Raw genomic sequence first — 56969 nt, 5'->3', positions numbered from 1 at the left:
CCATGTGGTCTATGCCAGCCCGACCTTGCGCCCGCCGTCCGAAGCCATTCTTCGCGGCGCCGGGGCGCAATCGGGGCTCTGGACGCATGGCATATCCGGCGACCTGCCGATCGTGCTGCTGCGCATTTCCGACACCGACGATATCGACATCGCGCGCGAGTTGCTGCAGGCGCACGAATATTGGCGGATGAAGCAACTCGCCGTCGATCTGGTGATCCTCAACGAGCGCAAGTCCTCATACGTTCAGGATCTTCAGATCGCGCTCGAAACCCTGCGCCGCAGCCGCCAGATGCGGCGCCGGATGCGCGGCGAGGATTCCGCCGGCGGCGTGTTCGTGCTGCGCGGCGACCTCATTTCCCCCGAATCTTCGGCCCTGCTGGAGGCCGTGGCGCGGGTCGTCCTCGTGGCGCAGCGCGGCGGGCTGTTCGCGCAGCTCGACCGGATCTTCGAACCGGAGGCGCCGACCGAGTCGATCTCCCGCCAGGCGCCGCCAGAAGCCGGCATTCCGGATTGGGCCGGCAGGATGGATTGGGCCGTCAGGCGAAAATGGACCGGGAGACGAAAATGGTCCCCAAGGCGAAAATGGGCCACGAAGCAGGATTGGGCCGACAATCTCGATCGGGCCGCCGGGCGAGATCCGGCGGTCCCGACGCCGTCGAGCGAAAATCTGGAGTTTTTCAACGGGCTTGGCGGGTTCGCCCGGGATGGCCGGGAATATGTGACGATCCTCGGACCCGGCCAGGCGACGCCCGCCCCCTGGATCAATGTCGTCGCCAACGAGAGCTTCGGCTTCCAGACGGCGACGGAAGGCGGCGGCTGCACCTGGTCGCTCAACAGCCGCGAAAACCAGATCACGCCCTGGTCGAACGATCCCGTCTCCAATCCTCCGTCCGAGGCGTTTTTCATTCACGACGACGACAGCGGCGCGACCTGGAGTCCGACCGCCCTGCCGATCCGCGTCGAGGCGGCGACCTATGTCGCCCGCCATGGACGCGGCTACAGCCGGTTCGAACATGCGAGCCACGCCATCTCGTCCGATCTCACGCAATTCGTGCCGATGGACGCGCCGGTCAAGATATCGCGTCTGACACTGCGCAATCTCTCGGACCGCGTCCGTCATCTGAGCGTCACCGGCTATGTCGAATGGGCGCTCGGCCCGTCGCGCCCGGCCGGACTGGCCTTCGTGACGACTGCGCTCGATTCCGCGACCGGCGCGATCTTCGCGCGCAATCCCTGGAGCGGGGCTTTTGGCGCGCGTGTCGCCTTCGCCGATTTCAGCGGGCTCCAGAGCGACTGGACCGGCGACCGAAGGGAGTTCATCGGCCGCAACCGGACGCTCCGCGATCCCTTGGCGCTGGCCGACGGCGGCCCCTTGTCGAATCTTTTGGGGGCCGGCCTCGATCCTTGCGCGGCGCTGCGCACGAGCCTCGCGCTGGCGCCGGGCGCGAGCGTCGAAGTCGTCTTTTTGCTTGGCGAAGCCGCCGATTCGCTCGAAGCGCGGCGCCTGATCGCGCTTTATCGCGGCGCCGATCTCGACGCGGTTTTCGCCGAGGTCGGCAACTATTGGGACGATGTGCTCGGCGCCGTCGCGGTCAAGACGCCGGACCGGGCCATGGACATCATGCTCAACGGCTGGCTGCTCTACCAGACCATCGCCTGTCGCCTCTGGGCGCGCTCGGCCTTTTATCAGGCCAGCGGCGCCTATGGTTTCCGCGACCAGTTGCAGGACGGCATGGCCTTGTCCGGCTCGCGCCCGGCCATGACGCGGCAGCATATTTTGCGCGCGGCGGGGCGGCAGTTCGTCGAAGGCGATGTCCAGCATTGGTGGCTGCCCCATTCCGGACAGGGCGTGCGCACGCGCATTTCCGACGACCGCGCCTGGCTGGCATTCACTGTCGGCCAATATGTCGAGGTCAGCGGCGACGCCGCAATCCTCGACGAGGAACTGCCGTTTCTGGAAGGCCAGACGCTGGCGCCCGAGGAAAATGACATTTTCTTTGTTCCCTCGGTCGGCGTGGAAATCGCGACGCTGTTCGAACATTGCGCCCGCGCGCTCGACAGCAGCCTGGCTCTGGGCGTCCATGGCCTGCCGCTGATCGGCGGCGGCGACTGGAACGACGGCATGAACCGCGTCGGCATTGGCGGCGCCGGCGAGAGCGTCTGGCTTGGCTGGCTGCTGTTCGCCACACTGAACAGGTTCGCCAGCCTGGCCGAAGTTCGCGGCCAGCAAGCTCGCGCGGAAAAATGGCGCGCCCACGCGCTCGCCTTGCAGGAGGCGCTGGAGCGCGAGGCCTGGGACGGCGAATGGTATCGGCGCGGCTTTTACGACGACGGGACGCCGCTTGGCTCCGCGACGAGCGACGAATGCCAGATCGACTGCATCGCGCAGTCCTGGGCCGCGCTTTCCGCCGGCGGGTCGCCCGAACGGGCCGGGCGCGCCATGGCGTCGCTGGAACAAAAGCTGATCCGGACGCGGGATGGGCTCGCGCCGCTGTTCGCGCCGCCGTTCGACAAGACCCCGCTCGATCCCGGCTATATCAAGGGCTATCCGCCGGGCATCCGCGAGAACGGCGGCCAATATACCCATGCCGCCGTCTGGTCGGTGATGGCCTTCGCCAAACTCGGCCAGGGCGACAAGGCTGGCGGGCTGTTTTCGATGCTCAATCCGATCAACCACGCCCGCACGCGGGCGGATGTGCATCGCTACAAGGTCGAGCCCTATGTCGTCGCGGCCGACATCTACGCCATTGCGCCCCATGTCGGGCGCGGCGGCTGGACCTGGTATACGGGCTCGGCCTCCTGGATGCAGCGCGCCGGCGTGGAGAGCATTCTCGGAATGCGGCTGGAGGGCGATTGCCTGTGCATCGATCCCTGCATCCCCAAAGCCTGGGCCGGCTTCGACTTCACCCTTCGGCATCGGTCGTCGCGCTACGAAATTCACGTCGATAATACCGAGGGAGTCGAACGCGGCGTCGCCTTTGCCGCCCTCGACGGCGCCGAAGTCGAAACGCATCCGCTCAGGCTGCCGCTCGCCGACGACGGCGCCACCCGACGCCTCGTCGTTCGGCTTGGATAAACGGCCGGTCGCGCCCGCGACCGGCTCGGGAAAAGCGACGGGTTGCCATCGCCGGCCCGCGCGCCGGGCGGGCCGTGCGGCGAGGTCGCTCGACTTCGAACTTGCCGGATATTATGTTGCGCGCGGCGGCGCGGCGCGGCGAGGATCGCGCCCGTTCAGGTCGCGCCGCCGCAAAACCCCTCGTCCCGCGCAAATCCCCGCGGCGCGGATCGTCAGAACCATGCCCCTTTCCGATTCCCGTCCGCACGGGAAAAAAACCGCTACGCCGCATGCAAAATGGTCGATGGTTTCGCCGACCGGGATTTGCGGCCATGTCTTCGATCCCCGCGATCCCGAAAAGCGATTTATCGTCGAATTGCTGATCGACGGCGTCCCGACCGCCATCGCCCGCGCCGAACTGCACGTTGCTCATCTCGCCCGCGACGAACCGTCCTATCGCGACGGCGACGGCTGTCATGGTTTTGTCTTCAACATCGACCGGGCGGCGCTTGGCGTCACCCGTCAGATCGAAGTCCGACTCGCCAATCGCGGCGATGTCCTCGCGCCGCCTTTGCTGGCGCCGGCTTTGGAGCCGGAGGGCGGCGACGCCAACCCCGCCGGCGCCGTGCGCTGGCTTGGCGGCCTGCGCTTCAACGGCTGGCTCGGCAAAGGCGCCGACGCGACGAGCCGCGTTCGCGCCCTGCACGACGGCCAGATCGTGGCGGAAACCATGCCTGCGCATTGGGCCCATGTCGGCGACGGCGATACGGCGCGGGCGCGCGGCTTCGACCTGTTCTTGCCAATCCAGTTCGCCGACGGCCGCGCCCGCCAGGTGCAAATTCTCGACGACCATGAGCGGGAATTGTCCGGCAGTCCCTGCGGCTTCGTCGCCTTCGAGGATGGGCTGGCGCGGTTTGTCGACCAACACGCCGCGCTCGAAGCGCAACAGCCGCGCACGAAATTGTTCGACCGGCGCGCGCCGCAGTCGCTGCCTTTCTCGATGCTGGCGCATTGGCGCGAGAGGTTTTTTGGCGCGCCCACGCCCGCGCCGGATCGGGCGGCGCTCGAAAATCCGACGCCGAAAATCGGCGTGGCCCTGATCGGCGAACGCGACGTCGAGGCCAGCGTCGCCAGTCTGGAGGCGCAGCGCGGGTGCGAATGGGTCGCCGCCGTGTTTGAGGGCGGCGGCGAGTCGTCGTTTCACAACGGATCCCTGCGCGACTTCCTCGACGGCGAGGCGAAAGACTGCGAACTCGTGGTCTTCGCACCCTGTGGCGCGGTTTTCGAGCCGACGGCGCTGGCGCAACTGGCGCGGGCGCTGGCGCTTTTCCCGGGCGCCCCGGCGGCCTATGGCGACTTCACCCTCGCCCAAAGCCACGGCGGCGAATGGCCCGTCGCGCTCCCGGCCTTCGGCTATGAGCGGATGCTGGAACAGGGTTTTGCGGCGCTGTTGTTCGCCTTGCCGACGCCTGCCGCCCGAGCGGCGGTGGCCGGCGGCGCCGAAAATCTGTTTCGCCTGTTCAATTTTTCGCAGGACGCAAGGCCTGCGGCGGGGCCGCGCCCGCCGCATCCCGCCGCTGCGACGCCCGTCCACCAGCCCGGCTTTCTGGCGCGATTGCCCCGCCTCGAAGTCGTCGCGGCCACGCAGGCGCTGGCGCTGGCCAACCGGGCGCATCTTGCCGCGCGCGGCGTTCAGGCGAAAATCGAACCGGGCGTCGGCGCGCTGTTTGCGTGCGTGCGTGTAATGCGCCGGGCGCCGCGCGGAAAAGTTTCGATTCTGATCCCGACCCGCGACCGCGTCGATCTGTTGCAACCCTGTCTCAACTCTCTCTTCGCCACGGTGGACCTCGCCCGCCATGAAGCGATCGTGCTCGACAACGACTCGTCCGATCCGGCTTCCCTCGCTTTTTTCGCGCAGATCGTCCAAAGGGGCGTCCGCGTCATCCGCGTCGGCGGTCCGTTCAATTTCGCGAAAATCATCAACAAGGGCGCCTCGATCGCCGTCGGCGACTACCTGCTGCTGCTCAACAATGACGTCGAGGCGCTCACTCCCGGCTGGCTCGATGAAATGCTCGGGCGCATGGCCGAGCCCGATGTCGGCGCCGTCGGCGCTACGCTATTATGGCCCGACGGCGCGGTGCAGCATGGCGGCGTCGTGCTCGGGCCGCATTTGGCCGCCGGCCACGCCTTCAACGAGCGGATCGACGGCGATTTCGGATATGCCGACCTTTTGTCCGCAACCCATGAAGTCAGCGCCGTCACCGCCGCCTGCCTTTTGACCGACCGCCGGTTATTTCTGGAGCTTGGCGGTTTCGACGGCCTGCATTTTCCGGTCAATTTCAACGACGTCGATTATTGCCTCAAATTGCGGGCCAAGGGGTTGCGCGTCATTCAGGCCACCCAGGCGAAACTGCTGCATCGCGAATCCGCCAGTCGCGGCCTGGACCGGCGCGCGGATCGAAAGGACCGGTTCCGGCGGGAACTGGAAAACCTGCGCGCCATCTGGGGCGAGGCGTTGATTGCCGATCCCTGTTACAGCCCCTTGCTGTCGCTCGACGAATTTCCTTTCAGCGCGCTTTCCTGGCCGCCGCGCGACCTTCGCGCGCGGCAGGATTTTTCCCCGCCGCCCCGCCTTGTTCCGCCGGGTTTCTGACCCGCGAAACGGCGCGGCGGGAAAGCGCCGCTTACGCCAGCGGCGTGATCGCGCCCAATTTTTCGAGCCGCGCGCGATAGCGTGCGCCGATCCGCGCGGGCTCGAAGGCCGCGCTGGCGGCGGCCGGAGTGCGAATGCGCGCGGCTTCGCGCAGCGCCAGGGTCGCGGCGCCCCAATCGGGGTCGGCCCAATATTGCCCTTCGCCCCAAGCATACTCACCCGCCTCGACCCGCCGTGAGGGGCCTTCGACAAGAAGCTGCTCGCCCTCGGCGAGAAAATCGAGATTGCCCGACCAATGGGTCGCGACGACCGGCTTGCGCAGCAGAATCGCTTCGGCCAGCGTGCGCCCGAATCCTTCCGAGCGATGGAGCGAGACGAGACAATCGCAACTGGCGAGCAGGGCCAGGGTTCGCTCCCGGGTCCAGTCGCCATCGATGAAAAGGATGCGCGAGTCGCCCTGCGCGAGGCGCACAAGCCCCTGCCAGCGCTCGGGATCGGCCTTACCCCGGATCGACTTGACGACAAGCCGGGGCGCGCGCTCGGAAGGCGGAAAAGCCGCGCGAAACACCTGCACCGCGCTTTCGGGATTTTTCCGGTCATAGGAAGACAGGCCGTCGAAAAAAGCGACGAATACGAAAGCCTCGGCGGGCAATCCGAAGGCCGGGCGATCCGCGCGCGACGGCGCAACGACCACCGCCGGCGGCATCAGCACCACCGGCGCAGGACTGGCCAATTCATAGGCGCGGCGGACAAAATCGCTCATCGCCCAGATTTCATCGACCAGCGCGAGACAGAACTCCAGCGCTTCGGGCCATTCCGGCAATTCCCAGGGCCAGACGCCGACGGTTCGCCGCCCAATCCACCAGACTTCGCCTTTTTCGCAAAAGAAACGCAGCGTCTCCAACGCCGAAGTGAAGAAGATATTCGTCGCATAACGCGGCGCGTCGAGGATTTCGGCGCCATAGACATGCGGCCCCAACGCGATATCGGTCCCGACGGATACCTCGACTAGCACATGCGGCACATGGGCGGCGGCAAAGGCGGCGGCGGCGCAGCGCACATCCTCTCCGACGCCCAGATGAGCGAATAAATGGCCGAGGACATTGACGCCTCCGCCTCTCGCCTCGCCGAAACCGGGGGCGGGCGCGCCGAACGAGCGATCGCGCAACCCATAGAGCGCGGCGACCTCCGGGCGCCCCAGGGCGTCGTGCAGCGCGCGATAATCCTTCACCCCCTGGGTCAGGGACCAGCGCAAAAGCCCATCCTGCCCGGCGGTCGCCTCCAGATTGAAAGCCTGCTGCAGATCGGGCCTTATCAGCCAGATGGCGACCATCACGGCGAGAAGCGGCGGCAGGCCCTCGCGCCGCAGGAAATCGACCGGCTCGAAGAACACTTCATGCCCCGGCCCAGTCCGGCGACGCTTGCCGCGCACAAAACGGGAAAGCGCCTTGCCGATAAGCGTGCGGGCGGGCTCGGTCATGGCGGCGCCTTTCCTGCCTGATGGAGGTTTGTTGTCGCATCGTGGTGGCCGGACGGGCGGGACAGCCTGTCGCGGCGCGGCACGGGAGATTAAGTCAAATGCCCGCAGGTTGCACGAGAGGCTTGGCGCGACGAACGACCCGACCAGGCTCGCCTTGCTTTTTTCAGGCTACCGACAATAATCCATCGTCCGATAAAAAAGGATCGCGAAGGCGGGACAGGCTCATGGCAATGCGGGATCGCTACCGGCCGATTACCGACAATTATAAACAACTCCTGCTGGAAGAATTGCGCAATGCAGCGCCCGTCACGGCAAGATCTGCTGCCGGCGCAGGTCGCGAGGACAAGAGGGCGGCGGAGGCGCCTTCCTATTGCGAGATCGGCATAGCCAGCGCCGAAAAATTGTCCGGCGGCAGCTTGTTGTTTCCGTCGTGGCGGCCGGAGGAGGAGGCGGGCGGTTGGTGCATCATGATCAAGCGCCAAAGCGCCGATATCGATTCATGCGACGAGTATGAAATCGTCGCGCGCATAAAACGCGACGCAAGCGGGCCCGAATTTCTGTCGTTGGCGTATCTTTGCATTCTCGACAGACAATTGGATGAGAAGACGATTCAATCCGATTGCGCGCTGGTCGAAAGCCGGCGGATCAGCCGCCGGGGCGTGCTGAAAATGTTTCTGGAATCCGGCGATAACGGTCTGCGCCATCGGCAATTTCTGGTCGTCCCGGACCCAAGCCCCTGGCTCGACGAAATCGAGCGCGCGCTTTATTGAAACAAGACCTTGCCCGAACGAGCGTTTTCCTGCGCCCTCTTCGGGGATAAGGTCGTGCGATGCGTTCCCTTCTGGTCCTTGCCTTTTTCCCTTCTCTCGCGTCGCCAGCGAACGGCGAGACGCGTTTTGACGGACTCTACCGGGCGCTGTCGCAAACCCATGACATCACCTTGCTGACTTCGACGGATTTTGGCGGGGGATTCGAGGAAATCGTCCATACGCCAGGTTACCGCGAACTGCGCTTTCCCAAGGACGCGTTATGGCGAGCGGCCTTCGCGGCGCTGGAGCGGCGGGGAGCAGCAGTCGAATTGTCGGGGCTGGCGCTTGCGCGCGCGGTCGGCGATCCGGCCTGTGACCTGCGCCGCGTCGCGCGGGAACGCGCCGCCCGCGCCGACGCCGTGATCCATCAATTTCCCTACTCGGAGCCGATTTTCGCCGATTTCTGTCCTGTCCCCGAATTTTACGATGCGCCCCATCTTGAAGCGGCCCGGCTCGGCTCGATGGCGCAGGGACCCGGCCTCGACGCCGCTCTTATCGAACTGATGCGGCGCGAAGGCGCTCTCGCGCGGCGAGCGCGGCGCGTCTTCGCCGCTTCGGCGAATGAGGCCGAAAAATTCCGGCTGTTTTACGGAGTCGATCCGACGCGCATTACCTCAAGGGGAAGGGAATTCGTCGAAACCCATTTTTCCTGGCGTCAAATCGCCGAGAAATTCGCCCGCGATCTGGAATGTCCGCCGGACGCCGGGCAGCCGGCGCCGCCGCTGGCGCTGGCGTTCAACGACTATCCGGTTTTTGACGGTTTTTCCGGGGGCGCTGAGCGAATCAGAAACCTCCACGCCAACCTGCATTGCGACGTGATCTTGCTGGCTTTCGGCGCCAACTTTGAGATTTCCATGATCTCACCGGGCGTGATGGCTGTGAGCGTGCCGAAGACGCCGGCTCACCTGAGCTTCGAGGCTGCGGTCAGCGACCGTCAGCCGGTTTCGATCGATGACGGCGTCGCCGCCCTGTTTGTCGGCGACAATCGCCTGTTGCTCGAAATTGCGGCGGCTGTCGCCCTGCGCGCCCACGCCCTGATCTTCGAACACCCCTACATGGCGCCGGCGCTGGACGAACTGGCGCCGCTTCGCCCGGACCTGCCGGTGATCTACAGCGCTCATAATGTCGAGGCGCGCCTCAAGGCCGAACTGCTGAAAAATCATGCGCTCGGTCCGACCTTCTCCCGCTTTATCCTTGAGCTTGAGAACAGGCTCGTCAAAGGCGCGCGGCTCATCGTTTGCTGCACACAACAGGACGCGGCCCATTTCGCGTCTTCGGGCGTTCCGGTCGTGCTGGCGCCAAATGGCTGCGCGCCGCCGGCGCCGGGCGCCGACCGCCTCATGAACGCCGACGCGCCGGCGCGCGCGGGCATGCGAACCGCAAAGGCCGGATTTCTGGGATCGAGCCACCCGCCCAATGTCGAGGCGGCGCTTTTCATCATGCAGCATATCGCGCCGCTCTTGCCCAACGTGCGGTTCGAATTCGTCGGCAGCGTCTGCGATCCGCTCGCCGGCCTTTGCCCCGCCAACGTCCTTCTCCGTGGCGTCGTCGACGAAGTCGGCAAAAGCCGAATCTTGACCAGCTGGGATGTCGCACTCAATCCCCTTGGTTCGGGCGGCGGATCGAGCCTCAAATTGCCCGACTACATGATTCACGGTCTGGCTACGCTGAACACGCCGATTGGCGCGCGCGGCTTTCCGGTGGTCGAATTTCGCGCGGGCCGGGTCGTGGATCGGGACGATTTCGCCGCCAGCCTCAAGGAATTGCTCGCCGATCCGGGAATGCTGGCCCGGATGGGCGCCAATGCACAGGACTTCGCCCAAAACCATCTGGGCTGGCCAACGGTCGCCGGGGCTTTCCGCACGAAATTGGGCGAGCTGCTTTCGACGCCGTGCAAAGCGCCGACGCGACCGGAACCGAGCGGAGCGGGCTTGCCGGACAGGCGTTAACGGGCCGTCTGCGGCGCGTTCGCCGACGGGGGGACTGGGAGCATGTCCGCCAGCAGCCGGTTGGGGAACCGGCGTTTCTGAACGATGGCGAAAAATCGTTCCGTGACCTCTGGGATCCGGCAGTGCTCGACCAGAATTCCAGCGTCCAGTTCGTCGCGCACGACAATCGGCGGCGCAAGCGTAACGCCTTCGCGCTCGCGGGCGAGCAGACGCAGCATGGCCATGTCGTCGACCTCGGCGACAATGACCGGTCTGATTCCGGCCAGTTCGAGAATCCGGTCGAACGCCACGCGGATATCGCTGTCGAGACTGGGCAGCAGCAGGGGCTCGGTTCGCAGATCTTCGGGAAAGCGGAACTTGCGTCCCCCCGGTCGGGGACGGCCCACCAGGCTGACGGGTTGTTCGTTGAGCAGGTGATTGCGAAGCGACGAACGCGCGTCGTGCGGCGCGGCGATATTGGCCAGCACGACGTCGATGGCGTGGGCCTCCAATTGCGCAAGCAGGTCGCGGATGTTGCCCGACCGAACAATCAGCTCGACATCGGAGCGGCCGACCAGCGGCCGCAGGAACTCCAGTTGGAAGTTGCGGGAAAGCGTCGTCAGCGCCCCGACCCGGAGAACCTGACGGCTGGCCAGAGGGCGTCCTTTCAGCGTGCTCATCAGTTCGTCGCCGGATTTGAAGATCGTGTCGGCATAATCGAGCGCGATCTGGCCAGCCTCGGTCAAAACCAGCTTCTTGCCCACGCGCTCGAACAAGGCATGGCCCATCTGATACTCAAGCTTCTGAAGCTGCACCGACAGCGCCGATTGCGAAAGGTTCAGGCGCTCGGCCGCCCGCGTGAGGCCGCCCGCATGCGCCACCGCCCAGAAATAGCGAAGATGGTTGTAGTTCAGGTCCCTCATATCGTTCTATTAAACCGAACGATATTGACGAAACAATGAATTTTTGTCACGCGCCAGGCTTAGCTACGACTCTCCTCCATACGCAAAAGCGCATTGAAGGAGACCCTCCGTGTCCATCTATCTCTTGCCCTTGCTGGCGCCCGTTCCGTTGCTGTTGAGCGCCGCGATCAGCTTCATCACCGCCGGGCGCCGTCCCGGCATCGTCCCAAAAGTGGCGGAAGCCGCCGCGCTGCTGGCGCTGCTGGCGGCGTTGGGCTCGTTGGCCGGGCCGATCCTGTACGGACCCGGCGACAGCCCCGTGATCGGCCTTCAAAGCATCGGACGATCGGCGCGTCTGGACGCCGTCAGCGCCACGATGCAGCTTCTGGTCACCTTCATCGGCTGGGTCGTCGTGCGCTACGCGGCGACCTATCTGAACGGCGAGGCCCGGCAAGGTCCCTTCACCGGCTGGCTCTGCCTGACCCTGGCTTCGGTACTGCTGCTGGTCACCGCCGGCAATCTGATCCAGCTGGTTCTTGCCTGGATCGGCACGAGCCTGTTTCTGCACCGGCTGCTGTTGTTCTATCCCGACCGCGCCGCGGCCCAGCGCGCCGCGCGCAAGAAATTCGTCACCGCGCGCCTCGGCGACGCCGCGCTGATCGGCGCGGCCGCCCTCCTCGTCGCGGCCTATGGAACGATCGATATTGCTTCGATCCTCAAGGCCGCCCGCGCGGGCGAAGGGGGAAGTCTTGCAGTGGCGGCGGCCGGGCTGCTGGCGCTCGCGGCGATACTCAAATCCGCGCAGTTTCCGACCCACGGCTGGCTGACCGAAGTCATGGAGACGCCCACGCCGGTTTCGGCCTTGCTTCATGCGGGCGTGATCAATGCGGGCGGGTTTTTGCTGATCCGCTTTGCCGACGTCCTGGTGCTGGCGCCGGGCGTGCTTGCCCTGCTCGTCATGGTCGGAGGGTTCACCGCCTTGTTCGGCGGCCTGGTGATGCTGACGCAGCCCGCCGTGAAGACCTCGCTGGCCTGGTCCACCGTCGCCCAGATGGGGTTCATGATCCTCGAATGCGGGCTGGCGCTGTTCCCTCTGGCGCTGCTGCACATCGTCGCCCACTCGCTCTACAAGTCGCATTCCTTCCTCGCGTCCGGCGGCGCAGTGGAGCGGGTCGCGGCGACCCGCAGGCCGGGTCCCGTCGCCGTCCCCGATGCGGGCGCGGTTGGCCGGGCCTTCGTCTGGGCGCTCGTCCTCTATGTCCTCGTGGGGCTCGGCTTCGGCCTCACGCACAAGTCGCCCCAGGCCATTGCGCTCGGCGCCATCCTGATCTTCGGCGTGGCCTACATGCTGGCGCAGGGGTTCGCCGACACGGCGCCGAGCGCGCTCACCCGGCGCACGGCCACCTATGCTTTGGCGACCTCGGTCGGCTACTTCGGACTGCAAACGGCGGCGACATCGATCACGGCGGGCGTCCTGCCGCCTGCGCCGTCGCCGGGGCCGCTGGAATGGGCGCTGATCGCGCTCGCGGTCGTCAGCTTCGGTCTCGTCGCCATCGTGCAGGCCATGTTCCCGCTCTGGGCCTACCATCCAGCCGCCGCCGGCCTGCGCGTGCATCTCTCGAACGGTTTTTACGCCAACGCCGTATTCGACCGGCTCGTGCGCGGCTGGTCCGCGCGCGCCGCTTCCTGATCCAACCGGAGGTTTCAAAATGTCTCAATCCTATCCTGCGGCGGTCGCCGATCCGAACCCCATCGAGGCCGCCGCGGATCGCGCGGCCCGTTCTATTCCCCCCGTCTGGCCGCTGGCGTCGAGCGTCGCCGTAAATCCCTTCCTCGGCCAGACCGGCGAGGACCTCGCGACGACGGGCGCGCGCCTCGCCCGCGTCGCTGGCGCCGCCGTCACCATGCCGCGCAGCTGGTATCGCGAGAAGATTTCGCTCGGCGCCATTGCCGACGAGGACCTGATCGAGGCCTGGACGCGCGCGCCCGCGCATTTGCGGCCGGTCGACCTGGCCGCCCTCAAGGCCGCCGCCGCCGCCGATTCGAAAAAGCCGGAGGCGCTGCCCACCATCGCGGATCTGGCGGCGGAAGCCTCGGGCGTCGACTGGCCGGGCCTGTTCGCCGAGCGCTTCGGCGGCTGGGCCGCCGGCTATTTCGACGAAGGTCAGGCGCTCTGGACCGCGCCGCATGGCAGGAGCGCCTATGCCGCCTGGCGGGCGGTGGCGACGCATGATCTGACCCCCGAGATCGCGGGACTCCCCGGCTTCGGCCTCCACGTGTCGGAGGCGCCCGAGAGCGCCATCGCGGCGATCGCCCGCGTCGCCGACCGGTTCGGCCTCTTTGAGCCGGCGCTCGAAACCTATTTTCACCAGTTGCTGATGACGCTCGGCGGCTGGGCGCAATATGCGCGCTACAAGCTATGGCAAGCGGAACTCGCGGGCGGCGGCGACCGCACGATCGTCGATTTCCTCGCGATCCGCCTGATCTGGGAAGAGGCGCTGTTCTTGCGCTACGGCGGGCAAATCGGCGACAGATGGGCGCGCGTTCGCGCCACCCACGCGGCGCCGGTCGAGGCGACGCCCGACCTCGTGACCGACGCCATCTTTCAGGAGGCGGCGGAGCGCGCCGCCCAGCGGGCGCTGGCGTCAACGCTCGCCCTGCCCGCCCCGCAGGCGAGCCACGAGCGCCCGGCGCTGCAAGCCGCCTTCTGCATCGACGTGCGTTCGGAAGTCTTCCGCCGCGCGCTGGAGAGCGTGAGTCCGCGGATTCAGACGCTGGGCTTCGCCGGCTTTTTCGGTCTGACCGCCGCGCATCGTCGCTTCGCCTCCGATGTCGAGGAGTTGCGGCTGCCGGTACTGCTCAATCCCGGCGTCAGATCCTGCTCCGGCGCGCCCGAAGACGCCAAGGCCGACCGCTCCGCGCGGGTGAAGGCGCGGGCCACGCGCGCCTGGGGCCGGTTCAAGCTCGCCGCCGTCTCCTCCTTCGCTTTCGTCGAGGCGACCGGTCCGATCTATGTCGGCAAGCTGCTCGCCGATGCGCTCGGACTTCATGGCGCTCACGCGCCTGACGACCCGGCGCCGCGCCTGAACCCCGCGCTCGATCTGGCGACGCGGACCAAGGCCGCCGAGACCGTGCTGCGGGCCATGTCGCTGACAGGCGGCTTCGCACGGCTGGTCCTGCTGGCGGGACACGGCGCCAATGTCGTCAATAATCCCCACGCCAGCGGGCTCCACTGCGGCGCCTGCGGGGGCTATTCGGGCGAAGTCAACGCCCGTCTGCTGGCCGCGCTGCTGAACGACCGCGAGGTCAGAGCTGGACTGGCGCCAAACGGCATCGATATCCCGGACGACACGCTGTTTGTCGCGGCGCTGCACGACACCACGACGGATCGGGTGACGCTCTACGCCGAGGATTATCCATCCTCCGCCCATGCCGGGGATATCGTCCAGACCAGGAGCTGGCTCGCATCGGCGGGCAAGCTCGCCCGGGGCGAACGCGCTCTGCGGCTGCCCCGGGCCGGACGGGAAAGGTCGTTGATCGGACGAAGCCGCGACTGGGCGGAGACGCGTCCGGAATGGGCGCTCGCCGGCTGCAAGGCGTTCATCGCCGCGCCCCGGACGCGCACGGCCGGCAAGAGCTTCGAGGGACGCGCTTTCCTCCACGATTACGACTGGAAGAAGGACAATGGGTTCGGCGTTCTCGAACTGATCCTTACCGCGCCCGTCGTCGTCGCAAGCTGGATCAGCCTGCAATATTACGGATCGACCGTCGCGCCTGACGTCTTTGGCGGCGGCAACAAGCTCCTGCACAATGTCACCGGCGGCATCGGCGTCGTCGAGGGCAACGGGGGCCTGCTGCGGGCCGGCCTGCCCTGGCAATCGGTCCATGACGGCGAAGCCTACGCCCACGAACCGCTGCGCCTGTCGGTCTGCGTCGAGGCGCCGCGCGAGGCGATGACCGATGTCCTTAAGCGCCATGACAATGTCCGCGCGCTGTTCGACCATGGCTGGCTGCACCTGTTCGCGCTCGATGAGGAAGGGCGCATGGCCTGGCGTTACGCCGGCGATCTTCAATGGAGCGCGATGGGCGACGTCGAAGCCGCCGACCAACCGCCCCTGCGCATGGCCGTGTGAGCTTGCGCGGGGGCGCGCCTTCCGCGCCCCCGCGCCGGAGACCGACGCGTCCTTTTTGGCCCTTCCGGCGACGACCGCCGCGCCCGCGCGCGGCGGTCGTCGCCGCGCATTGGCGCGAGCTTTGGAGCCGGCTTCACCAGCAAGCTATATTTGAGTAATTTCCGAATCTGTCTTTGGATTCGGCGCGCCATATCATGCTGATCGCAGGCCGCCGCCTGCGATCAAGAAAGAGCGGCAAGACCCGGCGCCAGCGGTCGGGCGTCTCATCGCCCATGCGCGCCGTGAAGGAACCGCCGTCATGAACAAACCCGGAAACGGCGACGCCGCTTCGCATGATCCCGATAGCTCTTCCCACGCCGGCGAAATCGGCGCGAAGGATATCTGGACCGAACCCGCCGCCCGGCTGCTGGAGCGTTTGGCGAGCGCCCCGGCGGGCCTCAGCGCGGCGCAGGCCGAGGCGCGGCTGGCGGCCTATGGACCCAACGACGCCGCCACGGTGAAGCGTTCGCCGCTCTGGCTGCAATTCCTGTCCCGCTTCGGCAATCCGCTGGTCATCATCCTGCTGGTGGCGAGCGGCTTGTCCGCCGCGACCGGCGATATTGCGAGCTTCGTCATCGTCGCATCCATCGTCATGGCGAGCATGACGCTCGATTTCGTCCAGGAGGTTCGCGCGCAGAATGCGGTGGAGGCGCTGCGCCGGTCGGTGGCGGTTCAGGCGACCGTCCGGCGCGGCGGCGCAACCCTTTCCGTTCCCATCGACCGGTTGGTCCCCGGCGACATTGTCGAATTGATCGCCGGCGATCTCGTTCCGGCGGATTCCCGGCTGCTCGAAAGCCGCGACCTTTTCATCAACCAGTCGCTGCTGACCGGCGAGCCCTATCCGTCGGAGAAGCAGGCCACCGACTCAGTCTCCGGCGCCGAAAATCCCGCCGGGGCAGTAAACGCGGTTTTCGCCGGCGCTTCCGTCATCAGCGGCACGGCGACGGTCCTCGTCTGCCGGACGGGAGCGCGAACCGAACTCGGCCATCTCGCCACCAGCCTTGCCGAAAAACCGCCGGCCACCGCCTTCACCGTGGGCATCGGACGCTTCGGCATGCTGATCATGCGCCTGACGATCCTGATGGTGTTCTTCGTTCTGGTGGTCAACATCTCGTTTCATCGGCCCCTGCTGGAATCGCTGATGTTCGCGCTGGCGCTGGCGGTCGGCCTGACGCCCGAGTTGCTGCCGATGATCGTGACGGTCACCTTGGCCCGTTCGGCGATGGAATTGTCGAGGCGCAAGGTCATCGTCAAGCGCCTCTCCGCCATTCACGACCTCGGCGCGATGGACGTGTTGTGCACCGACAAGACCGGCACCTTGACCGAAGCCGCGATCAAGCTCGTGCGCGTCATCGACGGGCGCGGCGCGGAAAGTCCGTCCGCCTTCGCTTACGCCTATATCAACAGCCATTTCGAGACCGGCATGAAAAGCCCCCTCGACGAGGCGATCCTCGCCGCCCAGCCGTTCGACATGGCGGGGTGGACCAAGATCGACGAGGTCCCCTTCGATTTCGAACGCCGGCGGGTCTCCGTTCTGGTCGAACACGAGGGCAAGCGGCGACTGATCGTCAAGGGAGCGCCCGAGGAGCTGTTGCGCCTCTCGGACCGCTATGCGGCGGAAAACGGCGAGGAGCGGCCGCTCGACCCGGAAACGCGCCGCGCCTTCGAGGCCAAGCTCGAAGGTCTCGGCGCGCAGGGTTTCAGGGCGCTGGCCGTCGCCAGCCATGAAATCGCCGCCGACGACCAAAACATCGTCAGCGCCGATGAAAGCCATCTGGTTTTCGCCGGTTTCGCCGCCTTCCTCGATCCGCCCAAGGCCAGCGCCGGCGCGACGATCCAGGCCCTCGCCGCCGCCGGCGTCGCGGTCAAGGTGCTGACCGGCGACAATGAAATCGTGACCCGCCATGTCTTCGGCGAAATCGGCGTTCCGGTCACGGGCGTGCTGACCGGCGACGCCTTGGCGCAACTCTCGGAAGAAGCGCTGCTTGGACAATTGTCGCGGGTCAATCTGTTCTGCCGCGTCAACCCGCAGCAAAAACTGCGGATTCTGATGGCCTTGAAGCGGCTTGGCCATGTCGTCGGCTACATGGGCGACGGGATCAACGACGCCCCGGCCCTGCATGCCGCCGATGTAGGGATCTCGGTCGATGGCGCCGCCGATGTCGCGCGCGCCGCCGCCGATCTGATCCTGCTCGAACACGATCTTTCGGTCGTGCGCGAAGCCATGGCCGGCGGACGCGAGACCGTCCAGAACGTCTCGAAATATGTGCTGATGGGCTCCAGCTCGAATTTCGGCAACATGTTCAGCATGGCCGGCGCCGCCCTGTTCCTGCCCTTCCTGCCGATGCTGCCGATCCAGATTCTGCTCAACAACCTGCTCTACGACGTGTCGGAGATCGCCATACCCTTCGATGGCGTCGATCCGGAGGCCATCGCCTTGCCGGTGAAGTGGGATATCGCCTTTATCGAGAGGTTTATGCTGGTCTTCGGGCCGGTCAGCTCCGTGTTCGATTTTCTGACTTTCTACGCCCTGCTGACGTTCTTTGGCGCCGGCGAAGCGCTTTTCCAGACCGGCTGGTTCATGGAATCCATGGCGACCCAGGTTCTGGTCGTCTTCGCCATACGCACGCGGCGGGTGTTTTTCAGGAGCCGGCCGAACGGCTTTCTCATCGCCATGGCGCTCGGAGTCGTCGCGGTCGCGATCGCGCTTCCGCTCTCGCCTGCCGGCGCCTGGTTCGGCTTCGTCTCGCCGCCGCCGCTGTTCTTCGCCTATCTGGCCGGCGCGACGCTGGCCTATCTGGCGCTCGTCGAAATGGTCAAGGCGCTGTTTTACCGCGCCATGGCGGCGCGCTCCGCCCGGCATGCCCGCGCGATGGCCGCATAGGGGCCAAGATCAGCGGGCGGCGCCGCGTTTGACCCCTGGTTTCCCGCGATCAATTGTCATGCCGACAATCCGGGCGGCCTCGGCCCGCCGGTCGCCCAGTCGAGCAATTCGACGGTGTGGACCACGGGCAGCGCCGTCTTGGCCGCGATCTGAACGATGCAGCCGATATTGCCGGCGGCGATCAGGTCGGGCGCGGTGCTTTCGAGATTGGCCGCCTTGCGGTCGCGCAATTGGGTAGCGATCTCCGGCTGCAACATATTATAGGCGCCGGCCGAGCCGCAGCACAGGTGTCCCTCGGGCGGGTCGAGCACGATGAAACCGGCATCCTTGAGCAAAAGCTTTGGCTCGTTGCGGATATTTTGTCCGTGCTGCAACGAACAGGCGCTGTGATAGGCGACGCGCTGTCCCATCGCCTTGACGGGCGGCAGCACGCCGATCTCGGTCATCAACTCGGAAATGTCGCACGTCAGCGACGAGATCAGGCGCGCCTGTTTGGACCATGCGGGATCGTCGCGAAACATGAAGCCATATTCCTTGACCATCGTTCCGCATCCCGAGGCGTTGATGACGATGGCGTCGAGGCCCTTGGCCTCGATCTCGCGCGACCAGGCCAGAATATTGGCCCGCGCGAAGGCGCCACCATCCTGGCCGAGATGGTGGTTGAAGGCGCCGCAACAGCCGGTCCCCGCGACCATCGCCACCTCGCAGCCATGCCGGGTCAACAGCCGGATCATCGCCTCGTCGATCTGAGGCTTGAGAACCTGCTGCGCGCAGCCCGCGAGCAAGGCGACGCGTCGCGTCGGCGTCGGCGCGCCCCACGCGACATGGGGCCGATAAATCGGCGAAGCATCGGGAATCTTCGTCGGAATCAGATCGAACCGGGCGCGCAGGCTTGCCGGCAAGAATTTGGCGAAGGGCTTTGCCAGAACCGCCGCGGTCAAGGCCGCGCGAAACAGATGCGGGCGCGGCAGAACAATACCGAGCAGGCGACGCAAGCTGCGTTCAAACCAGGGCCGCCGATAAGTTCGCTCGATATGATGCCGGGCGTGATCGACGAGGCGCCCGTAATGGACGCCGGAGGGACAGGTGGTCATGCATGAGAGGCAGGAGAGGCAGCGGTCGATGTGCTTGACGACTTCCCCTGTCGCCGGGCGATCGTTCTCCAGCATGTCCTTGATCAGGTAGATGCGCCCGCGCGGACTGTCGAGTTCGTCGCCGAGCAAGGCATAGGTCGGACAGGTCGCGATGCAGAAACCGCAATGCACGCAGGACCGCAGGATTTTCTCCGACACGGCGGTGTCGGAATTGGCCAGCTGGGCGAGGGAAAAATGCGTTTGCATGCGTTTTACTGACCTTCCTGCATGCGGCCCGGGTTGAAGACGCCGCACGGGTCGAAGCTGGTCTTGACGCGTTTGCTCAGCGCCGCGAGAGCGCCCTCTACCGGGTCGAACGCCGGCGCGGCGGCGCGGATGGCGTCGGGCGCGACGACCAGAGTCGAATGCCCGCCGGCCAGGGTCATGGCCGCCCGCACCCGCGCCGCGCCGCCGTCCGATCCGGCCTCGCCGGCGTCGAGGCTGAGCCAGATCAGGCCGCCGCCCCAGTCGTAGAAGACCTCGGCCAGAGGGAATTTTTCATGCAAGTCGCTGACGACGGCGGGCGCCAGCGACGACGTCGGGCAGAGTCGCCAGACGCAAGCCGCGCCGGCCCCAAGCAGAGGCCGCGCCTCGCCGATTTCCCGCCAGAGCCGCCCGCTCTCGGCGGCGTCGAGACGCGCCCCGCGCCCGAACAGCTTTTCAATGGCGTCCGCGCGGAAGGCGACGGAAGGAGCCGGACCCTCGATGCGCAGGGCGGTCACAGCGCCATGGCCCTGCGCGACAGCAGCGACGCCCGAGCGGCGAGCGGCCGGGGCCGGCAGATGCGCCGCCGCCGAGACTTCAAACGGCGTGTTCAAGGCGCGCGACAATTCGGCGATGGCGGCTTCATCGGAAAGCGACGGCAGCAGGATCGTGCCGGCGGTTTCGGGCCTCGGCATGACTTTCAAGGTCACCTCGGTCAAGACCGACAGGGTTCCATAGGCGCCCGCCTGCAGCTTGCACATGTCGAAGCCGGTGACGTTCTTCACCACCTTGCCGCCGGCCTTCCATCTTTCGCCCCTACCGTTGATCGCGGCAAATCCCAGAAAATAATCGCGCGCCGACCCGGCGCGGACCCGGCGGGGTCCGCCCAGATTGCAGGCGAGGACGCCGCCGAGGGTCGGTTCGCCGCTCGGTTCGTTTTCCAGGCCGAGCAGGCCGCGCCAATCCATCGGCTCGAAGGCCAGCATCTGCCGCCTCGCTTCGAGTTGCGCCTCGATTTCGACCATCGGCGTGGCGGCGCGCGCGGTCAGAATCAGTTCGGCCGGATCGTAATCGACAATTCCCGCCAGCCGCGACACGTCGAACCGATGATCGGCATGCGGCGGGCGGCCGAGCCGCCGTTTGCTGGCGCCGGCGACGATTTCGAGCGACTGGCTTTCGGCCGCCGCCCAGGCGACGATTTCGGCGGCCTGCGCCTCGTCGGAAGGCTGGAAAACACCCATTCTACGCCTTCTTTCTAGAATCGCGGCAGATCGGGGAAGCGGGTCTGGCCGGCCTTGACGTGCATGCGGCCGAGTTCGGCGCAGCGGCAAAGCTGCGGAAAGACCTTTCCCGGATTGAGCAGGCTGCTTTCGTCAAAGGCGCATTTGAGCCTTTGCTGCTGGTTGAGGTCGATCTCGTCGAACATCGCGGTCATCAGGTCGCGCTTCTCGACGCCGACTCCATGTTCGCCGGTCAGCACGCCGCCAACCTCGACGCAGAGCCGCAGGATGTCATTGCCGAATTCCTCCGCACGCTCCAGTTCGCCGGGCTTGTTGGCGTCATAGAGGATCAGCGGATGCAGATTGCCGTCGCCCGCATGGAACACATTGGCGACGCGCAAACCGTATTGCGCCTCCATCTGTTTCATGCGCCGCAGGACGTCGCCGATTTTTTTGCGCGGGATCGTGCCATCCATGCAGTAATAGTCCGGGGACAGCCGTCCCACCGCCGGGAACGCGGCCTTGCGCCCGGCCCAGAACAGCAGCCGCTGCGCCTCCGACTGGCTGGCGCGGCAGGAGGTCGCGCCATGCCGGGCGGCGATCGCCTCCACGCAGGCGACGAGATGGTCCACCTCGGCCTCGCAACCGTCGAGTTCGACGATCAGCAGCGCTTCGGCGTCGAGCGGATAGCCGGCGTGAACGAAGGCCTCCGCCGCCTCGACCGCGAGACGGTCCATGATCTCCATGCCGCCCGGAACGATCCCGCCGGCGATGACGGCCGCGACGCAATCGCCGGCGCCTTCGACGCTGTCAAAGCCGATCATCAGCGCCCGGGCGCCGGGCGGCGTCGGCAGGACGCGCACCGTCACCTCGGTGACGACGCCAAGCAGGCCTTCGGAGCCGACCATGACGCCGAGCAGATCGTAGCCGGAGGCGTCGAAATGCTTGCCGCCGAGGCGCAAAACCTCGCCCTCCATCGTCACCATTTCGACGCCGATGACGTTATTAGTGGTCAGCCCATATTTCAGGCAATGCACGCCGCCGGAATTCTCCGCCACGTTGCCGCCAATGGTGCAGGCGATCTGGCTCGACGGATCGGGGGCATAATATAATCCATGGGTCTGCACCGCATGGGTGATGCCAAGATTGGTCACGCCCGGCTGCACGACGACGCAGCGATTGGCGATGTCGATGTCGAGGATGCGCTTGAACTTGCCGAGCCCGAGCAGCACCGCGTCCTCCAACGGCAGGGCGCCGCCCGACAGCGAGGTGCCGGCCCCGCGCGGCACGACTTTCACCTTGTTGACGAAGCAATAGCGCAGGATCTCGACGATCTGCGCCGTAGTCTGCGGCAGCACGACCACCATGGGAAGCTGGCGGTAGGCGGTCAGCCCGTCGCATTCGAAGGCGCGGCGCTCGTGTTCGGCCTCGATCACGCCCTCGCCCGGCACGATTTTCCGCAAGGCGGCGACAATTTCCAGACGGCGCGCGAGCACCTCCCGGTCGGGCAAGGGCATCTTGATCATTGCGTTGCTCCCAGGGCCGGACGGCGCCTTACCATTGGCCTTTGCTTGCCGCTCGCCGCAAGCCATAGCACATCCTGCGGGACGGGCGTCCATCGACGCCCTGCCGGCGCAGGAATTGACCTCGGCGGCGACGCTCCGGTCGGAGCGAATGACGTTTGGCCCGTCCTTATACGATCGCCAGCTTCAGGAGATTGGTCGTGCCGGAAACATTGAAGGGCGTGCCGGCGGTGATCGCGATGACATCGCCTGTTGCGGCAAAGCCCTGGTCGCGCGACGCTTTTCGGGCGCTTTCGACGACGCCTTCGATGGAGTCCAGTTTACCGATCAACACCGAATGCACGCCCCAGACCAGAGCCATTCGGCGGGCGACCTCCAGGCTTGGGCTCATGCTCAGGATGGGCGCCGCCGGACGTTCGCGCGCGGCGCGCAGACTGGTCGATCCGGAATTCGTGTAGGTCACGGCGGCGGCGATATCGAGCAGGGCGACCACACGCCGCAGCGCGGAACAGATGGCGTCGGCGATCGTGGGGGTCGGCTGCGGATGCGCCGCGTCGAGAACGAGCCGGGAATAAGGGTCTTTTTCGACCTCCTGGATGATGTGTTCCATGAACGCGACCGCCTCGACCGGGAACAACCCCGCGGCGGATTCGGCGGAAAGCATGACGGCGTCGGCGCCGTCGTAAATGGCGGTCGCCACGTCGGAGGCTTCCGCGCGGGTGGGCGTGGGCGCGGAGATCATGGATTCCAGCATCTGAGTGGCGACGATGACCGGCTTGCCCGACTTGCGGCATTCGCGCAGGATTCGCCGCTGCAGAATCGGCACCTGCTCCGGACGCATTTCGACGCCGAGATCGCCGCGCGCAACCATCAGCCCGTCCGACAGGCGCACGATCTCTTCCAGGCAATCTATCGCCGAAGGCTTTTCGAGCTTGGCCATGATGGCGGCGCGGCCTTTGACAAGTTCGCGGACCTCCACCATGTCTTCCGGTCGCTGCACGAAGGACAGCGCCAGCCAGTCGGCGCCCATGTCGAGCGCGAAAGCGAGATCGACGCGGTCCTTTTCCGTCAGCGCCGACATCGGCAGCAAGGCGCCGACCACGCTGACGCCCTTGCGGTCGGAGAGCGCGCCGCCCGCGACCACCCGCAATTGCGCCCAATCTTCGCCGCAGGTTGTGACCGCGAGCCGGATTTTGCCATCGTCGAGCAGCAATTCGACCCCGGGCTTGAGCGCGGCGAAGACTTCCGGATGCGGCATGCCGACCCGGCTTTCGTCGCCGGGAGCAAGGTCGCTGTCGACGCGAAACGCGTCTCCCGTCCGCAGCGTAACCTTGCCCCCGGCAAAAGTCCCGACGCGCAGCTTGGGACCTTGCAGGTCCGCGAGCACGGCGATGGGCCGGCCCATTTCGCGCTCCACCTCGCGCAGAATATGGTAGCGACTTTGGTGTTCTTCATGCGAGCCGTGGCTGAAATTGAACCGGAACACGTCGGCGCCGGCCTTGAACAGCGCGCGAATGGCCTCCTTGGTCGAACTCGCAGGTCCGAGCGTCGCGACGATCTTGGCTTTGCGATTGCGTTTCATTTCGACGGCCCCTTCAGGCGCGGATCAAGATTGCGCGGAAATCATTGACATTGGTCAGAGTCGGGCCGGTGATCACCTGATCTGCGAGCGCGGCGAAAAATCCGTGCCCGTCATTGTCCGCAAGGCGCTCGCCGGCGTCGACGCCGAGCGCCGCCGCGCGGGCGAGCGTGTCGGGAGCGACGATCGCGCCGGCGACCTCTTCCGCACCATCCACGCCGTCGGTGTCGCCTGCGATCGCATAGACTCGCTCCAGTCCTCCGAGATCGACGGCGAGCGACAGCAGAAACTCGACGTTGCGACCGCCACGGCCTTTCCCGCGCACCGTGACCGTGGTTTCGCCGCCCGAAATCAACACGCAGGGCGCGGGCGCGGGCTGGCCATGGAGGACGACCTGACGCGCGATTCCGCTCATCACGCGGCCGACCTCCGACGCCTCGCCTTCCAGCGCGTCGCCGAGAATTAAAGGCAGATAGCCGGCCTGGCGCGCAACCTCGGCGGCGGCTTCGAGCGAAGCCTGCGGAGTCGCGATCAGACGCGTTAAAGTCCGCGCGAAGGCGGGGTCGCCGGGTTTCGGCGTTTCCGAACGTTCATTGTTTAAATGCGCCAGCACCGCCGGCGGCGCGGCAATCGCGTATCGCGTGAGCACCGCCCTTGCCTGCGCGAGGGTGCTGGCGTCGGGAACGGTCGGCCCCGAAGCGATCACCGAAGGGTCGTCGCCCGGAACATCGGAAATCAACAGCGACACCACGCGCGCCGGCGCGGCGGCGGCGGCGAGCCGGCCGCCCTTGATCGCCGAAAGATGCTTGCGCACGCAGTTCATGTCGTGAATATTCGCGCCGCTGCGCAGCAGCGCTCGGTTGACCGCCTGTTTGTCGGCGAGATCGATGCCCGGTGCGGGCAGCGACAGCAGCGCCGAGCCGCCGCCGGAGATCAGGCACAGAACGAGATCGTCCGGGCCGAGGCCCTTCACGAGATCGAGAATTTTTCGCGCGGCTTCCTGGCCTGCGGCGTCGGGAACGGGATGGCTGGCCTCGACCACTTCGATCCGGCGCAGCGCCCCGACGCCATAACCGTAGCGCGTAACGACAAGGCCGGTCAGCGGGCGATTGGCCGGCCAATTCGCATCAACGGCGGCGGCCATCGACGCCGCCGCCTTGCCGGCGCCGACGACGATCGTGTGCCCAACCGGAGGGTCGGGCAAATTCGGGGGCACGACGATCGAGGGGTTGGCCGTGGCCACCGCCGCATCGAACATCTGCCGCAACAGCGCGCGCTCGTTCATGGCTTGCTTTCCTCCCCGGCGAATTTTCCGCTCGTCGATTCACCTATCCTTATCCTGAAAGCGGCCAGACGTCGCGTCCCGTTCCGGCGTCCGCCGCTGCGCGCAATACGCAGGCCGGCGCCGCGCGACGGCATGATGACGCGCCCTGCGGTCTGGATGCCGAAACCGCTTCAAGAGGGTCGCCTGCGCTGCGAAAAAACAGCTCGAAATTTCAGGTCTATCGTCGGCTTCGCCCCCGCCCTGCGCCTGATCAAATTCGTCCGCACGGCCTGGAACGGACTTCGCCAATCCTCGAAAGCGACCGGAGACGGATACGAACGTTCAAATTGCCCGGAAAGCGCGCCGCCTCGGGACAATGGCGGATTGACCTTCGACCGGCGTCACCGCGCCAATTGACGGGCCATAACCATCTATTATATTTGCCTTTATTGGCCTCGCGCGAAGCGGGCGGCGTTCGAGCGCAGGAGAACCGCGATGTCCAGCATTCCCAAGGCGACCACGTCGAGTTCCGAAGACCACTCCGACCACGACCTCTTCATGTCCGTCAAGGAATTGAAGGCCTATGTCGAAGAAGTCGAAATGGCCAAAGCGAAGAAATCGCTGGAATCGATGGGCCGGGCCGACGACGCCAAGGCGAAATTGTTGAAGCAACTCAGATCCGAGGAACCCATTGGCGAGAATCTCATCCGCACCTTCCTGATGCGCGTCAAGGATGCTGCGGAAAGGGGCGAGAACGAGTTGCTGATGGGCCGTTTCCCCTGCGAAATGTGCACGGACCACGGTCGGGCGATCAACATGGCCGAACCGGATTGGCCGGAGACGCTGCAGGGCCGGCCAAGGCAAGGTTATCTGATCTGGAAGGAAAAGCTTCAGCCTCTAGGCTACCACCTCAAGGCGCAGATCGTCGATTGGCCCAATGGCGTGCCCGGCGACGTCGGCCTTTATCTTTCATGGGAATGAGGCGGGCCTGAAGGGCGAACCGAAAAGTCTCGGGTGTACTATGCGTCGGCGTGAAATGTCGTTGAGGAGATCCTGAATTGGGCAAGAAAAACAAGAAGAACTTCGACCATGCCGCCGAACCGCCCGCAGCGGCCGCAGCGGCCGCAGGCGGAAAGCTGACGAACAAGGTCTATCGAAACGAACTGAAGAAGCTTCACGTCGAACTGGTGAAGCTCCAGCAGTGGGTCATCGCCAAGAGCCTCAAGGTCTGCATTATTTTCGAAGGCCGCGACGGCGCCGGCAAGGGCGGCTGCATCAAGGCGCTCACCGAACGCGTCAGCCCGCGCGTCTTCCGCGTCGTCGCGCTGCCGGCCCCGACCGAACGCCAGAAGTCGCAGATGTATACCCAGCGCTATATCGAGCATTTGCCGGCGGCAGGCGAGATCGTGATCTTCGACCGGTCCTGGTACAACCGCGCCGGAGTCGAGCGCGTCATGGGCTTCGCCTCCGAGTCGCAGGTCGAGCGCTTCCTGGAACAGGCGCCCGGCGTTGAAAAGGCGATGGTCGAATCCGGCATCATCCTGCTGAAAATCTGGCTGGAGGTCAGCGAGGAGGAGCAGGAACGCCGACTCCTGGCCCGCATCGACGACGGTCGCAAGATTTGGAAACTGTCGCCGATGGATTTGAAGAGCTTCAGCCGCTGGTACGATTATTCGCGCGCCCGCGACGCCATGTTCGCGGCGACCGATACGCCCTGGGCGCCCTGGTTCGTGCTCCGTTCGGACGACAAGAAACGCGCCCGCCTCAACGTCATCGACCATGTGCTGCGGCATGTTCCCCATGAGGACCTGAAACGCGAAAAGGTGAAGCTGCCCAAGCGTCAGGAAGCCAAAGGCTATGTCGAACCGGATTACCCCTATAAATTTGTCGCCGAACATGCCTGGGGCGCGGAACACGTCTGATCCCCCGGCGGCTCTTGGCTGAGGCGCAGGTTTGGTCCGAATCGCGAATTCGGCTCCAGAAGGTCGCCGTTTCCCCCTTGCCGCATCAACGCCGAAAGCATCAGAAACCGTCAGGTCGCGCAAAGCCCCGATGATCCGGCTTCGGCCTTGACCAACGCCGCTCAGCCCGCCGCCGGATCGAGATTGACGCGGACTTTCGGCTGGCGCGCCCTGGGCGACTGGAGGTCGCGCCAGGGGTTGGATTGCGAGATCATCTGGCGGATCGCCGCGACATTTTCCCGCGCCTGTTCCGGCGGCAAATCCCGCGCGGAAACTTGTTCGGCCTCGGCGAACTTGCCTTCGAGCGCCAGCACCAGCGCCAGATTCTGCCGCTCGCGCTGGTCGGCTTTGGGGCTTGCGGACGCCTCGCGTAAAACGTTTTCCGCGCGGGGAAGATCGCGTTGCAGCGCATAGGACAGGCCGAGATTGGACAGGACCGACGGCTCGCCCGGCGCGAGCTTTAACGCCGTGTCGTAATAGGCCTGCGCGCTCGCGTGGTCGCCGAGCTGATCCGAGATCGAACCTCGCGCGGAAACCACCGACCAATTGGGATTATCCGGGGTATCGGCCTGTTCCAGAACGCTTTGCGCGCGCTGCAATTGCCCGGCGTCGGCGAGCGTCTTGCCATAGGCGGCGAGCACCTCGCGGTCCTGCGCATGACGGATCGCCAGATCCTGCAACACCGCCGCCGCTTGCGCGTTGAGGTCCCGGGCGCGCAGCGCCTTGGCATAGGCCATGGCGACGGCCTTGTCGTCGGGATGCTGCTCGTAGCGCTGGCGCCATTGTTCGGAAAAGCGGCGCAAATCCTCTTGCGACGAAGAGGCCGGGCGCGCCGGCGCGCCGATCGAGCCGGTGAGACTGTCCATGTCCACGGACTTGCAGCCGGAAAGCGCCAGCAGGGCGGCAAAGCCCAGCGCGAGCGGCACGACCCGGCGCGACCCCCTGCCAAAACCCATCGACCGCCCATCCCTTGCTTTTGGACTTCAAGACAGGAGAATAATTCGTTAACCCTAATGGAACGTTAATCGGCTATCCCTTTGTTTGACCCGAACGGTCGGGTTGCCGAAAACGCTATGCAGCCCAGGCGGATTCCCATGTTCGAAATGCCCAAACTCAACTTCGCCGACCCGGCGGAAAAATCCATCCCCGTCTGGCTGACCGGCGCCAAGCAGTTGAAAACCGCCCTGCTCGAACCGAAAGCGCCCGCCGGCCTGCCCGCCGAGGCGCTGCGATTCGCCGCGGCCACCTCCTTCGACGCCAAACCCGGGCGCCATTTCTGGTTCGCGCAGGCCGGCGGCGCGCCCGGCGTGGCGTTCTGCCTCGATGAAGACGCCGCCGATCCGTTCCAGCCCGGCGCCTTGGCGACGATTCTGCCTGCCGGCGCCTATCGCTGGGTCGAAAATCCGCAAAATCCCGAGCTTGCGGCGCTGGCCTTCCTGCTCGGCGCCCATGGCTTCGCCCGCTACAAGAACCTGCGCCAGCGCGTAAAGCTCGCCGCGCCCGAGGGCGTCGACGCGCGCGCCGTCGAGTCCATGGCCTCCTGCGTCGCCTTCGGCCGCGACCTGATCGACACTCCGGCCAACGATCTCGGCCCGGACGAACTGGAGGCGGCGGCGCTCGGCCTTGCCGAACATTTCGGCGCCAAGGCGAAAGTCATTCGCGGCAAGGCGCTCGAACATGATTTTCCGCTGATTCACGCGGTCGGCAAAGGCTCGTCGCGCGCCCCACGCCTCGTCGAGTTGCGCTGGAAGCCGAAGCGGACGCGCAAGTTGACGCTGGTCGGCAAGGGCGTCTGTTTCGATTCCGGCGGTCTCAACATCAAGCCCGAAAGCGCCATGGGCCTGATGAAAAAGGACATGGGCGGCGCGGCGGCGGCGCTGGTCGCCGCGGCGCTGATCATGGCGGGAAATCTCGACGTGAGCCTGCGCGTGCTGATCCCCATTGTCGAGAATTCGGTCTCCGGCGAGGCTTTTCGGCCCGGCGACGTCTATCGCAGCCGCAACGGCCTCAGCGTCGAAATCGGCAATACCGACGCCGAGGGACGGCTGATCCTCGCCGACGCGCTGGCCTTGGCCGATGAGGAAAAGCCGGAGCTGTTGATTGATTTCGCCACGCTCACCGGCGCCGCGCGGGTGGCGCTGGGGCCGGACCTGCCGCCGTTCTTCACCGACGACGAGGCTTTGGCCGAAGCCATTTCCCGCCATGGGTTCGCCGTCAACGATCCGGTCTGGCGCCTGCCGCTCTGGAAACCCTATGCGGCCAAACTCGATGGCAAGATCGCCGACCTGAACAATGCGCCGGCAGGCGGCATGGCGGGGGCGATCCTCGCCGCCCTGTTTCTGCGCCGCTTCGTCTCGAAGGACGCATCCTGGGCGCATTTCGATGTCTATGGCTGGACGCCCGCCGCCCGTCCGGGGCGCCCCGAGGGCGGCGAAGCGCAGGCGGCGCGGCTGGTCTTCAGCCTGGCGCGCGAAAGATTCGGAACGGCAAAGCTTCGCTAACCCGGCAAGGATAAAGTTTTCCCGGCGCCCCCCCCCCCCAAATCATCCCGAGAGCGACGTCTTGACTTACGACAAGCGACTGACCCCCGCCCGCCCGGATCTTGCGGCGCAACATCTGCGCGACAGCATCAAGGCCGACGCCTATGCGCCGGGGCGCCGGATGCAGGTCCGCGCCTCCCATATCGATCTGCGCAAGAGCCCTTCCGACGACTCCGCCACCGAAACCCAGGCGCTGCACGGCGAAACCCTGATCGTCTATGAGGAAAAAAACGGCTGGTGCTGGGGCCAGCTCGACCGCGACCGCTATGTCGGCTATATCGCCGCCGAGGCGCTGACCGAAAACATCGTCAAGCCGAACCATCGCGTGCGCGCCCGCCACACCATGGTCTACTCGGCGCCCGACATCAAATCGCCGCCGCTCGACGCTTTGCCCTTCGGCGCCGAGGTCGCTGTCGCCGCGACCGCCCCGCAATTCAGCGAGACCGCGACCGGCGGCCACGTGTTTTCGCGCCACCTGAGCCCGCTGGAAAAACCCTTGCGCGATTTCGTCGCCCAGGCCGAACTTTTCCTGCACACGCCTTATCTGTGGGGCGGCAAGACCGATATCGGCATCGACTGTTCGGGCCTCACCCAGGTGGCGCTGGCCTCGGTCGGCATAGCTTCGCCGCGTGATGCCGACATGATGGAGGCCGCGCTCGGGCGTCGCGTCGACGTCGATCCATCCTTGCGCGGCTTGCGTCGCGGCGATCTTGTGTTCTGGCGCGGCCATGTCGGGATCATGCAGAGCGAGACCCAAATGATCCACGCCAACGCCTTCCACATGGCCGTCGCCAGCGAACCGCTGGCGCTGGTCTGCGACCGCATCCGCTCAAGAGAATTGGCGGAGATCACGTCGATCCGGCGGCTGTGATACGGGATACGGCAGCAGGCGTTCAAATCGGCGCTGCGGGCCTTGAAAACCAGGAAGACCGCCTCGCGGCGGTCTTCCCTTTATCCAAAATTGATTTCGATCAGGCGGCGACGGACGCGATCCTGTTGCGGCGATATCCGACGAAGCCGAGCACGGCGAAGCCCGCGAGCATCGTCGCCCAGGTTGCAGGTTCGGGAACTGCCGAAACGCTCCCGGAGTAAGAGAAATAATTCGGCGCGCCGCCCTCGGGCGATTGCCCCGGCCAAGCTGGCAGGAGAGAACCAAACTGAAGCGGCCCGGCAATCGAAGTCAAGGTGATCGACTCGGAGAAGTTGTTGAATTTCATTGCATTCGGAAAATCGATTTGCCGCGGCCCGAGGTCGGCGCAACACTGATCGCCCGATCCCGAACCTGCGAACTGCTGAATGCCGCCTTGATTGAACGAGAAGGCGTAGTTGAAACCGCCAACCGCGGCGTTGTTCGACACCAAAAGGTCGCCAATTGCGCCATCGATGAACGGACCGCCTGCTTGTAGCGTCGTCCAATAATCGCTGCCACTCCCGGTAATGCTGTAGTTGACCGTGTCTCCATTTACCGGCGCAACGCCAAGCATGTCGTCGCTGCCCGGCGCAAGCACGGCGGCGCCGTTGCCGGAGTAGATCACATCGAAATTGTAAACCGCGGCGTTGGCCGTTTCCACGAACGTCAAGGCAAGTCCCGCCGCCGCCAGAGCCGCGCCCATAAGGGTTGAATTGATATTCATATCGGATTCCCCGTGAATGATGATTCCAGTGACCGCGACCGCGCGTTTGGAAGGTTGCCATGCAGCCTGAAAAGGATATGGCAAGTATTGCGCCTGAAATTTATCGGGGGTTTTCAAAAATGAATTTCGTGGCTTCGAAGCTGCCGCCGCTTTCTGGAAAATGATAAAAATACCAATAATTTCAATAGGATATAAAATTTTATGAAATTTATCTCGTTGATTCCGCTCGAAAAAATTTCCGCACTAAAAATTTTCAAGTGGTCTCTCAAGAGCCAATATATTGCAAAATGGGATGGCATTGCTAAGGTTGGTTGTATTTCGCAACGCAAATTGCGAAACCCACGTCCAAGGTTTGAGACGGGCCGCCTGGGGTTAAAAACTGCCTTAGCCCCTATGACCCCGCAAACCACCGATTTGACGCATCGGCAAGACGCTGTTCGGCTTGATATGAGAAGGCCGCCGCGACCGCCGCCGGCGGCGCCTCGCGCCGAGCGGACCTCACCGGCGAAAAAAACCTCAGCCCCTCAACCGCGACCCCACAGTGCGAAAAACGGCTGCGGCGGGCCGTGGCCCGCGCCGATTTCCATGGTCGCGCCCGCCGCCAGCGCCGCGTTCAAGAATTTCTTGGCGTCGCCGACCGCCTCTTTCAAATCCGCGCCCTGGCCGAGTCGGGCGGCGATGGCGGCCGACAGCATGCAGCCGGTGCCGTGGGTATTGCGCGTCGCCACGCGCGGGGAAGAAAATTCGGTGAAATCGGCGCCGTCGTAGAGCAGGTCGAAAGCCTCGCCATCGGGCAGATGGCCGCCCTTGACCAGCACCGCCGGCGCTCCCAGCCCATGAAGTTTCAGCGCCATGGCGCGCATGTCCGAGGCGTTTTCCGGCATCCGTCCACCCGCCAGCAGCGCGCTTTCCATCAGATTGGGCGTCACCAGCCGCGCCAGCGGAAACAGTTTTTCGCGGATCGGCGCCCTGACCTTCGCGCCGCCGAGCGTATGGCCGCTGCTGGCGACGAGCACCGGATCGAGCACGACATTTTTTGCGCCGGCCCGCCGCAATTGCGTGGCGATGGCTTCGACATTCCTGGCCGCGCCGATCATGCCGATCTTGACCGCATCCACCGCGATGTCGGCGAACACCGCCTCGATCTGCTTCGCGACGAAATCGGCGGGGACGATATGCACGCCCTGGACGCCAAGCGTATTCTGCGCCGTCAGCGCGCTGATCGCCGCCATGCCATAGCAGCCGAGCGCCGAAAAGGTCTTCAGATCGCCCTGCACGCCAGCGCCGCCGGACGGGTCCGAGCCGGCGATGGAGAGAATTTTGGCCAGACGCGACATGACGACTCCAGACTGCGAAGCCCTCGGGTAGAATATCCGTTCACCGAGTGCTCTCTAAGCTTTTGTTTTTACGCATTTTCTTGAAGCAACGCGGCATCTGCCCACCTCAAAAACGCTGTTGCCGCGCGGAAACTGGCAGAATTTGCGGCAATGAACAAGTTTGCGCTGGATCATGCCGCTTTTTACCCCCCGCCGCGCCGGGAAGGAGTATAAGAGTTTGCAAAAAGCGGGAAGCGATCATGACCAAACAAACTTTCGAAGCGGAACTTGCCCGGATCGTAGCCGGCCAGTGCCGCGACCCGTTCGGCATTCTCGGGCCGAAAAAAGGCGGCGCCGGCATCGACCTGACGGTTTTCCTGCCTTACGCCACAGGCGTCAAGGTCCTGCTGGGGAAACGGGAAATCGACATGCAGCCCCGCGGCGACGGGCTGTTTTTCCTTAGCGACGCCGCTACGGCGGAGGATCTCGCCCCCGGCGCCTACAAGCTCAAGATCGACTGGAGCGGCGTCAGCCAGGTGATCGTCGATCCTTACGCTTTCGGGCCGCTGCTCAGCGATTACGATATCTTCCTGTTCCGGCAGGGCCGGTTGTTCCGCATGGCCGATAGTTTCGGCGCCAATTCCTGCGAATTTTCCGGCGAGAAGGGCGTGCTGTTCGCCGTCTGGGCGCCCGATGCGCATTGCGTCTCCGTGGTGGGCGATTTCAACGGCTGGAACCCCTGCCGCCATCCGATGCGGTTGCGCATCGAGGCGGGGGTTTGGGAATTATTCCTGCCCGGCGTCGAGGCCGGAGCGCGCTACAAATTCGCCATCACCGGCTATGGCGGCAAGCGAATCCCGTGGAAGGCGGATCCGCTCGCCAAAATGGCCGAGCCCGCGCCGCTGACCGCCTCCATCGTCGCGGCGCCGCCGCAAATCGCCTGGAGCGACGCCGGCTGGATCGAAGACCGCGTGAAAACCCAGGCGCCCGACGCGCCGCTGAGCTTTTACGAGGTCCACATCGAGTCCTGGCTGCGCGGCCAGTTCGAATGCCCGGTGTCATGGGACGGCGCGATTGACCGGCTCATCCCCTATGTCGTCGAGATGGGGTTCACCCATATCGAACTGATGCCGATCATGGAGCATCCTTTCGGCGGCTCCTGGGGCTACCAGCCGCTCGGCCTGTTCGCCCCGACCTCGCGGCTCGGCGGGCCGGACGATTTCGCGCGTTTCATCGACGCCTGCCATCGGGCCGGCATCGGCGTGGCGCTCGACTGGGTGCCCGGCCATTTCCCCAACGACGCCTATGGCCTCGTGTCGTTCGACGGCAATCCGCTCTATGAACACGCCGATCCGCGCGAGGGTTTTCATCGCGACTGGAACACCCTGATCTATAATTTCGGCCGCCATGAAGTGCGCAATTTCCTGATCGCCAGCGCGCTCTACTGGATCGAGACCTTCCATGTCGATGCGCTGCGCGTCGACGCCGTCGCCTCCATGCTCTACCGCGACTATTCGCGTTCGGAGGGCGAATGGATTCCCAATGTCTATGGCGGGCGTGAAAATTTCGAAGCCATCGGTTTCTTGCGCGAAATGAATGGCGTCCTTGCCGAACGCTGCCCCGGCGCCATCACCATCGCCGAGGAATCCACCGCCTTTCCCGGCGTGACGACAAGCGTCGAATATGGCGGGCTCGGCTTCCATTACAAATGGAACATGGGCTGGATGAACGACACCCTGCACTACCTCGCGCGCGACCCGATCTACCGCAAATGGCACCACAACGACCTGCTTTTCAGCATCTGCTACGCTTTTTCCGAAACCTTCGTGCTGCCGCTGTCGCATGACGAAGTGGTCCATGGCAAAGGCGCGCTGGTCAACAAATTGCCCGGCGACGAATGGCGCCGCCACGCGCAATTGCGCCTGCTCTATGGATATATGTGGACGCATCCGGGCAAGAAACTGTTGTTTATGGGCTGCGAACTGGCGCAGGACACCGAATGGAACCACGACACCGGCTTCCCCTGGCCGCATCCGTTCAACCTGTTGAAGAATGGCATGCGGCGCTGGGTGCGCGATCTCAACGCGCTCTATCGCGCATACCCGGCCATGCACCGTCTCGACGCCTCTTACGAGGGGTTTAACTGGATCGTCACCGACGACCACGAAAATTGCGTCATCGGCTACCGCCGCTCCATCGGCCAGCGCGAGAAGGACATCGTCGTCGTGCTCAATTTCACCCCGGAGCCTCGCTTTTCCTATCGAATCGGCGCGGCGTTCAAGGGCGCGTGGCGGGAATTGCTCAACTCCGACGCCGAGGTCTACGGCGGCTCCGGCCTCGGCAATTTCGGCGGCGGCGAGACCGAGGACATCCCCTCCCACGGCGACGCGCAAAGCATCGTGCTGACGCTGCCGCCGTTTGGCGTGGTGGTGCTTGCCGCCGAAGAAAAAGCCCCGGTCCTCAGTCTCCCGAAAAATTCAGCCGCAGGCTGATGCCGTTCCCCGTCGGCGGCAGCGGAAAAGGCGCCGCCGCGCGGATCGCCGCGACGGCGGCGGCGTCGAGTTCGGGGACGCCAGTCGATTTGGTGACGCGCGCCCGGATCAGGGCGCCGGCGAAGTCGACGTCGAACGAAATCTCGCCCCTTGAATGTTTGCGCCCCGCCGGAATGGGCGGCATGTGCATGTGCGAAGCCAGCATTCCATAGACGATGGTCAGATAGGTCGAGGCCGCCTTTCCCCCGGCGATGGGCGAATTCTGCGAGGCGGGCGCGAAACTGTAATCGGGCAGCGCCGCAATCGTCGGCATCGGCGGCGGCGCCGGCGCCTCGCGTTTTTCCGGCTGGGGCGCGGCCTGTTGCGCCTTCGTTTGATCCGGAGTCTCGGGGCGCTTTATCTCGGCGGCGTTGACGGGTTCGGCGTCCGGGCGATCCTCCTTCAGTTTGGGCGCCGAAGCCTCGGCGGCCTTGGCCTCCACCGGCTTTTCGGCGCTTTGCGCCGGTTCGCTGATTGGCTTTTTGGCGGTGGATTCGGAGTCCGGCGTCGGCTTTGGCGCATGGGACGCATCGTCGGTCGCGTCTTTCTTGACTTTTTCCTCATTGGCCGCGCGCGGCGCATCCGTGGCGGGCGTTTCGTCGAAAGGGATTTTTTTCGCTTCCTGTTCGCTCTTTGGCGGCGGCTGGTCCGGCTGTTTGGGCGGCGGCGGCTCGGCGATCATTTCGACGGGGATGGCCTGTTCGTCCGGCGCGAGATCGGCCGGGCCGCCGAGATAGGCCAAAAGAACCAGCGGAATCGTATGCAGCAGAAAGCACAGGGCGATCAAAAAGGCGAAGCGGCGCCGATCGACCCGGATCGAGGACCGCGGACCCTCGTTTGGCCGTTCTTCGGGAAGCGCTGCCAGGACCATGGCGACGTGGGTAGCATGAATGAATTCAGAGGCCAATCGGCGGGGTTGTTTCGCCCGACCCCTGGGCGTCCCGCCGCCGGCCCGGCAAAAACCTCAGGAGAGGTTCAGTTCCTTGAAGAAATCATTGCCCTTGTCGTCAACGACGATAAAGGCCGGGAAATTCACCACGTCGATCTTCCAGATCGCTTCCATGCCGAGTTCGGGATATTCGAGCACCTCGACCTTCTTGATACAATCCTGCGCGAGCCGCGCCGCCGGGCCGCCGATCGAGCCCAGATAAAAGCCGCCATGCTTCTTGCAGGCTTCCGTGACCTGCGCGGAGCGATTGCCCTTGGCCAGCATGACCAGCGAGCCTCCTGCCGCCTGAAACGAATCGACATAGGCGTCCATGCGCCCCGCCGTGGTCGGGCCGAACGAGCCTGAGGCGTAGCCCGTCGGCGTCTTCGCCGGGCCGGCGTAATAGACCGGATGGTTTTTGAGGTAGTCCGGCATCGGGTCGCCATCTTCCAGCCTTTCGCGGATCTTGGCGTGGGCGAGATCGCGCGCGACGATGATCGTGCCGGTCAGCGACAGCCGCGTCTTGACCGGATATTTGCTCAAGGTTGCGAGAATTTCCTTCATCGGCTGGTTGAGATCGATCTCGACCACCGCGCCGCCGAGCGCCGCCTCGTCGATCTGTGGCAGGAAGCGCGCCGGATCGTGCTCCAGTTCTTCGAGAAACACGCCGTCGCGGGTGATCTTGCCGAGCGCCTGCCGGTCGGCGGAGCAGGAGACGCCAATGCCGATCGGCAGCGAGGCGCCATGGCGCGGCAGCCGGATCACCCGCACGTCATGGCAGAAATATTTGCCGCCGAATTGCGCGCCGACGCCGAGATCCTGGGTCAGCTTGTGGATCTCGGATTCGAGATTGAGATCGCGGAAGGCGTGGCCGTCCTCGCCGCCTTCGGTCGGCAGGGCGTCGAGATAATGCGCAGAAGCGAGCTTGACCGTCTTGAGATTGAGTTCCGCCGACAGGCCGCCGATGACGATGGCGAGATGATAGGGCGGACAGGCGGCGGTGCCGAGGCCCAGAATCTGCTTTTTCAGCACTTCCAGCAGCCGGTCGTGGGTCAGGAGCGAGGGCGTGCCCTGCACCAGATAGGTCTTGTTGGCCGAGCCGCCGCCCTTGGCCATGAACAGGAATTTGTAATAATCCTCGCCCTCTTCATAGATGTCGATCTGGGCGGGAAGATTGTTTCTGGTGTTCTTTTCCTCGAACATCGAGAGCGGCGCGAGCTGCGAATAGCGCAGGTTCTTTTTCTCGTAGGCGTCCTTGACGCCCTGCGACAAGGCGGCCTCGTCGCCGCCGTGGGTGAAGACGCGCCGGCCCTTCTTGCCCATGACGATGGCGGTGCCGGTGTCCTGGCACATCGGCAAGACGCCGCCGGCGGCGATATTGGCGTTTTTCAACAGGTCGAAAGCCACGAACTTGTCGTTGCCGGTGGCTTCGGGATCGTCGAGAATTTTGCGCAATTGCGCGAGATGGGCGGGGCGCAGCAGATGGTTGATGTCGCTCATCGCCGCTTCCGCGAGCAGGCGGATCGCTTCCGACTCGACCACCAGAATCTCCTCGCCGCCGAATTTTTCGACGCGCACGCCCTGGTCGGAGAGTTTTCTGTAGGGCGTCTCGTCCTTGCCGAGCGGGAAGAGCGGAGCATAGGCGGAAGCAGCTTGGGTGGAAGTCATGGCGGCCATCCCGGAGGTTTTAGCGAGCGGTTTGCGTCGCGCGCTTTTAGGCTTTTCGCCAGAGGTTTCCTAGTTGGCGATTTGGGGAAGGAGCCGCACGATATTTTTCGACGACTTATTCGTAAAGCTTTTTAACCCAAAAAAGAGCATATGTCCTCAAACATCTAAATAACATCACATCGCATCTCAACCTGACATCCAGTGTATAATCAATTAAAATTTAATTAAAGCCATTGGGATGATTGTAAAAATATTAATAACTAAAACGATAATTCTATTAATATGCGAATATTAATTTTTTAAATTATTAAATTTTATGTTTTTTTATATCTACGCCATATAGGCGTGATGATATAAAAAATACCATTAAAAAGTTAAATACAAGAAGAATAATTAGCAATTGACCAAATTGCTCGTAATTTAGATTTATTTTATCCACTGCGCCATCTTTCAATAATTAATGACACAGCAACTTGTGCAAAGATCCAAAATACTATAAAAAATCTAGCTCGAAACGACAGTCGACGCGAGAACCGGCCAATGACCAGCGCCCCGAGGGCGCTGGTTAACGGAATGATCACAACGTAGGCGATTATGGTTTCAAGAGGATACTTCATGGAGCGCTGCCGGCCGAGTTTTGAGAAAATTCGTCGAGCGCCCCCGCTAGCTTTCTTGCGCGCTGCAAGTGCTTAACTCCCGGATGATCCATTAAAGAGAATGCATGAATTAGGCCTTCTAAATCCGACCAACTAAGCGACACCTCAAACCAACTGAAATTCTCTGTGCCCGCACCAAAGCGCGGAAAATCTGCGCAGGCACGCCAATTATCCGGTTCGGCATCCCTTCCGCGTGGGGTGTAGGCATCACAGTCCTGATAATGACCGTGCATGGCGTCACTTTTACTTAACATGCTCAATACCACCTCCTTAAAATCGAAAACAAATAAATTAAATACTACATTGAGCACGCCGAAAAGGAAGCACATGCCCGATTGCCCTCAATGCGCTTCGCCTTTTCGTGACTTATCGTGATCTTTTGTGTAACATGTTACAAAGGATGCGTCATGCAGCGGAAAATCCAAAATCCCGTTCCTCCCGAAAAGCGCATGGCGAGCTATCGCCAGCGGATGCGGGCGGCTGGTTTGCGGCCTGTGCAAATCTGGGTTCCCGACACGCGCTCGCCCGATTTTTTCGAAATCTGCCGTCGTCAGGCGCGGGCGGTTGCCGCGAGCGATCCGGCAGGCGACGAACTGATGCGCTTTGTCGCCGAGGTGCAGGACTGGCCGGAATCCTGATGCAGCGCGGCCAATTCGTGACCGTCGCCACACCCGGCGACTATGGCAAGCCTCGGCCCGCTCTTGTCGTGCAAAGCGATCTTTTCACGGAGCTTCCCTCCGTCGTGATCTGTCCTTTGACGACGACCCTTCGCTCCGATGCCGATCTGTTCCGTCTCGATGTCGAACCATCGCCGGGCAATGGCCTCCGGCAATCGTCGCAAATCGCCATCGATAAAATCACGGTCATTCCCGCGGTCAAAATCGGCGGCGTCATCGGCCAGGCCGACGACGCCTTGCTGTTGCCCGTCAATCGCGCGCTCGCGCTATTTTTGGGCATCGTCTGACGCGGCCCGCAAAAAATTCCGCAGCCGCACCGTCAGCGCCACCTCGTCGCGCGTTTCGCATTCCCAGATTGTCAGCACGTCCCAGCTCATCGCGTGCAAGGCTTCGCGGTGTTTTTCATCGCGGGCGCGGTTTTTGGCGATCTTTTCGCGCCAATAGGCGGCGTTGGTTTTCGGCGCCCGCGCGCCGCGCTTGCAATCGTGGCCGTGCCAGAAACAGCCGTGAATGAAAATCGCCTTCTACTTGCCGATATAGGCGATGTCGGGCGCGCCGGGCAGGTCGCGCCGGCACAGGCGATAGCCGGGCGCGATAGCGCGTAAAATTCGTCGTGCGAAAAGCTCCGGCGCGGTGTCGCGCCCCTTGACGGCGCGCATGACGGCGGAGCGTTCCATTCCCCCGACGCGCCTAAGCCTTGGGCGGCGGCAGATGCAGCATTTCGCCTGCCTGGTGCGAGATCGTGCCCTTGATCTTTTCGGCGATCAGCGCCAGCGCCCAGGGCAGTTCGAGCGAGATGCGCACGCAGTGGGGCAGAAAATCCATGGCGCCGTGCAGGGAATGGCCCATCACCGTGACGAGAATGTCGGCATGGTTCTCCCCCCAATCCACTTTGAAGGCGCCGTTCTTGTCGCCAAGCTTGTGCTGCAAGGCGTCCATCCCGTCATGGACACGCCGCTTCGCTTCCTCGGGGCCGAGTTGGTGTTTCACATCGACGGTAACGGTCTTGCCCATGCCATTTCTCCGCGCGCCTTGCTGCGGCGCCGAGGCAAGAGGTAGCTATCCCGAGTCAAAAACGCCAGCGCCAAGCCGAAAAAACAGATTTCCGCCCGCCGGATTTCACATGATTCTTCTCCGGGCGCCGGCGGACACTGGAACGGAAAATCTCAGTCGTTCTGCTGGATCACGCTGCGCAGGATCGGATAGACCTGATTTTCCCATCTCTTGCCGCTGAACACGCCGTAATGGCCGACGGCCGCCTGAAGATGGTGTCGCTTGCGGAACGGCTTCAGGCTGGTGGCGAGATCATGCGCCGCCATGGTTTGGCCGACCGCGCAAATGTCGTCCCGCTCGCCCTCGATGGTCAACAGCGCGGTCTTGCGGATCGCCCTCGGATCGACCTTGCGGCCGCGAAATTGCATTTCGCCGAGCGGCAGCAGATGTTCCTGGAACACCCATTGCACGGTTTCGAGATAGAATTCCGCCGGCATGTCGAGCACCGCGAAATATTCGTCGTAAAAAGCCTTGGTCTGGATGGCCTTGTCCTTCTCGCCGCCGGCGAGATTGTGGAACAGTTCGACATGGGCCTTGACGTGGCGTTCCATGTTCATCGCCATGAAGGCGGAAAGCTGGATGAAACCCGGATAGACCCGCCGCCGCGCGCCCTTGTAGCGCAGGGGCACGCGACCGATCAGGTTCTTTTCGAACCAGGCCATCGGCTTTTCCTTGGCGAGGGTGTTGACCTTGGTCGGGCTGATGCGGGTGTCGATCGGCCCGGCCATCAAGGTCATCGAGGCCGGCTGGGCGGGATTGGAATCCTCGGCCATGATCGAGGCCGCGACCATGACCTGCACGCAGGGTTGGCAGACCGCGACAACATGCGCGCCGGGGCCGATATGTTCGAGAAACCGGATCACATGCGCGACATATTCGTCGAAGCCGAACACGCCCTCCTCGAGGCTCACGTCGCGCGCATTGTGCCAGTCGGTGATGTAGACGTCGTGGTCGGCGAGCAGCGTCTGCACCGTCGAGCGCAGCAAGGTGGAGAAATGGCCGGACAGAGGCGCCACCACCAGCACGCGCGGTTGCGGGGCGGCCGTATCCTTCGTGAAATGCAGTAAAGTGGCGAAAGGCAGAACCAGCGCCGCCTCTTCGACGATCGGCGCCTGTTCGTTGCCGACGAGGATGTCCTTGAGCTTGAAAGGCGGGCGGGTATGGGTCAGGCCGGCGCGGTCGATCATTTCATAGGCGGCGGAAAGATTGCGCACCAGCGCGTTTTCGCTGAACACCGGATAGGGGAGCCTGAGGATCTCCAGCGCCAACCGCGCGAAAGCCTTGACCGGCGCCATCAGATCCGATTGGGCTTGATAGGCTTGGTACATCATTCCCCGCGCACCGAAATCCCTTGAACGACCGCCCTTCGGCGGCGCCGACGAACTCTGCTTCAATCGTAAACCCATACGACAGTCCCATGTTCGCATACAATCTGCTAAAGGTCTAAGACCAAATCAAAAGGAGGGGACACGCCGGCAAATCATGCTATTAGGAATCTTGTTGGAAACTTGCAGAAATCCTGGGCGCCGCATCGACGCCCGTCGGCGCGACAAAATGACCATATTTTGCGGATTGCGAACCGGCCAATGGGTGTTCTAGTTTAGTTCGACGGGGAGCGGATGAAATGGCCAATGCGGTTTTAACCATTAGCAGCAAGAATTATTCGTCCTGGTCGCTGCGGGGTTGGCTGCTCTGCAAAATGGCCGGGCTGAAATTCGAGGAAAAAAGCCTGTCGATCGACGATCCGAGCGCGCGGGCCGAGCTGTTGCTGCTGTCTTCGTCCTTCCGGACCCCGGCGCTCGACCATGAGGGCCTCCACGTCTGGGATACGCTGGCCATTGCCGAATATCTGCACGAGCTTTTTCCGAAGGCTGGGATCCTGCCGGCAGAACGCGCCGCGCGCAGCCACAACCGCTCGGTCTCCGGCGAAATGCATTCCGGCTTCACCAATTTGCGCTCGGCCCTGCCGATGAACATCAAGGCGATTTTTCCGAATTTCCGCGTATGGACCGGCGCCAAGCCCGATATCGAACGGATCTCCGCCATCTGGCGCGAATGTCTGAGCCAGTATGGCGGCCCCTTCCTGTTCGGTTCAAAGCCGACGCTCGCCGACGCCATGTTCGCCCCCGTCGCCTCGCGCTTCGCCACCTATAATGTCGGCATCGATGCGCAATGCTCGGGGTTCCGCGATCATATTCTCGGCTGGGCGCCGATGATCGAATGGACCGAAGCGGCAATAGCCGAGGTCGACGAGATGGAAGAACTTGACGTCGAGTTTTAGAGCATATTCCCTGCAAGTTGCTGACTTTTGGGAAAAGAACGCGCCGTTATAAACAAATGGCTGGAAAATTTTGATGTTTCGACGAAACATCAAGACGCCCGGGAATGCCTGTCGTTGAGTTTGATGGCGCGAGCTGAATCGCGTTCGCGGTCAACCGGCGACAAAGGCGCACGCCGAAACCGCCATTCCAGCGGCTCGCGCCGCCACACTCGCCCCTCACGTCGCCAGCAGCGCATTGCGCGTGGAAATGAGTCCCGCCGTCGAACCGTCCAACCCCTTCAGGTCGGCGCCGGCCTCGGCCACCAGAGGACCCAGCCGGCCGCATAATTCCTTGCCCAGTTCGACGCCCCATTGATCGAACGGGTTGATGTCCCAGATCGCCGATTGCACGAAAACCTTGTGCTCGTAAAGCGCAACGATGCGGCCGAGCGCGCGCGGGGTCAGCGCGCGATAGAGCAGTGTCGAGGACGGCCGGTCGCCCGAAAACACCTTGTGCGGCGCCAATTCGTCGATCCTGGCCGCGCTCAGGCCCTGCGCCTTCAGGATTTCGCGCACTTCCCGCTCGGAGCGTCCGCGCATCAAGGCTTCGCTCTGGGCGAGGCAATTGGCGACCAGCAGCACGTGATGATGCTCATCGGCGTCGGTTGGCTGCGCGGCGATGAGAAAATCGACCGGCGTGACTTCCGTGCCCTGGTGGAGCAGCTGGAAAAAGGCGTGCTGGCTGTTGGTGCCGGGCTCGCCAAACACGATGGGGCCGGTGGCGCGCGGCGTCGGCGTGCCGTCGCGCAGCACGCTCTTGCCGTTGGACTCCATGTCGAGCTGTTGCAGATAGGCGGCAAAACGCAAGAGGCGCTGGTCGTAGGGAATCACCGCCTGCGCGGCAAACCCCCAGATATTGCGGTGCCACACGCCGATCAGCGCCATCAGCACCGGGATATTTTGCGCCAGCGGCGTGTGCTGGAAATGCTCGTCGACATCGAAGCCGCCGCGTAAAAATTCCTCGAAATTTTCGGGGCCGATGGCGATGGTCAGGCTCAGGCCGATCGCAGACCACAGCGAATAGCGCCCGCCGACCCAGTCCCAGAAGCCGAACACCCGGTCGGGCTTGACACCGAAGGCCGCGACCTTGTCCAGCCTTGTCGAGACGGCCGCGAAATGATCGCCGACCGCCGCCTCGCCGAGGGCGCTCGCCACCCAGGCGCGGGCGCTGGCGGCGTTGGTCATGGTTTCCTGGGTGGTGAAGGTCTTTGACGAGACGATGACCAGGGTGCGCGCCGGATCGAGCCCGCCCAGCACATCGGCGACGTCGGCGCCATCGACATTGGAGACGAAATGCGTCTTGAGTTCCGGCCTGCCGTAAGGCGACAGCGCGCGCGTCGCCATCGCCGGGCCGAGATCGGAGCCGCCGATGCCGATATTGACGATATCGGTGAAAATATCGCCCCGCGCGCCGCGAATGTCTCCATCCCGCACTTTGATGGCGAAAGCGGCGACTTTCCGGCGCTCGGCCAAAACGTCGGGCATGACGTCGGCGCCATCGACCAGCACCGGCTTGCCCGAAAAATTGCGCAGCGCCATGTGCAGGGCGGGCCGGCCCTCGGTGGCGTTGACTTTTTCGCCGGCGAACAGCGCGCTGCGTCTTCGCTCCACCCCTGCCGCGCGGGCGAGGTCGAACAAATGGCCGAGCGTCGCCTTGGTCAGGCGGTTTTTCGAATAATCATAGACGAGGTCGTCGAGGCGGGCGGTGAAAGCCTCGAACCGGCCCGGATCGGCGGTGAAAAGCTCGGTGACGCGATGGGAAGCGATTTCGACGCGATGCGCCTCCAGGGCGGCGAAGGCGGCGGCGACGGCGTTGCGATCCATGGTTTTCCCCCAATCTTGGTTTTTATCCGGCCAAGCTAACCTTTGTCGCGGCGAAAAAACAGCTTTTTGATCGCCTTTGGCGATGACGCTTGCGGCGGGCGGCTTTTTGCGTTTGATGCGCGCATGGCTCCTCCCATTCTCGTCCTGCAAGGCGTCGGCCTTACTCTTGGCGGCAAGCCCCTGATCGACTCCGCCGATCTCTCCGTCGAGCGGGGCGACCGGCTTTGTCTCGTCGGACGCAACGGCTCCGGCAAATCGACCTTGCTCAAGATCGCAGCCGGACAGATCGAGGCCGATCACGGCCTGCGTTTTCTGCAACCCGACGCCACCGTGCGCTATCTGCCGCAGGAGCCCGACATCGCCGGACATGACAGCGTGTTCGATTATGTCGCGGCGGGGCTCCATCATGGCGACGACGATTACCGCGCCCGCTATCTGCTCGATCAACTGGGCCTGACCGGCGCGGAAAAACCGCAAAATCTGTCCGGCGGCGAGGCGCGGCGCGCGGCGCTGGCGCGCGTGCTGGCGCCCGAGCCCGATATTCTGTTGCTCGACGAGCCGACCAATCATCTCGACCTGCCGGCCATCGAATGGCTCGAAAGCGAATTGCAGAGCCTGCGCTCGGCTCTGGTGCTGATCAGCCATGACCGGCGTTTTCTGCAAAACCTGTCGCGCGCCACCGTCTGGCTCGACCGGGGCGCGACGCGGCGTTTGAATCGCGGTTTTGGCGAATTCGAGGCCTGGCGCGACGCGGTTCTCGAACAGGAGGAGCGCGACGCGCAAAAGCTCGACCGCAAGATCGTCGCCGAGGAACATTGGGTGCGCTACGGCGTCACCGCCCGAAGAAAACGCAACGTGCGGCGCATGGCCGGTCTGGCGACCCTGCGCTCCGAGCGCCGCGAGGCGACAAAATCGCTGGGCGACGTAAAAATTTCCGTCGCCGAGGGGAAAATCTCGGGCCGTCTGGTGGTCGAGGCGGAAGACGTCTCGAAAAGCTATGACGGGCGCGCCATCGTGAAGGACCTGTCGTTGCGGATTTTGCGCGGCGACCGCCTGGCGCTGGTCGGGCCGAACGGCGCCGGCAAGACCACGTTGATCAATCTGTTGACCGGCGAAATCGCGCCGGATACCGGAATGGTCCGGCTAGGGACCAATCTGGAGATGGCGACGCTCGACCAGCGCCGCGCCGCGCTCGACGCCAATGCGACGCTGGCCGACACGCTGACCGGCGGCGGCTCGGACTGGGTCGAGATCAATGGCGAGCGGAAGCATGTCATCGGCTACATGAAGGACTTTTTGTTCCCGCCCGAACAGGCGCGCACGCCGACGGGAAAGCTTTCCGGCGGCGAGCGGGCGAGGCTTTTGCTGGCTCGGGCATTGTCGCTGCCGTCGAATTTTCTGGTGCTCGACGAACCGACCAACGATCTCGATCTGGAGACGCTTGACCTGTTGCAGGAAATGCTTGGCGACTATCCCGGCACCATCCTGCTGGTCAGCCATGACCGCGATTTTCTCGACCGCGTCGCCGGCGCGGTGCTGGTGTCGGAAGGCGAGGGCCGCTGGATCGAATATGCCGGCGGCTACACCGACATGCTGAGCCAGCGCGGATTTGGCCTGTCGCCTAATGTCAAGGTCAAGGCTTCGGCCAAGAAACCCGCCGCCATGGCGCCGGTTGCGCCGCGCCCGGAGGCGAAGCGCCGTCTCAGCTTCAAGGAAAAACACGCGCTGGAAACCCTGCCGGCGACAATGGAAAAGCTGCGCGCGACCGCCGCCAAACTCCACGCCATTCTCGACGATCACGCGCTTTACAGCCGCGATCCCAACCGTTTCGCCGAGGCCAGCGCGCTGCTCGCAAAGACCGAGGCCGAATTGGCGAGCGCCGAGGATCAATGGCTGGAACTGGAGATGCTGCGCGAGGAAATCGGCGGCTGAAGCCGCCAGAGTCGTAGCCTTGTCATCGCCGGGCAAAGCCCGCATCATCCGCCCATAAATAAAAAACGGGAGGCTGGGGATGGAAGGCCTGATGCAAAGGCGGGAATTGCTGATTTCCTCGATCATCGTCCATGCGGCCCGCCATCACGGCGAGGCCGAAGTGATCTCCCGCCGCGAGGACGGCTCGATCGTGCGGACCGATTATCGGACGATCGAACGCCGCGCCCGGCGCCTCGTCGGCGTGCTGCGGGCGCTGGGAGTCAAATATGGCGACCGCGTCGCCACCCTGGCGATGAACAGCGACCGTCATCTCGAACTTTACTACGCCATTTCGGGTATGGGCGCGGTCTGCAACACCATCAATCCGCGCCTATCGACCGACGACATCGCCTATATCGCCGCGCATGCCGAAGACGGGCTGATTTTCGTCGATCCCTGTTTCGTCCCCCTCGTCGAGGCGGTGGCGCCAAAGCTCGCAGGGCTTCTCCGCGCGGTGGTCGTTCTGGCGGAGCCTGCCGAAACGCCAGCCTGCGACCTGCCGCCCGGCGTCGCGCCCCATTGTTACGAAACCCTGCTGGCGGCGGCGCCAGAGGAGCCGGAATGGCCGACCTTCGACGAAAACACCGCAGCGGCGATGTGCTATACTTCGGGCACGACGGGACGGCCGAAGGGCGTGCTTTATTCGCACCGCTCCGCCGTGCTGCACGCCATGATGGTCAATTTCGCGGATTCCATCGGCCTGCGCGCGATCGATCGCATCGCCGCCGTGGTGCCGATGTTCCATGTCAACGCCTGGGGTCTACCCTATGTCGCGCCCATGGCCGGCGCGACGCTGATCATGCCGGGACGCCATCTCGACCCGGCGAACCTGCTTGGCCTGCTCAATGCGGAGCGCGCGACCGTTGCGGCCAGCGTGCCGACGATCTGGCTTGGACTGATCGCCCATCTGCGCGAGACCGGAGAAAGTTTTCGGACTCTGACGCGCATCGTCTCCGGCGGCGCCGCTTTTCCGCGCGCACTGATCGGCGAATATGCCCGGCTCGGCGTCAGCGTCTCGCATGCCTGGGGCATGACCGAGAGCAGCCCGATCGTCACCTTCAACGCCCCGAAACCGGCGACGGCGCAGCTCGACGCCGAGGCGCTGCTTGACCAGCAGGCGAAGCAGGGGCGCGTCGTCTATGGCGTCGATGTGCGCGCCGAGAACGAACAAGGCGCCGAGGTCCCTTGGGATGGCAGGACCCCGGGCAATCTGTTGTTTCGCGGCCATTGGGTGGCCAGCTCCTATTATCGCCAGCCCGAAACGCAGGTCGGCGTGCAAGGCTGGTTCCCGACCGGCGATGTCGGCGTGATCGACGAGCAGGGTTTTGTCGAGCTGACCGACCGCACCAAGGACCTGATCAAGTCGGGCGGCGAATGGATCAGCTCCATCGCACTCGAAAACATCGCCATCGGCCATCCGGAAGTGGCGGAGGCGGCGGCCATCGCCACGCCCGACGAAAAATGGGGCGAAAGGCCGCTGCTGATCGTGGTTCCGCGCAGCGGTTGCGCGCCGGAGCCGGACGATGTGCGGAAATTTTTCGAGGGCCGGACGCCGAGCTGGTCAATTCCCGACCGGGTGATCGTGACCGAGGAACTACCTCATGGCGCGACCGGGAAAGTCCTGAAATCGAAATTGCGCGCGCTTTACGCCAACCCGCCAAAGCCTTGAAAGGCGATAGCCGCCGCGCCAAATGCTATGCAATAGAATCAGATCGCCATTTGGAGACCAGCGGCATGAGCGGCTCTTTCGACGTCATCGTCTATCATAATCCCGCCTGCGGCACCTCGCGCAACGTGCTGGGGCTGATCCGCAACGCCGGCATCGAGCCGCATGTCGTCGAATATCTCAAAAGCCCGCCGAGCCGGGCGCTGTTGAAAAATCTGCTCAACCGCGCCGGCTTGCAGGTCCGCGACATCCTGCGCAGGAAAGGGACGCCCTATGCGGAACTCGGGCTCGACAATCCCGCGCTGACCGACGACGATATTTTCGCGGCGGTGGCGAAACACCCGATTTTGATCGAACGGCCGCTGGTGGCGAGCCCGAAAGGCGTGCGCCTGTGCCGCCCGTCCGAACGCGTACTGGAACTGCTGCCGCCGCAGCGCGGCGAATTCTTCAAGGAAGACGGCGAACGCATCGTCGACGAACAGGGCCGCCCCGTCGCCTCCGCGTGAACGGGGAAATTTTGGCGAGCAGATGGTGAAACGCTTTTTCCATTCGGTTTGACAAAGTTGCCGCAGGGCGGCGCCCGACGCTTGGCGATCGAAACGGGGGCGCTTCTTTGCTCTCAACCAACATTCGCGTGCGTTGCAATTACGAAGCCCTAAAGCCGTCAAGAGCCGAACAAAGCCATCGCGGCAGGGACGCGCGTTACGGCCCACCCCCCGCACAAGGCCTTATACCGTCGGCCCTTGCTTCCGGCTCGTCGGAAGCAAGTCGCCCGCTACGGCCTACCCGAGCCGGACTTCCCACCGGCGAGACAGCGCCAGTTTTCCTGGCGCACCAGCAATCCAGTGGCCATGGTCCTCGGAAAGTCTGGATTGCTTCGCTTCGCTCAACTCATGACGCCAACGTAAAGTTCGCGCGAGGCGCAAAAATCCTATGTCGGCCGCGCTTCGCCCCGGTCGTGCGGATTATCCGCCTGGTTGCGCATCCAGTCGGCGAGCTTGGTCATGTTGGCGTCGAGTTCCGCCCGCGCCGCCGGATCGGCGACGGTCTCGGCAAGTGCCTTACGCATGCACGTCAGCCAGGCGTCGCGGTCCGCATTGCCGATCGGGAAGCGCATATGGCGCTGGCGCAGCCGCGGATGGCCCTTTTCCGGCGAATAAAGTTTTGGACCGCCGGTCCATTCAGACAAATAGCGCTTGAGCACGACTTTCACCGGGCCAAGGTCGAAATCATGCATGTCGCGAATTTTCTTCGCTTCCGGCAGCTTGTCCATATGGCCGTAAAAGGCCTCGACTAGCCGATCCAGCGTGACCGCGCCGCCGATCCGCTCGAAAATGGAAATTTCCGTCGCCGTTTCGCTCAAGGCCTTTTCCTTCGGTTGGCTTCATTTGGCCATGCTCGGCAGAAGCAGCACTTCCGCCGGGGCGCCGCCCTGCGGCTGGACCAGTTCGAGCATGGCGACCAGCGACAAGCCGCCGTCGCCTTCCATCGGCACAACGGCGTCGGGCGGCATTTGTGTCAAGGCTTCGAGCAATTGCGCCACGGTCATGGCGCGGCGCCGTCGAAGGTCAAAACCGTCGGCTCCTCGTCGAGCATGAGGATTTCCGCCCGCCGCAATTGCCCGGCGGCGTCATAGTCGTAGACGTGACTCAGCTCGACATCGCCATAGACGATTTTCTGGAACCGCGACAGCCGGCCGCCCGCGTCGTAAAAAGCGCGGATATAGGTGTTGCGGTTGGTCAGCGCCTCCGGCTCGATCTGATTGACCAGCTTTAGCGGCAATTTCACACCGGAGGTGGCGAGAAAGAACCGGCAGTCCAGCGACTCGTCCGCAAATTCGCTCATTTTCGCCCTTCGCCGAAGCCCCCAATCCGAAACCGCGTCACGGATGAATGGTGATTTCCATCGTATCTTCGAGGTCGTCGTCGTGGCGCGGCGCGAAATCCTCTTCGACCAGCGCCACGCCATGGATGCAGACGTCGCCGTCGAGCACAAGGACCCTGACTTTTTCGAGCTGCGCGCCTTCGCAGGCGCCGGACAGACAGGTTCCGGTCTCTATGGCGAATTTCGCGCCGTGGCGGCCGCACTGCAACAGCGCGCCGGTCTCGTCGAGAAATTTTCCCGAGCCGATGTTGAGCCAGACGCCCTGGTGCGGACAGGCGTTGCGATAGGCGTGGAAGGCGCCCTGGTCGTTGCGGGCGATGACGATGCGAAAGGGTTTTGAGCCGCCCGAACCGTCGGATTCAGCGAGGTCGAAAGCCTTGGCTTGCCCGCGCGCGATGTCGCGCTCGCCACAAATAACGAAAACCTCACCGGGAATCGTCTCTTCCCCTGCTTCGCTCATCGCACCCTCGGACCGCCGGATCTTTTAAACCGCCATGAGTTTTGCATGAACCATGCCATGGTCGGGCAAGAGATGAAGGACCGGGCGCAAGATGAACATGAAATTCTACATGACGCCGGGCTCCTGCTCGACGGCGATCCATATCATTCTCGAAGAGATGGAGGAAATTTTCGAAGCCCATATCGTCAACCTTCCCGCCGGCGACCAGTTCAAGCCCGAATATCTCGCGATCAATCCCAAGGCCAATATCCCGGCTCTGGTGCGGCCCGACGGCACGGTGCTGACCGAGGTCGCGGCCATCGCCTTCTGGCTGGGCCGGGCGCGCAAGCGCGGCCAGTTCTGGCCGGCCAATCTCGAAGACGAGACGCGGGCGCTGGAGACCATGATCTTCGTCACCAGTTCGCTGCACGGCCATGGTTTCGCGCGGATTTTCGCGCCGGGCCAATTTTCCGCCGACTCACAGGCCCATGCGACCATCGAGGCGCAGGGCCGCGCTCTGGTCCAGAAGGGCTTTGGCATTGTCAACCAGACGCTGGAAGGCCGCAAATGGGTCGGCGGCGATTATGGCGTCGCCGATGCGGTGCTGTTTTATGTCGAATTCTGGGCCGACAAGATCGGGCTGGCGCTGCCCGCCAATCTGCTCGCCCATTACCGCGCCATGCTCGCGCGCCCCGCCGTGTCGCAGGTGTTGCGCGAAGAAGGCTATGCGCCCGACAAGCTCGGCCAGCGGGATCGAGTGTGACAGCGCACTTGTCGCAACTGCGACAAGGCGCCATGTGAGGGGGATTCCCTTCTCCCCATGCGGGAGAAGGTGGCGCAAAGCGCCGGATGAGGGGTTCTCGCCGCGCGATGACGGTTATGGGAAGGCTGCGGGACATCTCCGGGGGTTCACAGGGCCAGACCCCTCATCCGTCTCGCGCTTCGCGCGATCCACCTTCTCCCGCCATAGGACGTCCGAAAGGACGTCCGTCTTTCGACGGACTATGGGGAGAAGGAAAACGAGCGGGCGCTATGCGCGTTTCTTGCATCCAGCGGCGGAAGCGGACGGAAAGGCTGTGGAATGACTATTGACGAGATCATCGAAAATTTCGAATTCCTCGACGATTGGGACGATCGCTACCGCTATCTGATCGAACTCGGGCGCACGCTGGAGCCGCTGCCCGAAGAGGCGCATAACGAGACCAACAAGGTGCGCGGCTGCGCCAGCCAGGTATGGCTGCAAACCAGCGTCGCGCCCGGCCCCGATGGCGCGCCGGCGCTTTATCTGCTCGGCGACAGCGACGCGCATATCGTGCGCGGCCTCGTTGCCCTGACCCTGGCGTTTTTCTCCGGCCGCCCGGCGCGCGACATCATCGCGGCCGACGCGCAGGCGCTGTTTCGCACGCTCGGCTTCGAACAGCATCTGACGCCGCAGCGCTCCAACGGCTTGCGCTCGATGGTCGATCGCATCAAGCAGGACGCCGCGCGCGCGCTGGCGACGGCCTGAACGGAAGCCAAAAACAGAAATGCCCGCCGACGCAGCCCTTGCGTCGACGGGTTTTTCTTTTGAGCGGGATTTTCCTGGCGCCGGACGAAGGCGTCAGGCTGCCGCGGCGGCTTTCAGCGATTCGAGTTCGGTCGCGTTGATGCGGAAAATCATGCGTCCGCCCGCCAGGGCCTGTGCGGCGTGCGGAACCTTGACGCACAGCAGATTGAACCATTTCTGCCCCGAAACCCCTTCCGGAAGTTCGCTGATTTCATTCACGGAACCGTCTGCTTCATAGCGGGCGTGGATCACGATTTCACTTGGCGCCATTTCTCATTCTCCTCTCGGTGTGCTGTCAAAGCACAGGAATTTCAATCTTGATGTCTTCCGTGCCGAGCACCGTGGCCTGGCAGGCGAGGCGCGACTTCGAGCCGACGCCGACCAGATCGTCGAGCTTGGCGTTTTCGTCGCGCGTGGTCTTGGACACGCCCTTGCGGCCCTCGAGCAGGAAAATATGGCAGGAGCCGCATTTGGCGCTGCCTTCGCACTTATGCGTGAAATCGGGTTCGGCCTGCAGGATCGCGGCCAGAATGGTCATGCCTTCCCCGGCTTCCACCGTCTTGCCCGAAGGCAGAATCGTAATCACCGACATTTTCTTGTTCCTCTCTTGGCATCGGGGAAATCGTCGCGCGGAAGACGATCAGTAGATCGCCGCCCCCGCCCCCACATTGACCGACGCGTCCTTCATGGTCGCGACGATGAATTCGATCTGGCGTTCGTCGAGATGGCAGTGAAACGGCAGGGCCACCGCCCGGTCCGCCACCTTTTCCGTGACGAACAGATCGCCGCGCCGGCTGCCGCGATCGACATAATGGCGTTGCAGATGCAGCGGGTTGCAAAAAGCCGCCGCCTCGACCTTTTCGTCCGCGAGATCCTCGACAATGGCGTCGCGGCTCGACCGCGAGAAACGCGTGCCCAGATGAACGACATAGAGCAGCCAGTGAATCTCGGTGACGTCGGGCGCGATATAGGGCGGCTTGATGCCCTCGAAGGACTGCACGTAGCGGGTGTAATAATGTTCGACCGTGCGGCGTTTCTCGAGAATTTCGTCGAGCCGCCGCAATTGCGCCAGACCGAGCGCCGCCGCTATGTCGCTGATCTGCGCCTGCAGGGCCGGATCGCCGGTCACGGCGACCGAGGCGCGCTCTTGCGGCTGGTGGGCGCGACGGCGCTTGATCGCCATGGCGAGTTCGGAACTGTCGGTGACGATCATGCCGCCTTCGCCGCAGGTGAGCGGCGAAGGCTGCGAAAAGTCGAACACGGCGGCGTCGCCGAAGGTCCCGACCAACGCGCCCTTGTATTTCGAGCCGATGGCTTCGGTCGAATCCTCGATCAGCTTCAAGCCATGCCGGTCGGCGAGTTCGCGCAGGCTGGTCCAGTCGGCGGGATGGCCGTTCGTGTTGCCGGCGATAATGGCGCGGGTTTTCGGCGTGATCTTGATCTCGGCCTTGGAGGCGAGCAACACGCCCGACCAATAGTCGATGTCGGCGAAAACCAGCGTCGCGCCAACCGCCGCCGCCGCCTGCGCGGTTTCGCGCCAGGAGAAGGAGGGCGCGATGACTTCGTCGCCCGGCCCGATTTTGAGCGCGGCGAGGACCAGCGCGAGGCCTATGGTTCCGCTCGGAACCGCGATGGCGTAGCGCCGGCCAAGATAAGCGGCGAAAGCCCGTTCGAAGGCTTCGGCGACCGGTCCGTGCGACACACGCGCCGAGCGCAGCACCTCCTCGACCGCCGCCAGTTCGACCGAGGTCAGGTCGGGGTCGGACAAAGGAATGATCGAACCCGCGACCTCCTCGCCTTCGAAATCTTCTTCCAGATCTTCGTCCGGCTCCATGACGGGTCCGGTCATTGGCCGGGGCTCCGGGCCGCCAGAATGAAGCCCATCGCCGCCTCCGGATCGGTGACGACGGTCGGGCAATGGTTGGTCACGTCGAGCAGGTGCAGGTCATAGGCGGCAAAGGAACGGAAAGGCTCTTCGAGCACATCGGAGGCGTCGCAGCGCGACCAGGCGAGGTGCGGATATTTCTGGCGCAAGGCCGCATAGGGCGAGGAATCCGCCGGGGCCTGCGCCACCAAAGCCTCGATTTCGAGCAATTCTTCGGCCTTGATCGGCATGGTCAACCTCTTTCACAATTCTTCGACCGCCTGTTTCTGTGCGAAAACCCGGCGCGTTCCAAGGAAAAGGCGCGGCTCACAGCGGCACGATTTCTTCCTCGAGACAGCCGATCACGTATTTCTCGTTGAATTCGACGAGATAGACCGGCGTATTGGTTTCGACATGGGCGCCGACTTGCACGATCTCGCCGAGGCCGCCGGCCTCGACCAGCAGGGCGTCCTGTTCGACATTTGGATAGGACCCGTCGTTGACGAGGTCGACGAGGCAGCGCACGCGCTGTCCCCATTGATATTTCGCTCTGCGCGGGTCGATCATGCGGAAAGTTCCTCAGGCAAGGGGATGTCGTCTTCTTCGTCGCGCGGGGTGGCGGGATCGAGTTCCTTACGCTTCATCCCGACGCGATTGCCGCTTTCGGTGAATTCGACGGCGTAAATATAGAATTGCTGCAGGAAGGTGCCGATGCTGACGACATAGCCGATCTCGCCCTTCCGGCAGAGCAGATCGCCGATCTCCTTGCCGGCATAGGTGCCGTCGTTGCGGACATTGCGCTTCGCCCGCACCTTGTCGCCAAAGCTGAAGAAGGGCGGGTGGGTGATTTCCACCACATCGCTGTCACGAACGATATTGCTCATAGCGACTTTTCCTTTCCTCCTGTGGCGTCTGCCTTGCCATCCATTTCCCGGCTGCGCGAAAAAGCCATCTCGCGCACCAGATCGTCCTGGTCGCGGACCAGATCGCCGAGCAGCTCCGGCTCGATGCGGCTCGCCGCCTCATAGCGGACCCGCCAATCCGGATCGCCGCGCAACTGCGCCAGCCGCTCGCCGCCGAGCCTTTGCGCGATTTCGATGCGCACGCGCGGCTCCGGGTCGCCGATCAAACGCATCAGCATGTCGTCGGGCGCCCTTTGCGCCACCACGCGTCGCACTTCCGGCTCCTCGTCATGCAGCATCCATTCCAGCAGTTCCGGTGCGAGCCGCCGCGCGATGACGAGCCGCACATAGTAGTCGCTGTCTTGCAACATCGGGACCAGATCGGCGTCCTCCAGCAGCGACACGATGCGAATGCGCACTTCGCGGTGCGGATCGTGGCGCAATTTGAGGATGTGCTTTTTCGGCAGGCGCCGCGCGGCGTTCCAGCGCACCGTCTCTTCCGGATCGTCGAGCAGCGCCGGCAGCAGGAACACCGACGCGTGTTTGGAGGCGATGGCGCGCACCTCGAAATGCGGATGGTCGAGATAGTCGTTGGCGAGCGCCGGATTCCAGTTGAAAAACCGGTCGATCCGGCGCGCATAGCGGTCGTTGACGCAGGCGTGGGAAAGGCGACATTTGCCTGTCGCTTTCATGTCGAGATGTTTGCAGGACGCGCAATCGATCTCGCGGCCTCGCCAGTCGATGGTCTCTTCGATGTCGTCATTCATCGCCGCGCTCCGCGCGTTCGAGAACATCGGACAAGAGCTTGGCATTGACCCGGTCGGTCGGATCGAGCTCCAGCAATTTGGCCACCGCGACGCGGCCCTCGCCGAGATCGCCGAGCCGCATGTTCAGATAGGCGTAGCCCTTGAGGCAGAACATGTAAAAGCGCGCCAGCACGTCGTCGAGATCGGCAAAGCCGGCGTCTTCGGGCCTCACGTCGCGCCAGTCGGCGGCGATGTTCTTTTCCCGCGCCGCCTTGGCGAGACAGATTCGGCCGATATCGAGCGCCTCGTCGAGGCGCCCCTTGTAGAAATAGAAACGGTAAAAGCCGATCAGCACCGCGAAGTGATCGGGCGCGTGACGATTGGCCTGGCGCAAATGGTCTTCGGCCGCTTCGCTCAGATGATAATTGAGTCCGGCCTCGCGCAGATGATGTTCGGCGAGCGGCGGCAGTCCGCCGCCAAACAGCGGATGCGAAAGCACAGAGTCCGCTCCGGCGGGAAAAGCCTCTCCTGCAGTTCGGAGCGCCCCGGTCATGGCGTCACAGCGGATTCAACGGCTTAGCCGGCGTGGCTGCTGCACGACTTCTGCTTGGGATCGTGAAACACCAGTCCCGTCGAGGTCGGCGTCTCGGCGAAGTCGATGGTGACTCCTTCGAGCAGCAGTCGGCTTTCCGCCGGCAGGAACAGTTTGACGGCGCCATGCGGGAACACCTTGTCGCCGGGCTCCGGCTCCGCCTTGATGGCGATTTCCGCCGCCAGCCCCGAGCAGCCGCCCGGGGAGACAGAGAGGCGGAAACCCGCGCCCGGCCCGCCATCGGCCATGACCATCATGCGCATGAATCTTTCGGCTTTGGGTGTGATCGTGAAACTCATGTCTTCCTCACGGAGCCTGATAACGGGGAACGGAAGTGTCGATGATGCAAGTATTGTCCACCGGGCACACGGCGACGCATTGGGCCACTTCGAAATGGCCGATGCATTCCGTGCATTTTTTCGGATTGATGTAGAAGGTTCCGCCCTTTTCAGTAATGGCCACATTGGGACATTCCGCTTCACAGGCCGAACAATTGGTGCATTGCGAACTGACGATCTTATACGCCATCTTTTCGGGATTCCTTTTGTTCAAACCCTCGCGGGCTTCGCCTGCGAGGGTTGCTTGATCAGGCGTGTTCCGAAGAGAACGCGCCCTGCCGGATCTCGGCGTCGCCGCGAATGGTATGGGCGATTTCGCCGCTCTCGACCTTTTCGAGATAGGCCTTGAACCAGGCGATCGCCGATTTCTCGATGAATTCATGGGCGAATTCATCGACCGGTTCGATGCCCGCCTTGATCAGGTCGCTCTTGGGGCAGCCGCCGATCTTGGCGACGAACACCGCATGGCAATCGTTGATCGCGCGGATCACCGTCTCCAGCGAATCCTCGTCGCCGAAGCCACCCTGACAATAGAGATCGACGCGGCGATGGCCGACGAATTTCGCGCCACTGGTGGACAATTCGTAGATCTGGAACTCTTTGGCGTGGCCAAAATGTTCGTTGATCAGGCCGGAACCCTTGGTCGCCACGGCGGCCAGGATCTTGATGTCGCTGGCGATGTTCTTGAGCGTCGCCACTTCTTCCTTCTTCGCCTCGACCTTGGCGACGCGTTCCTGCTCGACCACGGCCTGATAGGCCTTGCGGCCTTCGAGATCGTAATTGACCTCCATCGCCATGATCTTGTCGGTGGTGAATTCCTCGGAACGGTCCTCGCCGAGCAGTCCCACGGCGTCGGCGCGGCATTGGCGGCAATGCCGCATCATGTTCATTTCGCCTTCGCAGGAATCCTGCAGCGCCTTGAGTTCCTGCGCGGTCGGACCGCGCTGGCCGGTAAGGCCGAACACCGTGCCATGTTCGGGCGCCGAAATCAGCGGCATGATGTTGTGCAGGAAGGCGCCGCGCGATTTGACCGCCCGGTTGACCTCGACCAGATGCTGGTCGTTGACGCCGGGGATCATCACCGAATTGACCTTGCACAGAATACCG

At 63.9% G+C, this 56969-nt stretch carries 52 protein-coding genes (1 of these 52 running past the window's edge); 20 read left to right on the top strand and 32 right to left on the bottom strand.

Annotated elements, in window-relative coordinates; translation table 11 throughout:
* Together QZY01_RS13475 and QZY01_RS13470 are read left to right on the top strand one after the other, a co-directional pair.
* On the top strand, positions 1-3076 hold the 3' portion of the coding sequence (locus QZY01_RS13475) for a glucoamylase family protein (RefSeq protein ID WP_294537838.1). 5657 nt of this gene lie to the left of the window's left edge; 3076 of the gene's 8733 nt are visible here — the last part of the coding sequence; its start codon lies beyond the left edge, outside the window; it ends in the stop codon at positions 3074-3076.
* Positions 3077-3359: 283 nt separating this feature from the next.
* Positions 3360-5708, top strand: a complete 2349-nt coding sequence (locus QZY01_RS13470; RefSeq protein ID WP_294537836.1) for a glycosyltransferase family 2 protein — start codon at positions 3360-3362, stop codon at positions 5706-5708.
* Positions 5709-5739: 31 nt separating this feature from the next.
* Here the strand turns inward: QZY01_RS13470 and QZY01_RS13465 are convergent, their stop codons facing one another.
* The gene (locus tag QZY01_RS13465) at positions 5740-7188 is read right to left on the bottom strand and encodes a glycosyltransferase (protein ID WP_294537834.1); all 1449 of its coding nucleotides are present in this window, start codon (positions 7186-7188) and stop codon (positions 5740-5742) included.
* A 224-nt stretch (positions 7189-7412) separates the two neighbouring features.
* Between QZY01_RS13465 and QZY01_RS13460 the strand changes: the two genes are divergently transcribed.
* Both QZY01_RS13460 and QZY01_RS13455 read left to right on the top strand, forming a co-directional pair.
* Positions 7413-7958, top strand: a complete 546-nt coding sequence (locus QZY01_RS13460) for a hypothetical protein (protein WP_294537832.1) — start codon at positions 7413-7415, stop codon at positions 7956-7958.
* Positions 7959-8017: 59 nt separating this feature from the next.
* A complete protein-coding gene (locus tag QZY01_RS13455; protein WP_294537830.1) occupies positions 8018-9946 on the top strand; it encodes a glycosyltransferase in 1929 nt (642 codons plus the stop codon).
* Here the strand turns inward: QZY01_RS13455 and QZY01_RS13450 are convergent.
* Positions 9943-10848, bottom strand: coding sequence for a LysR family transcriptional regulator (locus QZY01_RS13450; protein ID WP_294537828.1), 906 nt, complete (start codon positions 10846-10848; stop codon positions 9943-9945). The genes QZY01_RS13455 and QZY01_RS13450 overlap by 4 nt on opposite strands.
* Before the next feature lie 109 nt (positions 10849-10957).
* On the opposite strand from QZY01_RS13450, the gene QZY01_RS13445 reads away from it, so the two are divergent.
* The 3 genes from QZY01_RS13445 (at position 10958) to mgtA (ending at position 17883) form a co-directional block, all read left to right on the top strand.
* Entirely contained in the window at positions 10958-12517 is a 1560-nt protein-coding gene (locus QZY01_RS13445; protein ID WP_294537826.1) for an NADH-quinone oxidoreductase subunit L, read from the top strand.
* Positions 12518-12536: 19 nt separating this feature from the next.
* Positions 12537-14960, top strand: coding sequence for a DUF2309 domain-containing protein (locus tag QZY01_RS13440; protein ID WP_294537824.1), 2424 nt, complete (start codon positions 12537-12539; stop codon positions 14958-14960).
* Between the two features lie 298 nt (positions 14961-15258).
* On the top strand, positions 15259-17883 hold the full coding sequence (gene mgtA / locus QZY01_RS13435) for a magnesium-translocating P-type ATPase (protein WP_294537822.1): 2625 nt from the start codon (positions 15259-15261) through the stop codon (positions 17881-17883).
* Between the two features lie 56 nt (positions 17884-17939).
* Here mgtA and glcF read toward each other — a convergent pair whose 3' ends face one another.
* The 5 genes from glcF to QZY01_RS13410 form a co-directional block, all read right to left on the bottom strand.
* Positions 17940-19223: a glycolate oxidase subunit GlcF gene (glcF, locus tag QZY01_RS13430; RefSeq protein ID WP_294537820.1), complete on the bottom strand. Its 1284-nt coding sequence runs from the start codon at positions 19221-19223 to the stop codon at positions 17940-17942.
* Positions 19224-19228: 5 nt separating this feature from the next.
* The gene (locus QZY01_RS13425) at positions 19229-20461 is read right to left on the bottom strand and encodes an FAD-binding protein (RefSeq protein ID WP_294537818.1); all 1233 of its coding nucleotides are present in this window, start codon (positions 20459-20461) and stop codon (positions 19229-19231) included.
* Positions 20462-20475: 14 nt separating this feature from the next.
* Complete coding sequence (locus QZY01_RS13420; RefSeq protein ID WP_294537816.1) at positions 20476-21966, bottom strand: FAD-linked oxidase C-terminal domain-containing protein; 1491 nt, start codon at positions 21964-21966, stop codon at positions 20476-20478.
* A gap of 166 nt (positions 21967-22132) precedes the next feature.
* Positions 22133-23545, bottom strand: coding sequence for a pyruvate kinase (gene pyk, locus QZY01_RS13415; RefSeq protein WP_294537814.1), 1413 nt, complete (start codon positions 23543-23545; stop codon positions 22133-22135).
* 13 nt (positions 23546-23558) lie between these two features.
* The gene (locus tag QZY01_RS13410; protein WP_294537812.1) at positions 23559-24827 is read right to left on the bottom strand and encodes a glycerate kinase; all 1269 of its coding nucleotides are present in this window, start codon (positions 24825-24827) and stop codon (positions 23559-23561) included.
* 474 nt (positions 24828-25301) lie between these two features.
* Between QZY01_RS13410 and QZY01_RS13405 the strand changes: the two genes are divergently transcribed.
* Together QZY01_RS13405 and ppk2 are read left to right on the top strand one after the other, a co-directional pair.
* Positions 25302-25787: a hypothetical protein gene (locus QZY01_RS13405; RefSeq protein WP_294537810.1), complete on the top strand. Its 486-nt coding sequence runs from the start codon at positions 25302-25304 to the stop codon at positions 25785-25787.
* Positions 25788-25942: 155 nt separating this feature from the next.
* Positions 25943-26728: a polyphosphate kinase 2 gene (gene ppk2, locus QZY01_RS13400; protein ID WP_294537852.1), complete on the top strand. Its 786-nt coding sequence runs from the start codon at positions 25943-25945 to the stop codon at positions 26726-26728.
* Positions 26729-26889: 161 nt separating this feature from the next.
* Here the strand turns inward: ppk2 and QZY01_RS13395 are convergent, their stop codons facing one another.
* Positions 26890-27723 (bottom strand): hypothetical protein, encoded by an 834-nt coding sequence (locus QZY01_RS13395; RefSeq protein WP_294537808.1) that lies wholly within the window; start codon positions 27721-27723, stop codon positions 26890-26892.
* A gap of 147 nt (positions 27724-27870) precedes the next feature.
* On the opposite strand from QZY01_RS13395, the gene QZY01_RS13390 reads away from it, so the two are divergent.
* Positions 27871-29268, top strand: coding sequence for a leucyl aminopeptidase family protein (locus QZY01_RS13390; RefSeq protein ID WP_294537849.1), 1398 nt, complete (start codon positions 27871-27873; stop codon positions 29266-29268).
* 61 nt (positions 29269-29329) lie between these two features.
* Positions 29330-30178 carry a C40 family peptidase gene (locus tag QZY01_RS13385; RefSeq protein WP_294537806.1) on the top strand — a complete coding sequence of 283 codons (849 nt, stop codon included), beginning with the start codon at positions 29330-29332 and terminating at the stop codon, positions 30176-30178.
* A gap of 100 nt (positions 30179-30278) precedes the next feature.
* Here the strand turns inward: QZY01_RS13385 and QZY01_RS13380 are convergent, their stop codons facing one another.
* The gene (locus tag QZY01_RS13380) at positions 30279-31058 is read right to left on the bottom strand and encodes a PEP-CTERM sorting domain-containing protein (protein WP_294537804.1); all 780 of its coding nucleotides are present in this window, start codon (positions 31056-31058) and stop codon (positions 30279-30281) included.
* Between the two features lie 407 nt (positions 31059-31465).
* Complete coding sequence (gene thiD / locus QZY01_RS13375) at positions 31466-32278, bottom strand: bifunctional hydroxymethylpyrimidine kinase/phosphomethylpyrimidine kinase (RefSeq protein ID WP_294537802.1); 813 nt, start codon at positions 32276-32278, stop codon at positions 31466-31468.
* Positions 32279-32517: 239 nt separating this feature from the next.
* On the opposite strand from thiD, the gene glgB reads away from it, so the two are divergent.
* Positions 32518-34749: a 1,4-alpha-glucan branching protein GlgB gene (gene glgB, locus QZY01_RS13370; RefSeq protein ID WP_294537800.1), complete on the top strand. Its 2232-nt coding sequence runs from the start codon at positions 32518-32520 to the stop codon at positions 34747-34749.
* Here the strand turns inward: glgB and QZY01_RS13365 are convergent.
* The 3 genes from QZY01_RS13365 to QZY01_RS13355 all read right to left on the bottom strand — a co-directional run bounded on the left by QZY01_RS13365 (position 34718) and on the right by QZY01_RS13355 (position 38369).
* Positions 34718-35659 (bottom strand): TonB family protein, encoded by a 942-nt coding sequence (locus QZY01_RS13365; protein WP_294537799.1) that lies wholly within the window; start codon positions 35657-35659, stop codon positions 34718-34720. The two genes, glgB and QZY01_RS13365, sit on opposite strands and share 32 nt — an antisense overlap.
* Before the next feature lie 93 nt (positions 35660-35752).
* Entirely contained in the window at positions 35753-37384 is a 1632-nt protein-coding gene (locus QZY01_RS13360; RefSeq protein WP_294537798.1) for a fumarate hydratase, read from the bottom strand.
* A gap of 613 nt (positions 37385-37997) precedes the next feature.
* Positions 37998-38369, bottom strand: coding sequence for a hypothetical protein (locus QZY01_RS13355; protein ID WP_294537797.1), 372 nt, complete (start codon positions 38367-38369; stop codon positions 37998-38000).
* Between the two features lie 120 nt (positions 38370-38489).
* Between QZY01_RS13355 and QZY01_RS13350 the strand changes: the two genes are divergently transcribed.
* Positions 38490-38678 carry an antitoxin MazE family protein gene (locus tag QZY01_RS13350; RefSeq protein ID WP_294537847.1) on the top strand — a complete coding sequence of 63 codons (189 nt, stop codon included), beginning with the start codon at positions 38490-38492 and terminating at the stop codon, positions 38676-38678.
* Positions 38678-39004 (top strand): type II toxin-antitoxin system PemK/MazF family toxin, encoded by a 327-nt coding sequence (locus tag QZY01_RS13345; RefSeq protein WP_294537796.1) that lies wholly within the window; start codon positions 38678-38680, stop codon positions 39002-39004. The genes QZY01_RS13350 and QZY01_RS13345 overlap by 1 nt, the downstream gene beginning before the upstream one ends.
* A gap of 237 nt (positions 39005-39241) precedes the next feature.
* On the opposite strand, the gene QZY01_RS23875 is transcribed toward QZY01_RS13345, so the two are convergent.
* From QZY01_RS23875 to phaZ, 3 genes are all read right to left on the bottom strand, one after another.
* Positions 39242-39394 carry a hypothetical protein gene (locus QZY01_RS23875; protein WP_342394899.1) on the bottom strand — a complete coding sequence of 51 codons (153 nt, stop codon included), beginning with the start codon at positions 39392-39394 and terminating at the stop codon, positions 39242-39244.
* A gap of 13 nt (positions 39395-39407) precedes the next feature.
* Complete coding sequence (locus tag QZY01_RS13335; RefSeq protein ID WP_294537795.1) at positions 39408-39731, bottom strand: polyhydroxyalkanoic acid system family protein; 324 nt, start codon at positions 39729-39731, stop codon at positions 39408-39410.
* 152 nt (positions 39732-39883) lie between these two features.
* On the bottom strand, positions 39884-41101 hold the full coding sequence (gene phaZ, locus QZY01_RS13330) for a polyhydroxyalkanoate depolymerase (protein WP_294537794.1): 1218 nt from the start codon (positions 41099-41101) through the stop codon (positions 39884-39886).
* 293 nt (positions 41102-41394) lie between these two features.
* Between phaZ and QZY01_RS13325 the strand changes: the two genes are divergently transcribed.
* Positions 41395-42051: a glutathione S-transferase family protein gene (locus QZY01_RS13325; RefSeq protein WP_294537793.1), complete on the top strand. Its 657-nt coding sequence runs from the start codon at positions 41395-41397 to the stop codon at positions 42049-42051.
* A 216-nt stretch (positions 42052-42267) separates the two neighbouring features.
* Here QZY01_RS13325 and pgi read toward each other — a convergent pair whose 3' ends face one another.
* Entirely contained in the window at positions 42268-43914 is a 1647-nt protein-coding gene (pgi, locus tag QZY01_RS13320) for a glucose-6-phosphate isomerase (RefSeq protein WP_294537792.1), read from the bottom strand.
* A gap of 123 nt (positions 43915-44037) precedes the next feature.
* On the opposite strand from pgi, the gene QZY01_RS13315 reads away from it, so the two are divergent.
* The 3 genes from QZY01_RS13315 to arsC all read left to right on the top strand — a co-directional run bounded on the left by QZY01_RS13315 (position 44038) and on the right by arsC (position 48057).
* Positions 44038-45846, top strand: coding sequence for an ATP-binding cassette domain-containing protein (locus tag QZY01_RS13315; protein WP_294537791.1), 1809 nt, complete (start codon positions 44038-44040; stop codon positions 45844-45846).
* 79 nt (positions 45847-45925) lie between these two features.
* The gene (locus tag QZY01_RS13310) at positions 45926-47554 is read left to right on the top strand and encodes a long-chain fatty acid--CoA ligase (RefSeq protein WP_294537790.1); all 1629 of its coding nucleotides are present in this window, start codon (positions 45926-45928) and stop codon (positions 47552-47554) included.
* A gap of 65 nt (positions 47555-47619) precedes the next feature.
* On the top strand, positions 47620-48057 hold the full coding sequence (arsC, locus tag QZY01_RS13305) for an arsenate reductase (glutaredoxin) (protein ID WP_294537789.1): 438 nt from the start codon (positions 47620-47622) through the stop codon (positions 48055-48057).
* A gap of 425 nt (positions 48058-48482) precedes the next feature.
* Here arsC and QZY01_RS13300 read toward each other — a convergent pair whose 3' ends face one another.
* Genes QZY01_RS13300 through QZY01_RS13285 form a run of 4 tightly spaced genes read right to left on the bottom strand, consistent with a single transcriptional unit; the run spans position 48483 to position 49895 of the window.
* A complete protein-coding gene (locus QZY01_RS13300; RefSeq protein WP_294537788.1) occupies positions 48483-48914 on the bottom strand; it encodes a group II truncated hemoglobin in 432 nt (143 codons plus the stop codon).
* Between the two features lie 21 nt (positions 48915-48935).
* Complete coding sequence (locus QZY01_RS13295) at positions 48936-49100, bottom strand: hypothetical protein (protein WP_294537787.1); 165 nt, start codon at positions 49098-49100, stop codon at positions 48936-48938.
* A complete protein-coding gene (locus QZY01_RS13290; protein WP_294537786.1) occupies positions 49097-49396 on the bottom strand; it encodes a DUF6156 family protein in 300 nt (99 codons plus the stop codon). The genes QZY01_RS13295 and QZY01_RS13290 overlap by 4 nt, the downstream gene beginning before the upstream one ends.
* A gap of 37 nt (positions 49397-49433) precedes the next feature.
* Positions 49434-49895: a Rieske 2Fe-2S domain-containing protein gene (locus QZY01_RS13285; RefSeq protein ID WP_294537785.1), complete on the bottom strand. Its 462-nt coding sequence runs from the start codon at positions 49893-49895 to the stop codon at positions 49434-49436.
* A gap of 97 nt (positions 49896-49992) precedes the next feature.
* Between QZY01_RS13285 and QZY01_RS13280 the strand changes: the two genes are divergently transcribed.
* Together QZY01_RS13280 and QZY01_RS13275 are read left to right on the top strand one after the other, a co-directional pair.
* The gene (locus tag QZY01_RS13280) at positions 49993-50637 is read left to right on the top strand and encodes a glutathione S-transferase N-terminal domain-containing protein (protein WP_294537844.1); all 645 of its coding nucleotides are present in this window, start codon (positions 49993-49995) and stop codon (positions 50635-50637) included.
* Positions 50638-50955: 318 nt separating this feature from the next.
* Complete coding sequence (locus QZY01_RS13275) at positions 50956-51381, top strand: SufE family protein (RefSeq protein WP_294537784.1); 426 nt, start codon at positions 50956-50958, stop codon at positions 51379-51381.
* A 93-nt stretch (positions 51382-51474) separates the two neighbouring features.
* On the opposite strand, the gene QZY01_RS13270 is transcribed toward QZY01_RS13275, so the two are convergent.
* The 11 genes from QZY01_RS13270 to QZY01_RS13220 all read right to left on the bottom strand — a co-directional run.
* Entirely contained in the window at positions 51475-51690 is a 216-nt protein-coding gene (locus QZY01_RS13270) for a hypothetical protein (RefSeq protein ID WP_294537783.1), read from the bottom strand.
* Positions 51691-51715: 25 nt separating this feature from the next.
* Positions 51716-52012 carry a 2Fe-2S iron-sulfur cluster-binding protein gene (locus QZY01_RS13265; RefSeq protein ID WP_294537782.1) on the bottom strand — a complete coding sequence of 99 codons (297 nt, stop codon included), beginning with the start codon at positions 52010-52012 and terminating at the stop codon, positions 51716-51718.
* Between the two features lie 48 nt (positions 52013-52060).
* A complete protein-coding gene (locus tag QZY01_RS13260; RefSeq protein WP_294537781.1) occupies positions 52061-53269 on the bottom strand; it encodes a DegT/DnrJ/EryC1/StrS family aminotransferase in 1209 nt (402 codons plus the stop codon).
* Complete coding sequence (locus tag QZY01_RS13255; RefSeq protein WP_294537780.1) at positions 53266-53535, bottom strand: hypothetical protein; 270 nt, start codon at positions 53533-53535, stop codon at positions 53266-53268. The genes QZY01_RS13260 and QZY01_RS13255 overlap by 4 nt, the downstream gene beginning before the upstream one ends.
* A gap of 76 nt (positions 53536-53611) precedes the next feature.
* Entirely contained in the window at positions 53612-53851 is a 240-nt protein-coding gene (locus QZY01_RS13250; RefSeq protein ID WP_294537779.1) for a nitrogen fixation protein NifZ, read from the bottom strand.
* Positions 53848-54168: a nitrogen fixation protein NifZ gene (locus QZY01_RS13245; RefSeq protein ID WP_294537778.1), complete on the bottom strand. Its 321-nt coding sequence runs from the start codon at positions 54166-54168 to the stop codon at positions 53848-53850. The genes QZY01_RS13250 and QZY01_RS13245 overlap by 4 nt, the downstream gene beginning before the upstream one ends.
* Complete coding sequence (locus QZY01_RS13240) at positions 54165-54953, bottom strand: 4Fe4S-binding leucine-rich repeat protein (RefSeq protein ID WP_294537777.1); 789 nt, start codon at positions 54951-54953, stop codon at positions 54165-54167. Before QZY01_RS13240 ends, QZY01_RS13245 begins: the two co-directional genes overlap by 4 nt.
* Positions 54946-55485 carry a hypothetical protein gene (locus QZY01_RS13235; RefSeq protein ID WP_294537776.1) on the bottom strand — a complete coding sequence of 180 codons (540 nt, stop codon included), beginning with the start codon at positions 55483-55485 and terminating at the stop codon, positions 54946-54948. Before QZY01_RS13235 ends, QZY01_RS13240 begins: the two co-directional genes overlap by 8 nt.
* Before the next feature lie 23 nt (positions 55486-55508).
* Positions 55509-55823: an iron-sulfur cluster assembly accessory protein gene (locus QZY01_RS13230; RefSeq protein WP_294537775.1), complete on the bottom strand. Its 315-nt coding sequence runs from the start codon at positions 55821-55823 to the stop codon at positions 55509-55511.
* A 7-nt stretch (positions 55824-55830) separates the two neighbouring features.
* Positions 55831-56052: a 4Fe-4S dicluster domain-containing protein gene (locus tag QZY01_RS13225; protein ID WP_294537774.1), complete on the bottom strand. Its 222-nt coding sequence runs from the start codon at positions 56050-56052 to the stop codon at positions 55831-55833.
* Between the two features lie 58 nt (positions 56053-56110).
* Positions 56111-56969 (bottom strand): NifB/NifX family molybdenum-iron cluster-binding protein (locus tag QZY01_RS13220; protein WP_294537773.1); only part of this gene is annotated, 859 nt, incomplete at its 5' end.

The sequence above is a fragment of the uncultured Rhodoblastus sp. genome (genome assembly GCF_903903185.1).
In the GTDB taxonomy this organism is placed as follows: Bacteria; Pseudomonadota; Alphaproteobacteria; order Rhizobiales; family Beijerinckiaceae; genus Rhodoblastus.
This window is presented reverse-complemented; position numbering and strand designations above follow the sequence as displayed.

Coding starts and splice junctions, on each gene's coding strand:
- QZY01_RS13470 (WP_294537836.1), top strand. CDS start 3,360: ATGGTTTCGCCGACCGGGATTTGCGGCCATGTCTTCGATCCCCGCGAT.
- QZY01_RS13280 (WP_294537844.1), top strand. CDS start 49,993: ATGAAATTCTACATGACGCCGGGCTCCTGCTCGACGGCGATCCATATC.
- QZY01_RS13350 (WP_294537847.1), top strand. CDS start 38,490: ATGGCGAGCTATCGCCAGCGGATGCGGGCGGCTGGTTTGCGGCCTGTG.
- QZY01_RS13395 (WP_294537808.1), bottom strand. CDS start 27,723: ATGGGTTTTGGCAGGGGGTCGCGCCGGGTCGTGCCGCTCGCGCTGGGC.
- glcF (WP_294537820.1), bottom strand. CDS start 19,223: ATGCAAACGCATTTTTCCCTCGCCCAGCTGGCCAATTCCGACACCGCC.
- glgB (WP_294537800.1), top strand. CDS start 32,518: ATGACCAAACAAACTTTCGAAGCGGAACTTGCCCGGATCGTAGCCGGC.
- QZY01_RS13275 (WP_294537784.1), top strand. CDS start 50,956: ATGACTATTGACGAGATCATCGAAAATTTCGAATTCCTCGACGATTGG.
- QZY01_RS13225 (WP_294537774.1), bottom strand. CDS start 56,052: ATGGCGTATAAGATCGTCAGTTCGCAATGCACCAATTGTTCGGCCTGT.
- QZY01_RS23875 (WP_342394899.1), bottom strand. CDS start 39,394: ATGGAACGCTCCGCCGTCATGCGCGCCGTCAAGGGGCGCGACACCGCG.
- QZY01_RS13465 (WP_294537834.1), bottom strand. CDS start 7,188: ATGACCGAGCCCGCCCGCACGCTTATCGGCAAGGCGCTTTCCCGTTTT.
- QZY01_RS13410 (WP_294537812.1), bottom strand. CDS start 24,827: ATGAACGAGCGCGCGCTGTTGCGGCAGATGTTCGATGCGGCGGTGGCC.
- QZY01_RS13290 (WP_294537786.1), bottom strand. CDS start 49,396: ATGAGCGAATTTGCGGACGAGTCGCTGGACTGCCGGTTCTTTCTCGCC.
- QZY01_RS13240 (WP_294537777.1), bottom strand. CDS start 54,953: ATGAATGACGACATCGAAGAGACCATCGACTGGCGAGGCCGCGAGATC.
- thiD (WP_294537802.1), bottom strand. CDS start 32,278: ATGTCGCGTCTGGCCAAAATTCTCTCCATCGCCGGCTCGGACCCGTCC.
- QZY01_RS13230 (WP_294537775.1), bottom strand. CDS start 55,823: ATGAGTTTCACGATCACACCCAAAGCCGAAAGATTCATGCGCATGATG.
- QZY01_RS13455 (WP_294537830.1), top strand. CDS start 8,018: ATGCGTTCCCTTCTGGTCCTTGCCTTTTTCCCTTCTCTCGCGTCGCCA.
- QZY01_RS13425 (WP_294537818.1), bottom strand. CDS start 20,461: ATGGGTGTTTTCCAGCCTTCCGACGAGGCGCAGGCCGCCGAAATCGTC.
- QZY01_RS13265 (WP_294537782.1), bottom strand. CDS start 52,012: ATGTCGGTGATTACGATTCTGCCTTCGGGCAAGACGGTGGAAGCCGGG.
- QZY01_RS13325 (WP_294537793.1), top strand. CDS start 41,395: ATGGCCAATGCGGTTTTAACCATTAGCAGCAAGAATTATTCGTCCTGG.
- QZY01_RS13365 (WP_294537799.1), bottom strand. CDS start 35,659: ATGGTCCTGGCAGCGCTTCCCGAAGAACGGCCAAACGAGGGTCCGCGG.
- phaZ (WP_294537794.1), bottom strand. CDS start 41,101: ATGATGTACCAAGCCTATCAAGCCCAATCGGATCTGATGGCGCCGGTC.
- QZY01_RS13335 (WP_294537795.1), bottom strand. CDS start 39,731: ATGGGCAAGACCGTTACCGTCGATGTGAAACACCAACTCGGCCCCGAG.
- QZY01_RS13310 (WP_294537790.1), top strand. CDS start 45,926: ATGGAAGGCCTGATGCAAAGGCGGGAATTGCTGATTTCCTCGATCATC.
- QZY01_RS13250 (WP_294537779.1), bottom strand. CDS start 53,851: ATGATCGACCCGCGCAGAGCGAAATATCAATGGGGACAGCGCGTGCGC.
- QZY01_RS13295 (WP_294537787.1), bottom strand. CDS start 49,100: ATGACCGTGGCGCAATTGCTCGAAGCCTTGACACAAATGCCGCCCGAC.
- QZY01_RS13440 (WP_294537824.1), top strand. CDS start 12,537: ATGTCTCAATCCTATCCTGCGGCGGTCGCCGATCCGAACCCCATCGAG.
- mgtA (WP_294537822.1), top strand. CDS start 15,259: ATGAACAAACCCGGAAACGGCGACGCCGCTTCGCATGATCCCGATAGC.
- QZY01_RS13390 (WP_294537849.1), top strand. CDS start 27,871: ATGCCCAAACTCAACTTCGCCGACCCGGCGGAAAAATCCATCCCCGTC.
- QZY01_RS13420 (WP_294537816.1), bottom strand. CDS start 21,966: ATGATCAAGATGCCCTTGCCCGACCGGGAGGTGCTCGCGCGCCGTCTG.
- QZY01_RS13345 (WP_294537796.1), top strand. CDS start 38,678: ATGCAGCGCGGCCAATTCGTGACCGTCGCCACACCCGGCGACTATGGC.
- QZY01_RS13285 (WP_294537785.1), bottom strand. CDS start 49,895: ATGAGCGAAGCAGGGGAAGAGACGATTCCCGGTGAGGTTTTCGTTATT.
- QZY01_RS13260 (WP_294537781.1), bottom strand. CDS start 53,269: ATGACCGGACCCGTCATGGAGCCGGACGAAGATCTGGAAGAAGATTTC.
- QZY01_RS13450 (WP_294537828.1), bottom strand. CDS start 10,848: ATGAGGGACCTGAACTACAACCATCTTCGCTATTTCTGGGCGGTGGCG.
- pyk (WP_294537814.1), bottom strand. CDS start 23,545: ATGAAACGCAATCGCAAAGCCAAGATCGTCGCGACGCTCGGACCTGCG.
- QZY01_RS13405 (WP_294537810.1), top strand. CDS start 25,302: ATGTCCAGCATTCCCAAGGCGACCACGTCGAGTTCCGAAGACCACTCC.
- arsC (WP_294537789.1), top strand. CDS start 47,620: ATGAGCGGCTCTTTCGACGTCATCGTCTATCATAATCCCGCCTGCGGC.
- QZY01_RS13245 (WP_294537778.1), bottom strand. CDS start 54,168: ATGAGCAATATCGTTCGTGACAGCGATGTGGTGGAAATCACCCACCCG.
- QZY01_RS13255 (WP_294537780.1), bottom strand. CDS start 53,535: ATGCCGATCAAGGCCGAAGAATTGCTCGAAATCGAGGCTTTGGTGGCG.
- QZY01_RS13315 (WP_294537791.1), top strand. CDS start 44,038: ATGGCTCCTCCCATTCTCGTCCTGCAAGGCGTCGGCCTTACTCTTGGC.
- QZY01_RS13235 (WP_294537776.1), bottom strand. CDS start 55,485: ATGACCGGGGCGCTCCGAACTGCAGGAGAGGCTTTTCCCGCCGGAGCG.
- QZY01_RS13360 (WP_294537798.1), bottom strand. CDS start 37,384: ATGACTTCCACCCAAGCTGCTTCCGCCTATGCTCCGCTCTTCCCGCTC.
- pgi (WP_294537792.1), bottom strand. CDS start 43,914: ATGGATCGCAACGCCGTCGCCGCCGCCTTCGCCGCCCTGGAGGCGCAT.
- QZY01_RS13460 (WP_294537832.1), top strand. CDS start 7,413: ATGGCAATGCGGGATCGCTACCGGCCGATTACCGACAATTATAAACAA.
- QZY01_RS13355 (WP_294537797.1), bottom strand. CDS start 38,369: ATGTGCTTCCTTTTCGGCGTGCTCAATGTAGTATTTAATTTATTTGTT.
- QZY01_RS13270 (WP_294537783.1), bottom strand. CDS start 51,690: ATGGCGCCAAGTGAAATCGTGATCCACGCCCGCTATGAAGCAGACGGT.